Annotated in this window: 38 protein-coding genes; 20 read left to right on the forward strand and 18 right to left on the reverse strand. The window is 74.8% G+C overall.

The genetic code is table 11. The annotated features are described in order from the left end of the window. The first annotated feature begins 243 nt into the window (after window positions 1-243). Window positions 244-666: a DUF4259 domain-containing protein gene (locus AB0H83_RS09950; RefSeq protein WP_360089858.1), complete on the forward strand. Its 423-nt coding sequence runs from the start codon at window positions 244-246 to the stop codon at window positions 664-666. A gap of 38 nt (window positions 667-704) precedes the next feature. On the opposite strand, the gene AB0H83_RS09955 is transcribed toward AB0H83_RS09950, so the two are convergent. Next, on the reverse strand, window positions 705-1,007 hold the full coding sequence (locus AB0H83_RS09955) for a DUF1905 domain-containing protein (protein ID WP_360089862.1): 303 nt from the start codon (window positions 1,005-1,007) through the stop codon (window positions 705-707). A gap of 135 nt (window positions 1,008-1,142) precedes the next feature. Between AB0H83_RS09955 and AB0H83_RS09960 the strand changes: the two genes are divergently transcribed. The 6 genes from AB0H83_RS09960 (at window position 1,143) to AB0H83_RS09985 (ending at window position 8,843) form a co-directional block, all read left to right on the forward strand. Beyond that, entirely contained in the window at window positions 1,143-1,754 is a 612-nt protein-coding gene (locus AB0H83_RS09960) for a dihydrofolate reductase family protein (RefSeq protein ID WP_360089865.1), read from the forward strand. 54 nt (window positions 1,755-1,808) lie between these two features. Continuing rightward, window positions 1,809-3,944 (forward strand): Hsp70 family protein, encoded by a 2,136-nt coding sequence (locus tag AB0H83_RS09965; RefSeq protein ID WP_360089868.1) that lies wholly within the window; start codon window positions 1,809-1,811, stop codon window positions 3,942-3,944. Further along, entirely contained in the window at window positions 3,944-4,615 is a 672-nt protein-coding gene (locus AB0H83_RS09970; protein ID WP_360089871.1) for a hypothetical protein, read from the forward strand. Before AB0H83_RS09965 ends, AB0H83_RS09970 begins: the two co-directional genes overlap by 1 nt. 51 nt (window positions 4,616-4,666) lie before the next feature. Then, window positions 4,667-5,554 (forward strand): metalloregulator ArsR/SmtB family transcription factor, encoded by an 888-nt coding sequence (locus AB0H83_RS09975; RefSeq protein ID WP_360089874.1) that lies wholly within the window; start codon window positions 4,667-4,669, stop codon window positions 5,552-5,554. Then, window positions 5,551-6,153, forward strand: coding sequence for a dihydrofolate reductase family protein (locus tag AB0H83_RS09980; RefSeq protein ID WP_360089877.1), 603 nt, complete (start codon window positions 5,551-5,553; stop codon window positions 6,151-6,153). Before AB0H83_RS09975 ends, AB0H83_RS09980 begins: the two co-directional genes overlap by 4 nt. Before the next feature lie 428 nt (window positions 6,154-6,581). Further along, window positions 6,582-8,843 (forward strand): glycoside hydrolase family 3 N-terminal domain-containing protein, encoded by a 2,262-nt coding sequence (locus AB0H83_RS09985; protein ID WP_360089880.1) that lies wholly within the window; start codon window positions 6,582-6,584, stop codon window positions 8,841-8,843. A 54-nt stretch (window positions 8,844-8,897) separates the two neighbouring features. Here the strand turns inward: AB0H83_RS09985 and AB0H83_RS09990 are convergent, their stop codons facing one another. The 3 genes from AB0H83_RS09990 to AB0H83_RS10000 form a co-directional block, all read right to left on the reverse strand. Beyond that, complete coding sequence (locus tag AB0H83_RS09990; protein ID WP_360089883.1) at window positions 8,898-10,082, reverse strand: PP2C family protein-serine/threonine phosphatase; 1,185 nt, start codon at window positions 10,080-10,082, stop codon at window positions 8,898-8,900. An 83-nt stretch (window positions 10,083-10,165) separates the two neighbouring features. After that, complete coding sequence (locus AB0H83_RS09995; protein WP_360089886.1) at window positions 10,166-11,887, reverse strand: MOSC and FAD-binding oxidoreductase domain-containing protein; 1,722 nt, start codon at window positions 11,885-11,887, stop codon at window positions 10,166-10,168. Window positions 11,888-11,927: 40 nt separating this feature from the next. Continuing rightward, window positions 11,928-12,308 (reverse strand): hypothetical protein, encoded by a 381-nt coding sequence (locus AB0H83_RS10000; protein WP_360089889.1) that lies wholly within the window; start codon window positions 12,306-12,308, stop codon window positions 11,928-11,930. A gap of 360 nt (window positions 12,309-12,668) precedes the next feature. On the opposite strand from AB0H83_RS10000, the gene AB0H83_RS10005 reads away from it, so the two are divergent. From AB0H83_RS10005 to AB0H83_RS10025, 5 genes are all read left to right on the forward strand, one after another. Next, window positions 12,669-15,467, forward strand: a complete 2,799-nt coding sequence (locus AB0H83_RS10005) for a ricin-type beta-trefoil lectin domain protein (protein ID WP_360089891.1) — start codon at window positions 12,669-12,671, stop codon at window positions 15,465-15,467. A gap of 102 nt (window positions 15,468-15,569) precedes the next feature. Beyond that, on the forward strand, window positions 15,570-15,731 hold the full coding sequence (locus tag AB0H83_RS10010; protein WP_360089895.1) for a hypothetical protein: 162 nt from the start codon (window positions 15,570-15,572) through the stop codon (window positions 15,729-15,731). A 58-nt stretch (window positions 15,732-15,789) separates the two neighbouring features. Next, complete coding sequence (locus tag AB0H83_RS10015) at window positions 15,790-16,518, forward strand: SAM-dependent methyltransferase (RefSeq protein WP_360089897.1); 729 nt, start codon at window positions 15,790-15,792, stop codon at window positions 16,516-16,518. A 77-nt stretch (window positions 16,519-16,595) separates the two neighbouring features. Continuing rightward, window positions 16,596-17,015, forward strand: coding sequence for a hypothetical protein (locus AB0H83_RS10020; protein WP_360089900.1), 420 nt, complete (start codon window positions 16,596-16,598; stop codon window positions 17,013-17,015). A 162-nt stretch (window positions 17,016-17,177) separates the two neighbouring features. After that, a complete protein-coding gene (locus AB0H83_RS10025) occupies window positions 17,178-18,866 on the forward strand; it encodes a hypothetical protein (protein WP_360089903.1) in 1,689 nt (562 codons plus the stop codon). A 3-nt stretch (window positions 18,867-18,869) separates the two neighbouring features. Here the strand turns inward: AB0H83_RS10025 and AB0H83_RS10030 are convergent, their stop codons facing one another. The 4 genes from AB0H83_RS10030 to AB0H83_RS10045 all read right to left on the reverse strand — a co-directional run bounded on the left by AB0H83_RS10030 (window position 18,870) and on the right by AB0H83_RS10045 (window position 23,320). Next, window positions 18,870-20,099: a VWA-like domain-containing protein gene (locus AB0H83_RS10030; protein ID WP_360089906.1), complete on the reverse strand. Its 1,230-nt coding sequence runs from the start codon at window positions 20,097-20,099 to the stop codon at window positions 18,870-18,872. Next, window positions 20,099-21,334: a MoxR family ATPase gene (locus AB0H83_RS10035; protein WP_360089987.1), complete on the reverse strand. Its 1,236-nt coding sequence runs from the start codon at window positions 21,332-21,334 to the stop codon at window positions 20,099-20,101. The genes AB0H83_RS10030 and AB0H83_RS10035 overlap by 1 nt, the downstream gene beginning before the upstream one ends. Before the next feature lie 68 nt (window positions 21,335-21,402). Next, entirely contained in the window at window positions 21,403-22,749 is a 1,347-nt protein-coding gene (locus tag AB0H83_RS10040; RefSeq protein ID WP_360089909.1) for a hypothetical protein, read from the reverse strand. 154 nt (window positions 22,750-22,903) lie between these two features. Continuing rightward, the gene (locus tag AB0H83_RS10045; protein ID WP_360089912.1) at window positions 22,904-23,320 is read right to left on the reverse strand and encodes a tetratricopeptide repeat protein; all 417 of its coding nucleotides are present in this window, start codon (window positions 23,318-23,320) and stop codon (window positions 22,904-22,906) included. Window positions 23,321-23,452: 132 nt separating this feature from the next. On the opposite strand from AB0H83_RS10045, the gene AB0H83_RS10050 reads away from it, so the two are divergent. The 3 genes from AB0H83_RS10050 to AB0H83_RS10060 are packed head-to-tail and all read left to right on the forward strand — an operon-like array spanning window position 23,453 to window position 25,928. Continuing rightward, window positions 23,453-24,322, forward strand: coding sequence for a hypothetical protein (locus AB0H83_RS10050; protein ID WP_360089915.1), 870 nt, complete (start codon window positions 23,453-23,455; stop codon window positions 24,320-24,322). Between the two features lie 39 nt (window positions 24,323-24,361). After that, window positions 24,362-25,312 (forward strand): GNAT family N-acetyltransferase, encoded by a 951-nt coding sequence (locus AB0H83_RS10055; protein ID WP_360089918.1) that lies wholly within the window; start codon window positions 24,362-24,364, stop codon window positions 25,310-25,312. Between the two features lie 22 nt (window positions 25,313-25,334). Beyond that, window positions 25,335-25,928 (forward strand): hypothetical protein, encoded by a 594-nt coding sequence (locus AB0H83_RS10060; protein ID WP_360089921.1) that lies wholly within the window; start codon window positions 25,335-25,337, stop codon window positions 25,926-25,928. Here the strand turns inward: AB0H83_RS10060 and AB0H83_RS10065 are convergent. Then, complete coding sequence (locus AB0H83_RS10065; protein ID WP_360089924.1) at window positions 25,918-26,967, reverse strand: hypothetical protein; 1,050 nt, start codon at window positions 26,965-26,967, stop codon at window positions 25,918-25,920. The genes AB0H83_RS10060 and AB0H83_RS10065 overlap by 11 nt on opposite strands. A gap of 80 nt (window positions 26,968-27,047) precedes the next feature. On the opposite strand from AB0H83_RS10065, the gene AB0H83_RS10070 reads away from it, so the two are divergent. The 4 genes from AB0H83_RS10070 to AB0H83_RS10085 all read left to right on the forward strand — a co-directional run bounded on the left by AB0H83_RS10070 (window position 27,048) and on the right by AB0H83_RS10085 (window position 30,767). Continuing rightward, a complete protein-coding gene (locus AB0H83_RS10070) occupies window positions 27,048-27,677 on the forward strand; it encodes a TetR/AcrR family transcriptional regulator (protein WP_360089927.1) in 630 nt (209 codons plus the stop codon). A gap of 40 nt (window positions 27,678-27,717) precedes the next feature. Then, entirely contained in the window at window positions 27,718-28,668 is a 951-nt protein-coding gene (locus AB0H83_RS10075; protein WP_360089930.1) for a hypothetical protein, read from the forward strand. Further along, entirely contained in the window at window positions 28,665-30,353 is a 1,689-nt protein-coding gene (locus tag AB0H83_RS10080; RefSeq protein ID WP_360089933.1) for an insulinase family protein, read from the forward strand. The genes AB0H83_RS10075 and AB0H83_RS10080 overlap by 4 nt, the downstream gene beginning before the upstream one ends. 102 nt (window positions 30,354-30,455) lie before the next feature. After that, window positions 30,456-30,767, forward strand: coding sequence for a trypco2 family protein (locus tag AB0H83_RS10085; protein WP_360089936.1), 312 nt, complete (start codon window positions 30,456-30,458; stop codon window positions 30,765-30,767). A 54-nt stretch (window positions 30,768-30,821) separates the two neighbouring features. On the opposite strand, the gene AB0H83_RS10090 is transcribed toward AB0H83_RS10085, so the two are convergent. After that, the gene (locus AB0H83_RS10090; protein ID WP_360089939.1) at window positions 30,822-31,112 is read right to left on the reverse strand and encodes a hypothetical protein; all 291 of its coding nucleotides are present in this window, start codon (window positions 31,110-31,112) and stop codon (window positions 30,822-30,824) included. A gap of 30 nt (window positions 31,113-31,142) precedes the next feature. Here AB0H83_RS10090 and AB0H83_RS10095 point away from each other — a divergent pair, with 30 nt between their 5' ends. Continuing rightward, entirely contained in the window at window positions 31,143-31,697 is a 555-nt protein-coding gene (locus tag AB0H83_RS10095; protein ID WP_360089942.1) for a CYTH domain-containing protein, read from the forward strand. 39 nt (window positions 31,698-31,736) lie between these two features. Here AB0H83_RS10095 and AB0H83_RS10100 read toward each other — a convergent pair whose 3' ends face one another. The 8 genes from AB0H83_RS10100 to AB0H83_RS10135 form a co-directional block, all read right to left on the reverse strand. Beyond that, entirely contained in the window at window positions 31,737-32,759 is a 1,023-nt protein-coding gene (locus tag AB0H83_RS10100; protein ID WP_360089945.1) for a radical SAM protein, read from the reverse strand. A gap of 47 nt (window positions 32,760-32,806) precedes the next feature. Then, window positions 32,807-33,181, reverse strand: a complete 375-nt coding sequence (locus AB0H83_RS10105; protein WP_360089948.1) for a hypothetical protein — start codon at window positions 33,179-33,181, stop codon at window positions 32,807-32,809. Between the two features lie 84 nt (window positions 33,182-33,265). Next, on the reverse strand, window positions 33,266-35,293 hold the full coding sequence (locus AB0H83_RS10110) for a hypothetical protein (protein WP_360089951.1): 2,028 nt from the start codon (window positions 35,291-35,293) through the stop codon (window positions 33,266-33,268). A 4-nt stretch (window positions 35,294-35,297) separates the two neighbouring features. Then, the gene (locus AB0H83_RS10115) at window positions 35,298-36,575 is read right to left on the reverse strand and encodes a YqgE/AlgH family protein (RefSeq protein WP_360089954.1); all 1,278 of its coding nucleotides are present in this window, start codon (window positions 36,573-36,575) and stop codon (window positions 35,298-35,300) included. A gap of 130 nt (window positions 36,576-36,705) precedes the next feature. Beyond that, a complete protein-coding gene (locus tag AB0H83_RS10120; RefSeq protein WP_360089957.1) occupies window positions 36,706-37,662 on the reverse strand; it encodes an alpha/beta fold hydrolase in 957 nt (318 codons plus the stop codon). Between the two features lie 61 nt (window positions 37,663-37,723). After that, window positions 37,724-38,305: a TetR/AcrR family transcriptional regulator gene (locus AB0H83_RS10125; protein WP_360089960.1), complete on the reverse strand. Its 582-nt coding sequence runs from the start codon at window positions 38,303-38,305 to the stop codon at window positions 37,724-37,726. Between the two features lie 64 nt (window positions 38,306-38,369). Beyond that, window positions 38,370-40,559, reverse strand: coding sequence for an acyl-CoA dehydrogenase family protein (locus AB0H83_RS10130; protein WP_360089963.1), 2,190 nt, complete (start codon window positions 40,557-40,559; stop codon window positions 38,370-38,372). Window positions 40,560-40,632: 73 nt separating this feature from the next. Continuing rightward, window positions 40,633-41,394, reverse strand: a complete 762-nt coding sequence (locus AB0H83_RS10135) for an alpha/beta fold hydrolase (protein WP_360089966.1) — start codon at window positions 41,392-41,394, stop codon at window positions 40,633-40,635. Window positions 41,395-41,627: the final 233 nt, after the last annotated feature.

Below are 41,627 nucleotides of genomic sequence, written 5' to 3' on the forward strand. Positions count from 1 at the left end.
TCACGGGGGGTCCGGCCGGCTCGGCGGCGACCACCGGATGCCGCACGCGTGAGCCTGCCGAACACCGGCGCAGGCAGTACCAGCGGCAACGAGCATGGGGGCTCCGGGGCGGGAACCCCGGCCCGCGGCGCCAGCCGCGCCGAAGCGAGTCATAGACGAGTAGCGCACTGTTGATGCCTCACCGCCGCGAGCGGTCGAACGGCACATCGCATCGCGCGGCCTTGCCGTGCTGTACTGCGAGGCATGGCGACATGGGGACCGGCGCCGTTCGCGAGCGACGCCGGCCAGGACCTGCTCGACCAGCTGGCCGGGAGTACCGACGATGAGCGGTGGGCGGTGCTGCGGGAGATCCTCGCCGGCGTGCCCCGGATCGGGGAGCGCGGCTTCGACTGGTTCGAGCAGGACGTCGTGGACGCGGCGGCGCTTGTGGCGCTGAGCGTGCCGGGCGGCGCACAGCAGCTGGCCGGCATCGGGCACGGCGCCGAGGCTGCGGTCGTGGCCGGTGGCGTCGACGTCGAACTACGGGCTCAGGCGCTTGCCGGCCTGGAGCAGATGCTGCGGCCCGGCAACGACTGGCACGACACCTGGATCGACGGCGACGAGGACGGCGAGGGCGCCCGCACGGCCCACGCGATCGCCGCCGTTCTGCGCTCGTCGTTGGGCTGACGACGAGGCTTACCGCACGCTCGCCGAGAGAACAGCTGTCAGACGTCGAGCAGCTCGACGGTCACCGTCGCGGTGTCGCCGACGTCTAAAGCCTCCGCCTTGCGCACCGGCCGCTTGAGCGGCAGCACGAACCCGCCGCCACCGCTGCCCGGGAAGATGGACGTCTTCCAGCTCGTGGTGCCGACCGTCGCCCGCACGCGCAGCGAACCGAAGCCGCGCCGCACTCCCCCGGCCACCTCACGGATCTCCTCCGACTCGTCCTCGGGCAGCGTCACGAACACCCAGCTGTCGACCCGCCTCGCGTCCCACGACCACAGCTGCCCCTCAAACACGACCACCACCCGCACACCTTCGCACGTGGGTACGACAAAACCTCCGAGCACCGTGTGCTCCAGGTCACACCGACCGCGTGTCGAGGTGGGCCGGGCTACGGCGACCTCTGGGTGACCAGCCGGACGCAGGCGAAGGAGACCGCGATGCGGAAGATCATTTACTGGGTGCACACGTCGGTCGACGGGTTCATCGACGGGCCGAACGGCGAGTTCGACCGGCCGGTGATGGGGCCGGAGCTGTCGGCGTACTCCGAAGGGCTGGACCGGCGGGTCGACACGCTGCTGTTCGGCCGGGCGGTGTGGGAGATGATGGTCGGCTTCTGGCCCACCGCCGAGACGATGTCCGACGACCCGCACGTGGTCGCGTTCGCCCCGTTCTGGCGGGCCACTCCGAAGATCGTTTTTTCGCGGTCGTACGAGGGCGACGCCTGGACCAGCCGCGTCATCGGCGACCAAAAGCTCGGCGACCAAAAGCTCGGCGACCAGAAGCCCGGCGACCAGAAGCTCGGCGAGGAGGTCGCCGCGCTGAAGGCCGAGCCGGGTGCGGACCTGCTGCTGACCGGTGGCGCCTCCGTCGCGGCGGCCCTGACGGACCTGGGGCTCATCGACGAGTACCACGTGGCCGTGCACCCCGTCGTTCTCGGCGGCGGGCGCCGCCTGTTCGCCGAGCCGAAGCAGCGCCTCAACCTGCAGACGGTCGGCTCGCGGCTGCTGGACGGCAGGGTCGCCGTGACGCAGTACCGGCCGGCGCGGTAGACGCAGCCGGGGCAGGGGGTGGCCTTCGGTGACGGGTTCGGATATTGATAGACGGTGACCGCGTTGCGTCTGGGTGTCGACTTCGGCACCTCCAGCACCGTGGCCGTGCTCCAGCGTCCGGACGGCACGTCGGGTGCGCTGCTCTTCGACGGCTCGCCGCTGCTCGCCTCGGCCGTGTTCGCCGCGCCGGACGCGTTGCTCACCGGGCTCGACGCGGTGCGCGCCGCGAGCGGCGACCCGGCCGCGTTCGAGCCGCACCCGAAGCGGCACATCGACGACGGGACGCTGTGGCTCGGCGGGCGCGAAATCCCGGTGACCGACGTGGTCGCCGCCGTGTTCGCCCGGGTCGACGCCGAGGCCCGGCGGGTGGCCGGCGGGCCGGCGGAGCAGGTGGTGCTCACGCATCCGGCCGCGTGGGGGCGGGTCCGCCTCGCGGTGCTCGCCACGGCCGCTCGGCAGGCCGGGTGGGCGCGCGTGGCGTTCGTGCCTGAGCCGGTCGCGGCGGCCGCCTACTTCGCCGGTGTACTGGGCAGCGCCGTCTCCGGTCGCCGTTCGCTCGTCGTGTACGACCTCGGCGCGGGCACGTTCGATGTCAGCGTCGTCCGTGGCGGGCCGGTGGTGACGGCTACCGCCGGGCTGCCCGACGTCGGCGGCCTCGACCTCGACGCCGCGGTGATCGGGCACGCCCGCGCGCACAGCGGCGCGCCGGACGACGTGTGGGCGCGGCTCGCCTGGCCCACCACACCCGCGGAGCAGCGGGCCCGGCAGCAGCTGTGGCAGGAGGCGCGGGCGGCCAAGGAGCAGCTGTCCCGGCACGCGACCGCCGACCTGCACGTGCCCGTCGCCGACACCACCGCGCACCTGAGCCGCGACGAGCTGGAGGAGCTGGCCCGCCCGCTGCTCGAGCCGACCGTCGCGCTCACCGTCCAGACCCTGCGCGACGCCGGCGTGCAGCCCGAGTCGGTGGCGGGCGTCCTGCTGGTCGGCGGCGGCAGCCGCCTGCCGCTCGCCGCCACCCTGCTGCACCGCGCGCTGCGCATCCCGCCGACCGTCATCGACCAGCCGGAGCTGGTGGTCGCCACGGGCAGCCTGCACGCCGAGCCGACACCACCGACGCAGACACAGACGCCGACGCCCACGCCCACGCAGAAGCCGGACAGCGAACCGCAGTCTGCGCACGTCCCGGAGCACACCCCCGAGCCCGCACGCGAACCGGAGCGGCCGCCGGAGCCGGCGCGCAGACCCGGCCGGGTCCTCGCGGTGCTCGTGCCCGCCGCCTGGCTGATCCTGTTGTGGATCATGTCGGGCACGGTCCACGCCGATGAGTTCCTCACGTACGGCGTCAAGGCCGCGGTCGCACCGATCGCCCTCGCCACCGCGCTGCCCCTGGTCGTGCTGCTCGTCGCCACCGGCCTGCCCGACCGCAGCCGGATCCCGGCGGCGACGCTGGCCGGCCTGGGCCTGCCGGTGCTGTTCGCGGTGGGTACCAGCCTCATCCTGACCTCCCACCGCTACCTGTCGATGCTGTTCGGCGCCGACGAGGACGCCTGGGCGGCCGTCGCCCACCTGCTCGCCGGGTCGGGGCTGGCGGCGTTCGGCGGCTGGCTGCTGCTGCGCGGCCGGGCCGGCCCGCGGGGTGGCCGCGGCCGGGCGCTGCGTGCCGGTGCCGCGCTGCTGGTGCTCGTGGCGTTCGCCGGCGGCACCATGTCCAAGCTCTGGTACACGGACGCCGCCCCGGCCGACCCGATGCTGGACCGCGACGGGTACGGCGTGGCGCTCTACCTGATCTCGATGAGCGACGGCGTCCTGCACGGCATCGCCGTCAACGCGTGCTTCGCCGTCGGGCTGGCCACGACCCTCGCCCTGGTCTGCGTGCCGGCCACGGCCGGGCGCATCGCCGTACAGGCGCGATATCCGCAGGCAGGCCCGGCATTGCGCGCCGTCGCCGGTGGCGGCCTCGCGGTGGCGGGCGTGCTCGGTGTCCTGCTCTGGGCCCGGCTGCTCACCGCCCCTACGGACGAGCTGTCGCCACCGACCGGTCCGCTCGGGTGGGGCGTGGACGTCTTCGGCGGGTTCGGCCGCGTCCTGGAGGCGGTGTCCGTCGGGGAGGCGAGCGCGCTGACCGTCCTGTTCGCCGGCATCAGCCTGGCCGTGGAACGCTGGCACGCCCCGCGCCGGCGCGGCGGCTGATGCGCCGGCGGCGGGAGGCGGACTTCCAGCGGGTCCGGGCGCTGGTGCGCGGCAACGACTTCCGGGGGCTGCGGGCGCTGATCCGCAACGGCTGGGACGTCAACCAGCAGGAGTACGGCACCCACACGACGGCGCTGCTGGCCGCGTGCGAGCTCGGCCGGGTCAAGCTGGTCACGCTGCTGCTGCGCCACGGCGCCGACCCCGACCTGTGCCACGCCGACGGGTGGAACTGCTACGACTCGACCCGCAGCCGGACGATCCGGCGGCTGCTCGTCGCGCACGGCTTCAGCTGGACCCCGGCGGAGTGGTCGGAGGGCGCCGGCCGGGCGATGCTGCGGTGGATGTCGGCCCGCGTGCCGGTGGATGTCGTCCGGGTACTGACGTTCACCGGCACCGACATCCACGTCGAGCACCAGGTGCGGCCGTTCCCGCCGGTGCACGGCGCCGTCGAGCTGGACGTCGCCGTCGGCGGGGTCGTGCGGTACCGGCGGACCCTCTCGGAACCCGGGCACGAGCGGCTGCCCGTGCACCGCGCGGAGCCGGCCGGGACGACGACGCTGACCTGCACGCTGCGCGGGTTCCGGGGTGACGTGCGGGTCCGCGCGTACTGCCCGGAGACGGTCGCCGCGCAACCCGCGCCGCACCTGCTGCTCCTCGGCTGGGGGCGGTGACGCCGAGTTATTCCTTGACAGGAATATTCTCTGAGGGGAATACTTCCTGGCATGGACGTACTTCTTGCCGCCCTGGCGGACCCGGTGCGCTGGCGGCTCGTGTGCCTGCTGGCCGAGCGCCCGCGCCCGGTCGGGGTCCTCGCCCAGCTCATCGGGGCCCGGCAGCCGCAGACGACCAAGCACCTGCAGACCCTCGAACGGGCCGAGGTCGTCACCGTCGAGCGGGTCGGGCAGCGGCGCATCTACGCGCTGCGGCCGGGGCCGCTACGGGACCTGGCCGAGGCCCTCGGCCGGCTCGCCGAGCAGGCCGAGAGCGGGCCGGGCGCGGCCTTCGAGCGGCACGGCCTCACCCTGCACGCCGAGCGGCTCGCCGCGGGCGGGGACGGGTGGGCCGACGGGCGGCTGTTCACGTTCCACCGGACGCTGGCCGCCGGCGGCGACCTGGTCTGGCGGCACCTCACCGAGCCCGGCCTGCTCGCCCGCTGGTGGGCCCCCGACGACCTGCGCGTGTCCGGGCTGGTCTTCGAGGCGCGCCCGGGTGGGCGGGTGGTGCTGGAGTACCGCGACGCCGAGGACGCCGACGGCACCGACGCCGTCGCGGGCCGGGCGGAGGGCGTCGTGCAGGACGTCGTGCCCGGAGAACGCCTCGCCTACCGCAACTCGCCGCTGCTGGCCGACGGCTCGCCGGCCTTCACCGCCCACGTCGAGCTGCACCTGCGGCCCGGCGGCGACGGCACCGACCTCGACGTCCGGTACCGGATCACCGGCAGCACCGTCGACTCCGCGGACTTCGTCGCGGGCATCGAACTGGGCTTCGGCCAGAGCCTCGACAAGCTCGTCGCGGCCGTCACCACGGACACCACGAACATCGGCACGAACATCGGCACGAACATCGGCACGAACACCGGCACGAACACCGGCACAAGGAGCGCGCGATGACCGAGCAGACCGGCGGCCGCAGGGTCGTCACCAACATGTCGCTGTCCCTCGACGGTCGCTACGCCGCGCCGGAGAACCCCGTCGACATGCGCTGGGTGATGCCGTACGCGGTCACCGACGTCGCCCGCGACCACCTGACGAGCCTGTGGCGGCCGGCCACGACGGCGCTGCTCGGGCGGGTCAACGCCGAGGGGTTCCTCGGCTTCTGGCCGACCGTCATCGGCATGGCCGGCGCCGACCCCCGCGACGAGGCGTTCGCCAGGTGGCTCGTCGACACCGAGAAGGTCGTGCTGTCCTCCACCCTCGGCGCGGCACCGTGGGAGCGCACGACGGTCGTGGACAAGCCGGCCACCGAAGTCGTCGCGGACCTCAGGGCGGCCGAGGGCGGCGACATCCTCGTGCTGTCCAGCGCCAGCGTCATCAAGGCCCTCCTCGCCGCCGACCAGGTCGACCGGCTCGCCCTCACCGTCTTCCCGGTGTTCCTCGGCGGTGGTCCGCGCCTCTTCGACGACGGCCTGCCCGCAGGCCGGTGGACCTTGACCAGCCAGACGGCCGGCGAGCACGGCACCCTCGCCCTCGTGTACGACCGGGCCCGCTGAGCGCCGGTCCGCCCGCCGTCAGGCTGCCGTCAAAGCGGGGGTTGAGTGGTTCGACACAGTTTGCCGTTAATTCGAGGTGGGTAGGGTGGTCACGCAACGAAGGAGAGGTTTGCACGATGTCGCACGACGAACGCGAGTACGACGACGAACTGCTGACCATCGAGGAGGAGCCCGTCCGCGGCCCCTACCGCGACGGACGCCCGATCCTCTAGAGGCAAGCAGCCGCCCGGTCCTGCTCCAGGACCGTGGGACTGGTGGCCCGGCCGAGTCCGCTGGGCCACCACATGCGTTCACCGGCATCGATCAGACATGCAGGCACATCACGCGCTGTGACCCAGAACACGCTGCATCAACGGCCGTGTCAGGGGGTTCTCCAGAGAGCGCTCTCCCGCGTATCGTTCTGGGTTGACCAGTGCGAAAGGAACTCCGTGCCAGCCCCTCTGCCCTACCTCGACCCAACGCTGACCGTCGCCGAGCGCGTCGCCGACCTGCTCGCCCGCATGACGCTGCCCGAGAAGGTCGGGCAGATGCTGCAGCTCAACGCGCGCGACGGCGTCCGTCACCTCGTCGAGGACATGCACGCCGGCTCGATCCTGCACGCCTCGCCGGAGCGGGTCGTGGAGGCCACCGCGCTCGTGGAGCAGACCCGGCTGCGGATCCCGCTGCTGGTCGCCGAGGACTGCATCCACGGCCACTCGTTCTGGAGCGGCGCGACGATCTTCCCGACCCAGCTCGGCATGGCCGCCTCCTGGGACCCGGCGCTCGTGGAGCGGGTCGCCCGCGTCACCGCCGTCGAGGTCGCCGCCACCGGCATCCACTGGACCTTCTCCCCCGTCCTGTGCATCGCCCGCGACCTGCGGTGGGGCCGGGTCAGCGAGACATTCGGCGAGGACCCGTTCCTCATCGGCGAACTCGCCTCCGCGATGGTGCGCGGCTACCAGGGCGACGGCCTGGCCGACCCCATCGCGATCCTCGCCACCGCCAAGCACTTCGCCGGCTACTCCGAGACGCAGGGCGGCCGCGACGCCAGCGAGGCCGACATCTCCCGGCGCAAGCTGCGCTCGTGGTTCCTGCCGCCGTTCGAGCGGGTCGCCCGGGAGGGCTGCCGCACGTTCATGCTCGGGTACCAGTCGATGGACGGCGTGCCGATCACCGTCAACAGCTGGCTGCTCGACGAGGTGCTGCGCGGCGAGTGGGGCTACACCGGCACCCTCGTCACCGACTGGGACAACGTCGGGCGGATGGTCTGGGAGCAGCGGGTCCACGTCGACTACGCCTCCGCGTCCGCCGCCGCCGTCAAGGCCGGCAACGACATGGTGATGACCACCCCGGGCTTCTTCGAGGGCGCCCAGGACGCGGTCGCCAAGGGCATGCTCGACGAGTCCGACATCGACCAGGCCGTCCGCCGGATCCTGACGCTGAAGTTCGAGCTCGGCCTGTTCGAGCAGCCCCGCCACCCCGACCCGGCCCGCCAGGCGGTGGTCATCGGCGCCCCCGCGCACGCCGAGGTCAACCTCGAGATCGCCCGCCGCAGCCTGGTGCTGCTGCGCAACGACGGCACCCTGCCGATGACCGGCGAGGGCAGGACGGTCGCCGTGGTCGGGCCCAACGCCGACGACCAGCACGCCCAGCTCGGCGACTGGGCCGGCGCGTCCGGCCAGACCGAGTGGCTGCCCGACGGCCACCCCCGCGAGCTGACCGAGACGGTCCTGGACGGGCTGCGCGCCGCCGTCCCCGCCGGCTGGACGGTCACCACCGCCCGCGGCGCCGACATCCTGACCGTCGGCCCCGACCCGGAGGGCGAGTTCTTCCCCGACGGCCAGCCCCGCCCGCACATCGTGCACCCCAGCCCGGCGGACCCGGCGATGATCGCCGAGGCGGTCGCCGCCGCCGAGGCCGCGGACTACGTCGTCGCCGTCGTCGGCGACCACATCGAGCTCGTCGGCGAGGGCAAGTCGACCGCGACCCTGGAGCTCGTCGGCGGCCAGGTCGCGCTGCTCGACGCGCTCGCCGCCACCGGCACGCCGCTCGTGGTGGTCCTGATCAGCTCCAAGCCGCTCGTGCTGCCGCCGTCGGCGCTCAACGCCGCCGCGATCATCTTCGCGGCCAACCCCGGCATGCGCGGCGGGCGCGCGATCGCGGAGCTGCTGGTCGGCGCCATCGAGCCCAGCGGCCGGCTGCCGATCTCCTTCGCGCACCACTCCGGCCAGCAGCCGACGTACTACAACCAGGTCCGCGGCCAGCACGGCAGCCGCTACGCCGACCTGACGCAGCGCCCGGCGTTCGCGTTCGGGCAGGGCCTGAGCTACACCACCGTCGAGTACGACGACCTGCGCATCGAGCAGACCGAGGTGACCGCGGCCGACACGCTGCGGGCCACCGTCACCCTGCACAACAGCGGCGCCCGGCCGGCCCTGGAGACCGTGCAGGTCTACGTCAGCGACACCGTCACCTCGGCGACCTGGGCCGACAAGGAGCTCAAGGCCTACACGCAGGTGTCACTGGCCCCCGGCGAGCGGCGCACCGTGGCCCTGGAGCTGCCCGTCGCGGCGTGCACGTTCGTCGACGCGGCAGGGGAACGGGTGGTCGAGCCGGGCGCCTTCGAGCTGCTCGTCGGGGCGTCCTCTCGCGACGAGGACCTGCTGCGGGCCGGGTTCAACGTCAGCCGGCCGGTGCACGAGCCGATCTGACCGGCGCACCCGCGCCGCGCCCGGGAGCGTCCGACCGGCGCACCCGCGCCGCGCTCAGGGGTGCGGGTCCCAGGCCAGCAGCAGGGCGGTCGCGTCGTCCTGCAGCTGGTCGCGCTGATACGCCAGCAGCGTGCGCACGAGCCGGCGCATCGTCTCGGCCGGGGGCAGCTGGTCCGCCAGGGCCTTCGTGACGCACTCGACGAGCCGCCCGACGCCGAACTGCTCACCCTCCTCGGTGCGCGCCTCGATCATGCCGTCGGTGTAAAGAAGCAGGGCGTCGCCGGGCTCGAGGCGCTCCTCGGTGACGACCGGCCTGGTGCCGCCGAGGTAGCCGAGGCCGAGCGGCAGCGCGGTCGGCCCGCTCAGGGTCCGCACCAGCCTCCCGCCGCGCAGCAGCAGCTCCTCCGGGTGCCCGGCGCTGATCCTGCGGTAGGTGCCGGAGGCGATGTCGAGCTCGCCGAGGACCGCGGTGACATAACCGTCCGGGTACTGCGCGTGCACCCACTTGTCCACCGACCGGCACGAGTCGACGAGGTCCAACCCGCAACGGCGGGCGTTGCGGTACGCGCTGATCGCCAGCGACGTCAGCGCGCTCGCCGCGATCCCGTGCCCGACCGCGTCGAAGACCGCCACGTGCAGCGTCGAGCCGTTGATGGCGTAGTCGAAGGCGTCGCCGCCGACGTCGTAGCAGGGCTCCAGGATCGCCGCGACCGCCGCGTCGGTCGTCGCGAACGTCAGCGGGGGCAGCTGGTTCCAGATGATCTCGGCGGCGAGCTGCATCGGCAGCCGCCGCCGGGTCCGCTCCAGGGCGTCGCCGTAGGTGCGGCGCGACGCCACGATCCCGGCGAACGCCGCCGCCAGGACCCGCAGGTCGCGCACGAACGCCGCGTCGTCGCCGGGCGGGGCGCCCAGGTGGGCGGCCAGCACCCCGAGCCGGTCGGCGCCGCTGATCACGGGCACCCAGATCCGCTCGTCGTCGGGGGCACCGGCGCGCACCACCTCGCCGCTGGTGTAGGCCCGCCCGGCGAGGGTGCCGTCGATGTGCACCGGCTCGCCCGGCACGCCGTGCCCGCCCGCCAGCGGCAGCAGGTCCACCTGCCCGTAGTCGACCAGGAACAGCTCGATGTCCAGCGCGCCGAGCCCCGCCGCGACCCGGGTCGCCATCGCCGGCAGGTCCTCCGGGCGGGCGTGGTGCAGCGCGTCCACCAGGTCGTGGACCGCTTCCATCGCACTTGTCACACTGCCACTCCGTCACATGTCGCCGGCCCGCTCACGCCTCCCCGATCGTGCGGCAGCATTCCCGAAACGCCAAACCGTCCGGCTCACAGGTCCAGCACGAGGTCGGTACGGGGGCGGGCGCAGCAGATGAGGACCGTGCCGGCGGCGGGCGGGTCCAGGGGCTCTGGGACCGAGTCGACGTCGCCGGACAGCAGGCCCGTCTCGCAGGTGTGGCAGACGCCGGTGCGGCAGGACCAGCGGACCGGGACCCGGCAGTCCTCGGCGAGCGCGAGGACGCTGCCGTCGCCGTCCGACCAGCCGGCGGTGACGCCGCTGCGCGCGAACGTCACGGTCGGGCCCGGGCCGGGACGGGAGCGGGGCGGGCCGGCGGCTGCCGGGCGTACCCCCGGCGTCTGCGCGGCAAGGGCGGAGAACTGCTCGCGGTGGACCTCGGCGACGCCGGCCGCGGTCAGGGCGGCGGTGACGTCGTCCATGAACCCCGGCGGCCCGCAGACGTAGGCGACCGCCGCGGGCGGCAGGTCCAGGCCGCCCAGGACGCCGGCGTCGAGGTGGCCGGCGCGGGTGTAGTCGACGCCGGGGCGGTCCTGCGGGCGGGGGCGGCTGTAGCAGACCACTTCGCGGCCGGACGGCAGCGCGGCGAGCAGTGCCCGGACCTCCGCGGCGAACACGTGGCCGGCACCGTCGCGGGCGCCGTGCAGCCACCAGACCGCCCGGCCGGACCGGTGCCCGGCGAGGTCGTGCAGCATCGCCAGCAGCGGGGTGGCGCCGATCCCGGCCGAGACGAGCAGCACCGGCCGGTCGGACCGGTCGAGGGTGAAGGCGCCGCGCGGCGCGGCGGTGTCCAGGGTCATGCCGGCCCGGACGTGGTCGCGCAGGAACCGGCCGCCGGCGCCGCCCGGCTCGAGTTTGACGCTGATACGGTACGACGCCCCGGCGGGCGGCCCCGACAGCGAGTAGCTGCGCACCAGCCCCGCGGCGAGCTGGACGGTGAGGAACTGGCCCGCGACCGGCGGCGGCAGGGGCGTCCCGTCGGGCGCGGCGAGCCGCAGCGACGTCACGTCGGCGGTCTCCGGGTGTACGCCGGTGACCACGAGCGGCCGGAACCCGGCCCACGCCGGCGGCGGCGCCACCGCACCGAGCCCCGGGTTGCCCGGCCGGTCCGCAGGCTCGTCGAGCAGCGCCCGCAGCGACGCCTTCCACCCTGGGCTGAGCGCGCCGACTCGCAGCGCCCGCACGACGGCGGCGCGGTCGTGCCCCGGCAGGTACAGCAGCGCGTCGATCTCGGCGACGGTCACGCGCTCCGGCCCGTCGGCGACCTTGACCAGCTCGTCGCCGGCCCGGACCTCGCCGTCGGCGAGGACCCGCAGGTAGAAGCCGGGGCGGTGGTGCGCGACCAGCAGCGCCGGCAGGCGCGGCTCGCCGAGGCGGAGCCCGACCCGGTAGCAGGTGACCCGCGGCTGGGTCACCTCGACCAGCGCGTCCCCGACGCGGAACCGGTCGCCGATGCACACCTCGTCGTCGGGCAGGCCGTCGACGGTGAAGTTCTCGCCGAACGCGCCGGGGGTCAGGTCGTCGCGGCCCAGGACGTCGCGCCAGTGCCGGTACGAGTCCAGCTGGTACACCAGCACCGCCCGCTGCTCGCCGCCGTGGCCGGCGAGGTCGCCCTGCCCGTCGCCGTCGAGGTTGAGCCGGCGCAGCATGACCGGCCCGTCGACCGGCGCCTTCCACACGCCGGTGTGCACGGTGCGGCCCTGCCACGCGACGTCCTTGGGCAGGCCCACGTTCACCGACACCAGCGCCGCCACCGCACCGACAATAGCCCCGGCGCCGCCCGGCGCCTCCCCCTCAGCGGATGACGTGCACGATGTCGCCGGCGGCGGCGTACACCGCACCGGCATGGACGGCGAGCGCGGTCACCGGCCCGGGCAGGCCGGTGACCGTGGCCTGCGTGCCGGTCCACCTGCGCACGGTCCCGTCGGCGCAGCCGGCGACCAGGGCGTCCGCGTCGATCGCCAGGCAGGTGACGGCGCCGGGCAACGGGCCGAGCGGGGCCCCGTCGGGCCGGCCGGTGCGCGGGTCGTGCAGCCACACGGTGCCGCCGATGGTGGCGTCCCAGATGTACTGCGTGCTGCCGTCACTGGTGACGAGGACCGGCTCGCCGCCGACCTCGCCGTGCACCAGCCGCACCACGGTGCTCTCGTGGCCGGGCCAGTCGTCGGCGTACACGCTGCCGGAGTTGTCCGAGCGCGACGTCCCGGACCGGTCCCGGCACCTCGTCGACGGACTCGAGGTCCTCGAGGGGCTCGCCGGTGCGGGCGTCCCAGCGCCGCACGCTCGCGCCGCCGGTGATCACCAGGTCGCGCCCGCCGGCGGCGACGCAGCCTTCAGGTGCAAAACGGGCGCATCCCGACCGCTTCTGCTTAGGTTTTGCAAACTTTTGCTGAGGACTTCGAAAGGTATAGACATGTCGATCAAAACTGCCTTAACCTTCCGGCGGACGGTCCAGTCGTCGGCGTCGATAGGCCTGTCTGCTCGGCGTCCCCCGACCGCCATCCGGGGACGTTACCCATCCCCTCAGGAGGAAGCATGGGCATCAGGCCTCTGCGCTGGTTCTCCCTCGCCGCCGCCACCGCGACCGTTGCCGCCATCGGGTTGTGGGCCGTGCCCGCGAGCGCCATCCCCGCCCAGGAGCCGGGCGTGACCCTGCGCGTCTACGACGTGCAGACCCCGCTCAGCACGATCTGCACCCTCAAGGCCGGCCAGACCCCGAACGTCGACAAGCTGATGCCGACGATCAACTGGACCGCACCGGCCGACTTCGGCTTCGACAACCTCTTCGTCTCGCAGGTCACCGGCAACGTCAACATCAGCACCGCCGGCAGCTACACGTTCCGGCTGACCAGCGACGACGGGTCGCGGCTGGCGATCGACGGCACGACCGTCATCAACCACGACGGGCTGCACGGCGCGACGCCGCCGAAGGAGGGCACCGTCACCCTCACCACCGGCTACCACGCGCTGCGCATCGACCACTTCGAACGCGACGGCGGGCAGCAGATCACCCTGGAGTGGAGGACGCCCGGCTCGTCGGCGTTCGTGGTCGTGCCCAACTCGGTGCTCAGCACCGACGCCGGCGTCGTGCGGGTCACCGCCCCCGGCCGCAAGGAGTGCGAGGGCGCCGCCGACTCCCCCGGCGACGGCCTGCCGCTGACCTCGGTGCATCCCGGGTTCACGCTGACCGACCTGCGGCCCAACGCGTCGTTCCAGCCGAAGGTCACCGGCATGGATTGGCTGCCCGACGGGCGCCTGGTCATCTGCACCTGGGGCGGCAACGACCAGTCCGGCACGTCGCAGGCCGGCGAGGTCTGGATCCTCGGCAACACCGGCGGGTCGACCAGCCCCGGCAACGTCACGACCAAGCGGATCGGCAGCAACCTCAAGGAGCCGATGGGTCTCAAGGTCGTCAACGGCGTCGTCTACGTGAGCGAGAAGGCGCGCCTGACCCGGCTCGTCGACACCACCGGCGACGAGGTGGCCGACCAGTACCAGACCGTCGCCACCTGGCCGTGGGGCGGCAACTTCCACGAGTTCGCGTTCGGCCTGCTGTACCGCGACGGCTTCTTCTACCTGAACCTGTCGGTCGCCATCGACTACGGCGGCGCGACGACGGTCCCGCAGCCGGGGACCAACCGCGGCACCTCGATCAAGGTGAACGCGACGACCGGCGCCGTGGAGTACGTCGCCGGTGGGCTGCGCACCCCGCACGGCATCGGCTGGGGCCCGGAGAACGGCCTGTTCGTCACCGACAACCAGGGCGGCTGGCTGCCCGCGTCGAAGCTGCTGCAGATCAAGCCGGGCCGCTTCTACAACCACTACACGACCCCGGCCGGGCCGTTCGACTACAACGCCGTCACACCGCCGGTGCTGTACATGCCGCAGAACGAGATCGCGAACTCCCCGAGCACCCCGATCGTCATGCCGACCGGTGTCTACGCGGGTCAGCTGCTCATCGGTGACGTCACGTACGGCGGGCTGCAGCGGGCCTTCCTGGAGAAGGTCAACGGCGAGTACCAGGGCGCGCTCTTCCGGCTCACCCAGGGCCTGGAGGCCGGCATCTCCGAGGTGAACATCGGCCCGGACGGCGCGGTCTACGTCGGCGGGCTCGGCGCCGGCGGCAACTGGGGCCAGACCGGCAAGCTCAGCTACGGGCTGCAGAAGCTGACCCCGAACGGCACCACCACGTTCGACATCCTCGCCATGCGCGCCACCGCCGCCGGCTTCGAGCTGGAGTACACGCAGCCGCTGTCCGCGGCGACCGCGACGGACCTGGTGTCCAAGTACAAATTCAAGCAGTGGCGGTACGAGCCGACGTCCGCCTACGGCGGGCCGAAGATCGACGAGGAGAACCTGACCGTCACCGCCGCCACGCTGTCCACCGACGGCAGGAAGGTCTCGCTGAGCGTCTCCGGGCGCAAGCCGGGCCGGGTCGTGCACGTTCGCTCGCCGCGGCCGTTCAGCTCGGCCAGCGGGCAGACGCTGTGGAGCACCGAGGCCTGGTACACCCTCAACGCCATCCCGGGCGGGGCCACCGTGGCCAACCTGGCGCTGAACGCACCGGCCACCGCCGACAGCTCCTGCATCGCCGCGGAGAGCCCGGCGAAGGCCGTCAACGGCACCGTCTCCGGCGGCAGCACCGACAAGTGGTGCTCCAACAGCGCGAACAAGTGGCTGCAGGTGGACCTCGGCGCGGCCCGCTCCGTGGGCCAGATCGTGGTCCGCCACGCCGGCGCCGGCCGGGAGAACGTGGCGAACACGCTCAACTTCACGCTGCAGACCAGCACCGACGGCACCACGTGGACGACCCGCGCGAACGTCACCGGCAACACGGCGAACATCACCACGCACAACTTCGCCGCGGTGAGCGCCAGGTACGTGCGGTTCACCACCACCGACGCCTACGCCCGCGTCTACGAGCTGGAGGTGTACTCGCAGACCGGCGCGACGTCCGGCCCGATCACCGGCATCGGCGGCAAGTGCCTCGACGTCGACAACGCCGGCACCGCCGACGGCACGAAGATCCAGCTGTGGACGTGCAACGGCACCGGCGCCCAGCGCTGGACCAGGACCGGCAACACGTACCAGGCGCTCGGCAAGTGCCTCGACGTGGACAACGCCGGCACCGCCAACGGCACCAAGGTGCAGCTGTGGACCTGCAACGGCACCGGCTCGCAGGTATGGCTGCCGCAGACCAACGGCACGGTCCTGAACCCGCAGTCCGGCAAGGTCCTCGACGCCCTCGGCGGCTCGTCCGCCGACGGCACCCAGATCCACATCTGGGAGGCGGCCGGCGTCGCCAGCCAGCAGTGGGTGGTCCCGGCCGGCTGACGCCGGCCACGACGACGGGCCCGGCGCAGGTGCGCCGGGCCCACGCACACCCGCAGGTGTCGGCTACCCGCATGTCACGAGCGGCGGGCGCCCACCGTCCGGGTGTACCTGACCGGGCACGGCATCGCCGCCACGGCCGTGACCGCGGTCGGGCTCGGCAGCAGCCAGCCGCTGGTCGAGGAGAGGAACACCGACGGCTCGGTCAGCGTCGCCGGGCGGGCCTTCAACCGCCGGGTCGAGCTCGTCATCCGCCTGCCGAAGTGAGCCGCGGGACCGTCGCGTCATGTCGTGTGGGCGGGCCGGCACAGGGCATGCTGGACGCATGACGGAGCCGGAGGCACCCAGTACCGCACGCATGATCGACTACTGGCTCGGCGGCAGCGACCACTTCCCGGTCGACGTCGCCGCGGCGCGGGCGTTCGAGTCCGCATACGGGCCGTGCGCCGACATCTTCCGCTCGCTGCGGGCGTTCTCCGGGCGGGCCGTGCGGCACCTCGCCGCCGGCGGCATCGACCGCTTCCTGGTGTTCGGCGCGGGCATCCCGACCCGGGGCAACGTGCACGAGCAGGCGCCCGGCGCGCGGGTGCTGTACACCGACATCGACCCGCAGATCGTCGCGGCCGGCGCCGGCATCGTCGCCGGGACCGCCGGCGTCGGCTACGTGCTCGGCGACGCGACCGACCTGGCCGCCATCGACGCCGGCGCCCGCGCGCAGGTGCTCGACGGCGCCCCGGCCGGCCTGGTGTTCCTGGGCCTGGCCGCGTTCCTCGACGACGCCACGCTGGCCCGCGCCCTGGACGCCATGTACGACGCCGTCCCGCCCGGCAGCCGGCTCGCGTTCGACTTCGACGCCACCGAACTGGAGGCGTACCCGGAGGCGCTGGCGATGATGGGGCCCGGCTTCCACATGCGCACGCCCGAGCGCTTCGCGCAGCTGCTGGGCCGCTGGACCCCCACCGCGGACGGGATCGTGCCGGTCGCGCGGTGGCGCCCGGACGGCGAGCCGGAGCGGGTGCCCGACGCCTTCTGGGGCGGCCTCGCCGTCAAGTAGGACCCTCCCGCAGACTGCACACAACCTGCAACTGCCGGCGGGCTTCGCGGCGCCCGGATTCCCTTAGAGTGACGGCCATGGATGAGGTGGTGGTCCGCCGCACCGTGTCGTTCGCCGGCGAGGGCGCCGGGTCCGGCGAGCTGTCGTGGGGGCAGCTCGACGTGTGGCTCAAGATGCGCCGGCTCGGCCGGACGTTCGCGATGGGCGGCGCGCGGGCGATGCCGGCGGGCGCCACCGTCGAGGACGTCGCCGGCCCGGGCAGCGAGTTCACGTGGGTCAGCGCGCACGACGACCCGCAGTCGGGGTTCTTCCTCAGCGTCGACGGCACCGACGAGGCGCTGGAGATGACGCTGTACGCCGACAGCCACTTCCTCGCCCCCGGCGACGCCGCCGCGGTCCTCTGGGCGATGGACGAGACCGCCGCCCGGCACAGCGCGGCTTCTTCAAGCGGGTGCCGAACGAGACCCCCGAGCAGAGCCGCGAGCGCACCCGGCTGACCAACACCCAGCTGCTCCGCGTCGGCCCGCGCGAGTTCGGCGTGGGCGGCGCCTGACCCGCACCGTGACGGCCCGGTCCGCGTCCTGCGGGCCGGGCCTTCGCCGCGACCTGGGGCTCGGTCCGATCGTTGAGACCGCGGACCCAGGCGAAGGAGGCGGTCGATGGAGCGCATCGAACGGCAGCACGTCCAGGTGTACCGCTACTGCGTCACCCTCGCGTGCGGCGACGAGTCCGTGGCACGGGCCGCCACCCTCGAGGCGGTGTCCGCCGCGCCCGACGGCCCGCCGGCGATGTTCGCGCTCGCCCGAGCCGCCGTGAAGGCCTCATTGCGGCAGCATCCGGCGGCGGTACCGGTGGATCCGGCCGATCCCGCGGCGGTGCTGTACGCGGCGCGACCCGCCCTGGAGGAGCCGCATTGGAGCCTGCTGGCGCTGGTGCTGCCCGAGTACGCGGACCGGCCGCGGCACCGGCAGGTCGACCTCACCGCGGTCGCCGCGGCCCTGGGCCGCAAGGCCGACGTCACCCGGAAGGCGGTCGACCGGTTGGTGGAACCTGGCGGCCTGCTGGACCTCGCCATGTTCACCACCGACGCCTTCACCGGCGACCCCTTCACCGGCGGTCCCGGCTGCCCGCAGCTGGCGGCCGTCGTCAGGGACGCCAAGCGGCTGCGGCCCGCGCTGCGCAAGGCCGTGGCGGCGCACCTGCCGGGCTGCGCGGCGTGCGCGGCCGCCCGGGACGGCCGGCCGGCGGTCCTCGCGGTGCTGGGCGCGGTCCCGCTGCCCGCTGTGCCGGCCGACATCGCGGCGCTCGACACCGCGCAGCCTGCCGAGCCGGCCGACATTGCGGCGCTCGACACCGCGCGGCCCGCCGAGCCGCGCGAGGACACCGCCGCCGCACCGCACGCCGCCGGGCCTGGCGAGGACGCCGCCACAGGAGACATCGCCGCGGCCGCCCTGGGACCCGCCGCGCCGCACGACACCGGCGCGACCGACGACGACGCCGTGCTGGACGACCTCGCCGCGGCGGGCGCCGCTGCCGGGTCCGTGGTGCCACAGCCGGACGGCGGTGCCGACGTCACCGTCGAGCTGCCGCCCGTCGTCGTGGTGGAGCCGGACCGTCCACTTGCGACGGTGCACCACCCGCTGCCGGCCGTGCCGAGCGCGCGGCTGCCGTTGCTGCGGCGCCCGCCGGTGCTGCTGGGCATCCTCGTGGTGCTGCTCGTCGCCGCCGCCGGGGCCGGGTTCCTCGGGGTGCGCGGCGCGCCACCGAAGGGGGTCGCGGGCGCCGCGGCGGTGCCGTCCGCGACCGTCGTGCCGCGGGCCGCGCCGCCGGCCGTGGTGTCCGCGCCGGCCGTTCCTGTGTCGGGGCCGGTGCCGGGGTCGGCGGGCGGTGGGCGTACCGCTGCCGCATCGGCGACCGCGAAAGCCTCGGGAAATCCGTCGGGGCCGGCGGCATCGGGGTCGGCACGGGTGCTCGCGCCGCTCGGGCCGGCCGGTGACCGGCTCCGGGAAGTGCTGCCGCTGCTGGTGCGGGCGCCGGGGTGCCCGGGGCAGACGTTCGGCGGCGCATGCTACTCGCTGCAGCCGTTCACGCTGCCGCTGTCGGTGGCGGTCCCGGCGGGCTTCGACGAGGCGCGGCTCGCCGACGCGCTGCAGTGGACGGTGCGGGCGCAGACGCTGCTCGGCCCGGTCGAGTTCCGCGGGCGCGGCAACCACGCGCGGGTCACCGTCACCGACGGCGGGCAGGCGACCCCGCCGACCGTCTGGACCATGCAGGCGGCCCTGACCGTCGGCGGGGAGACCCATCTGAGCAACGAGGTGACGCTGCGGGTGTACGCGACCACCGGCTGACCGTCAGCCGATCCGCACGACCCGCGCCCAGGCCGGCGGCTCGTCCGGGACCGTCTCCTTCCACGTGCGGTGGCGGGGGAAGAGGCCGACGACCGTCCGGCACGGCGGCCGCGAGGAGGGCCACGGCGTCTGCCCGTCGGTGAGGACCACCACCACGTCGGGGCGGGGCGTCACCCGCAGCGCCGCGGCGAACCCGGTGCGCAGGTCCGTCCCGCCGCCGCCGATCAGCTCGACGCCCTCGGCCCGGCACAGCGGGTACGCCACCCCGGCCGCCGCGTCGCACGACAGCACCCGGACCAGGTCGCGGCGGCCGCCGACGGCCCGGCCGATCGCGGTGACCTCCAGCAGCGCGCTGCCCAGTTCGGCGTCGCTCACCGACCCCGACGTGTCGATGACGACGGTGACCCGCGGCGGGTTGCGACGCAGGCTCGGCAGCACCACGCCGGGCAGGCCCGCGGAGCGCCGCGACGGCCGGCCGTACGTGTAGTCGTCGCCCCCGGCGGCGCCGGCCGCCGCGGCGCGGACCGCGGCGCCGAGCAGCTCCCGCCACGGCTGCGGCGGGTGGAACGCCTCGTCCGCCCAGCGCCGCCACCCCTGCGGGACGTCGCCCGGGGCGGCGTTGATGCCCTGCGCGACCCGGAACCGCACCGCGTCCAGCTCCTCGCGGCTGAGCCCGTGCGCGCCGTCCGGCCCGAGGTCCCACTCCCGTTCGTGGCCGTCGGCGCCGCTGCCGCAGTCCAGCCAGACCATGCCGGAGGTGTACGGCCCGAGCCGGAACTGCCGCAGGTAGTCCTCCATCAGCTGCCCTTCCTCGAGCCCGAGGTCGGTGGCCGAGACGGCACCCTGGGGGCGGGCGAGACCGTCGCCGTAGATGTCGTCGTTGATCTCGAAGTCGGCGGCGATGTTCATCCGCAGCCGCTCCCCGGGACCGGTCAGGTCACGGGCGAGGGCCACCCGGTCGCCGCGGCCGTGGTGGTCGCGCAGCAGGTGCGACACCTCGTGGACCCACACCCCGGCGAGCTCCTCGACCGGGGTCCGGGCCACGAACGCGGGCGAGGCGTAGCAGCGCCACTGCCGGTCCACGGCCATCGTCGGTACCCGCCGCGACTCGACGACGTGCAGGGCGAACAGCGCCGTCGCCAGGTACGGCCGGGCCCGGGCCGCGTGCAGGCGCGCCGTGTACAGCTTGTCGAGGTCGAGCCCCGGCGCGGGCTGCGTGGTCGCCGCCGGCATCAGCCGGTCACCGCCGCGGCGACCCGCGCGCCGGCCTGCGTGGCGGCCCTGTCGGCGCGCTGCGACAGGGCCACCGCGCCGGCGAGCCGTTCGATGAGGTCCGGCACGTCCCAGTCGACCTGGCGCAGCGCGGCGAGCGTGGTGGCCGGCACGACCACGAGGTCGGGGGCGCCGGTGTCCAGCGCGCGGGCGAGGACCGCCCACGCGGCGTCCCAGCGGGCCTTCTCCGGCCGCTTCCGGACCGCCTCGACGACGCCGTCGAGGACCGCCTGGCGCAGGTCGCCGCGCTCGGGCAGGGTGGCCGCCACCGGGTCGGCCAGGAGCGTCTCGGGGTCCGGCAGGTCCAGCCGGTCCAGGCTCGCCAGCAGCTCCAGGCCGGGGCCGTCGCCGACGGTGCCGCGCACCAGCATGGAGAGCACGTCGCGGGACGTGCCGGCGGCGGTGGCGAACGCGAGGAGCCGCAGCGTCATGTCCCAGCTGCGCGGTGACGGCCACGGCCCGCCGCGGCGGGCGTCGCTGGACGGCAGCTGGTGCACCAGGCGGGGCCGGGCGGTGAGCAGCCCGCACACGGCCCGCCGGGCGTACGCGACCGCCGGGGCCAGCGCGGCCGGGTCCAGCCGGGGCAGTGTCGCGCGGGGCCACGTGCCGCCGAGCCCCCGCACGACGACGTCGTAGTCGTGCGCCCACTGCAGGTGCACGAACCGGTTGGCCAGCGGCGCGCTGAGCTCCCAGCCGTCCGCAGCGGAGGATCGGGGATTCGCGGCCGCCACGATCCGTACGCCGGGCGGCAGCCGCAGCGCGCCGACGCGGCGCTCCAGCACCAGCCGCAGCAGCGCCGCCTGGACCGCAGGCGGCGCGGTGGACAGCTCGTCGAGGAACAGCAGGCCGCGGCCGGCGCGCACGAGACGCACGGCCCAGTCCGGCGGGGCCATCGGCACGCCCTGCCCGGCCGGGTCGTCACCGACGACGGGCAGGCCGGAGAAGTCCGACGGCTCGTGAACGCTGGCGATGACGGTGGTCAGCGGCAGGTCGAGCGCCTCGGCGAGCTGGGTCATGGCGGCGGTCTTGCCGATGCCGGGCTCGCCCCACAGCAGGACGGGCAGGTCGGCGGCGACGGCGAGGGTCAACGCCTCCAGCTGCGGGTCGGGGCGGGGTTCGGTGCCGGTGTCGTGCAGCAGGGCGAGGAGCTCGGCCGCGACGGCGAGCTGGTCGGCGGGCGCGAACGGGTCAGCCATGGGCATGATGCATCACCTTTTGGGGTCGGTGGAGCGTTTCGCGAGGTCGGTGTTGGTGGGCGCCGGGATCAGCGCAGCGACGCGTGCCGCGGGCGCGACCTTGCGCCGCGGCGGCTGTCGCGCTGCGCCGGGCCGGGACCGTTGCCGGCCAGCCCGGCGCGGAAGAGGCCGTGCTCGACCCGGCGCAGCGCCGCGGTCTCCAGCTCGTCGCGCAGCGCACCGTGCCGCAGCAGCGCGTCGGGCCCGAGCAGTCCTTCGACGACAGCGAGCGCGCCTGCGGCGTCGCCGTGGTCGAGCCGGGCCCGCACGTCGGTGAGGCACTCCGGCCGGCGGTGCGCCTCGTCGATCGCCTGCAGGCACGGCAGCGGGGTGCCGCCGAGCGCGGCGAGGAGCTCCTCGCGGCGGATCTCGGCCGGGTCGTGGTCGAACGCGACGAGCACGCCGCCGGCGAGCCCGATGCGGTGCCGCTGCCCGCGGCATTCGACAGTCCGCGGCGCGCCGGGGTCGTCCTGCGGCACCGTCGGCGGTGGCCGGTCCGGCACGAGCGCGGCGGCGACGAGCGGGTGCAGCCGGCCGGCGTCGAGCAGCCCGGCGTGCAGCAGCTCCACATCCGGCGGCACCCAGGTCGCCGCGTCCGGCAGGACCGGGCCGTGGCCACGCCCGCGGGCCGCGGTGACGCTGCCGTCGGCGGTGTCCACGACCAGCCGGCGCCTGGCGCCGACCCGCACGGTCACGGCGGTGCCGGGGTGCCCGTCGGCGCGCAGCAGGATCGTGGCCTCCGCGGCCCACCGGTCCACCGCACACCCGAGCCCCGGCAACGCGACCGCGCCGCCGGCATGGCCCCGGCTCAGCGGCGGCGTTCCGTCGCGGGGGCGGGCGATTCCCGGTGGTGCGCCGGCCCGTGCCCGCAGCTCGCCCGTCCTGCGCGCGTCCCAGAGGTGCCGGTGCAGGTCGAGGCGGAACCGCTGGTCCGGATGTGGATGCGGATGCGGATGCGGTGCGCCACGCCGCGAGCCGTCCCACACCGCCAGGCTGATCCGCTGGCCCGCGTCCGCCCACGCCGGAGGGGTGCGGGCGACGAGGTGCACGGGGCCGGCGTACCGGGCGAGGGAAACGGTCAGGCCGGGGCGCAGCAACCCGTCCGGAGCGATCCGCGGCATGTGCCACCGCAGCAGGTCCGGCGCCAGGTGCCGCAGGTCGGCCCGGATGCGTGCGGCGAGCTCGGTGCCGCCGGCGCGGGCCACGGCCCGCAGGTCGAGATCGACATCGACGCGCGCGGCCGCGCAGGCACCGGCCCAGTCACCGGCATGCCGGCGGGCGGTCGCTGACTCGATCATGGAGGGCGGCACGGCGAACTCGCGCACGCGCAGCCAGAAGCAACGGCGGGTGTCCCCATTCGCGTCGGGTGTGTGCATCAGCACTCACCTTGCGCGGATGGGACCCCCAACCTGTGCCAGGAGGTAATCATCGCCGGTGAGCATACCGCGTCGCGTCCACCCTCGCGGCGATCGGCGCCGGCGTGTGGCTCAGCCTCGGCGAGGAAGGGGTCAGACCTCGGCGAGGAAGGGTTCAGGCCTCGGCGAGGAAGGCGGTCACGGAGGCCAGGGCAGGATGGTCGGCGGCGACCCGCGGTGCCAGGATGCGCTGCGCCTCGGCGGCGAGGGCCACGGCCACCGGGCGGTCGCCGCGGGCGACGGCCAGCGCCGCCAGGTTGTTGAGCGTCAGCGCCACCTCGGGGTGTTCGGGGCCGAACGTGCGGCGTTTGCCGTCCAGCGCCCGCCGGTACAGCCGCTGCGCGCCGGCCGGGTCTCCGGAGCCGGCCAGGACCGCGGCCCGCGGGCGTGGCCACGGCCCGGTCCTGCCCTCGTGCATGAGCGACAGGGCCAGCGGCAGCCCGGCGTAGACGTCGAACCCGCCGCCCGCGCCGGCGATGAGCACCCGCTGCGCGTCGCCGAGTGCCTCGAAGAACGGCAGCCGCCACGTCATGCCGCGCCGCCGGCGGCCAGGCTCGTCCCCATCGACCGGTGAGATTACCGGCCAGAGGCCCGGCGGCCAGCGCTTTTTCCCGGGACCCTGGCGGGGTATCTTCGTGCGCACCGCCGGACCAGGGGGTGCAGGATGGGCAAGGTGACCCGACGACTGGCGCTGCGGCAGGCCGACCTCGACGACGCCACCTGCCCGGTGCCGGAGGAGGTCGTGGCCGCGCTGCGGCACCGCGACACCGTCCAGGTCGCGCTCGACCACCGGGCCCGCGGCGTCACCGCCGAGCGGCACGTGTTCGAGGCGTCGCTGGGCCAGGACGTCGAGTGGCAGTTCGGCGGCGTCGAGTGGCCCGCGGATCTGCACCCGGGGGCGCTGGTCACGGTCGCGTGGCGGGCCGCCCGGGACGAGGTCGTGGTGCGCACCGCCCCGCTCGTGGAGCCGGTGCGGGTCGACGGCGCCGTCTACTTCCACGAGTACGATCCGAAGGTCGTCACCCGCGAGTACACGCCGGGCCCGGCGAACTGGGCGAAGGTCCTGCACACCGTGCGCCGGCTCGGCCGGGTCTTCGACGACGGCAGCGCGGTGTTCCCCGAGGTGGACCTCGCCCGGCGCAGCGGCCTCGGTCGCGGCTCCCGCGGCGCGTTCCTGCTGCGCAACGCCGTCGACCAGCTCCTCCGCGAGGGGTACGTGACCCGGGTCGACGGCAGCGTCGACGGCACCGGCCACCCCTCGTACCCGGGGGTCGACGGCGAGGAGCCGGCGCAGATGCTCCTGTACGCCCCGCTGGTCGAACCGGCCCCGCACCCCGACGACGCCGCCCACGGCGACGGCGGCGACCGCCGCGAGCACTGGGTCAACGGCTTCCTGCGCAAGCTGCCCCCGGGCGCGCAGGCCTCGCCGCGGCAGCTGTCCCTGCTGCAGCAGACCGTGGAGCAGCAGGAGCTCGACGCGGCCGAGCTGCCGCCCGGCTACACGTTCGTGAAGAAGCACCACCGCAACGGCTGAGGTCCGCAAACCGGTTGTGGTGGCGCATACGGTGGATCGATGACCGACTTGCAGGTACGCGCCTACCGGGACGGCGACGCTGCGGCGGTCGCCGCGCTGATCAACCTGCTGTCCGAGGCGGGGGGCGGGCATTCCGGGCACGTCGCGGCCGAGATCGAGGACTTCATCGCCGGCGAGGTCCGGGACGCGGCGACGGACACCCGGCTGGTCACCGACGCCGGGGGGCGCCTGGTGGCCTTCGCGGCGGTGCCGGTGCCGCCCGGCGGCGGGGACCGGCTGGAGCTGATCGGCGGGGTGCTGCCCGACCGGCGCGGCGAAGGGCTCGGCCGGCAGCTGCTGGCGTGGCAGCTGGAGCGGGCTGCGGCGCTGCACGCCGAGGTCGCGCCGGACGCCGGGTGGCAGGGGCAGGTCGTCGCGGGTGACGCCGACGCGTCCGCGGCCCGGCTGTACGAGCGGTTCGGGTTCACGCCCGCCCGCTACTTCCTGGAGATGTCGGCGCCGACCACGCCCCCGCCGGTCGCGGTGCCTTCCAGGGTCCGGATCGCGGCGTACGACCCGGTGCGGGAGCACGACCTGCACGCCGTGCACACCGCGGCGTTCCGGGAGCTGTGGGGGTACCAGGAGCGCGCCTTCGACTCGTGGGCCACGCTGACCGCGCACTCGGCGTCGTTCCTGCCCGGACTGTCCCGCCTGGCGCTGGCCGGGGACGGGGACGGGGACGGGGCCACGATCGCCGGCTACGTGCTGACCTACGCCAGCGACGTGCCCGGCCGGGTCTACGTCGGGCACGTCGGCACCGCCCCGGACCGCCGCCGGCAGGGCATCGCCGGCGCGCTGCTCGCCGAGGTGCTGCGCGCGGCCGGCCGCGAGGGGTACGCCAGCGCCGGGCTCGACACCGACGCCGACAACCCGACCGGTGCCGCCGGCGTCTACGCCCGGGTCGGGTTCGCCGTCGACCAGCGCGTCGTCGCGTACCGCAGGACGGTGTGACGCCGGGGCGTAGCATCGGGCGATGGTCGCCGGTCGATGGGTGCTGCTGATCCTGATGGTGCTCGCCGGGCCGCTGCTGTGGCTGGCGGGCGTCGCCGGCACCGCGGACGCCGCCCGGGCCCTGGCGGGGACGGACGCCGACACCGCCTACTTCATCGGCAACTACGACGGTCCCGGCCGGGTGATGGCGGGTTGCTTCGCGCTGCTGAACCTGGCGCTGCTGGCGGCGCTCATGCCGCCCGCCCGGCGGCTGGCGGCCGGGCGGGCCGGCACGGCCGTCCGGGCCGCCGTCGCGGCGGCCGTGGCGGTGGGCCTGGCCTGGGCCGAGCACCGCCTGAGCCCGGTGACGGCGAACTGGGGCGGCGACCCCGACGCGTGGTCGCTGGTGAAGGCGCACGTCGTGCCCTGGTACCAGGCGGCCGGCACCGTCTGGGCCGGACTGGTCGCCGGGGCGGCCGCGACGGTCACCGGGCTCGCCGTCGCGGGCGCCGTCTCGGCCGCCCGTCAGCGGGCCGGCAGCGCGGCGGCGTCGTCGGGCAGGTCGAAGGCGCCGGCCTTGGCGAACTGGGGGGCGAGCAGCTGCCGCATCGGCGCGACTCGAACGTCTACGGGCTGACCGGCGCCGACCAGCTGCCGTAGCGCCCGGCGACGGCGGTGAAGGCGGCCTTCGGCTCCCACGGCAGGTCCGGGTACGTGGTGCCGTGCCGGTCCTCGAACACCTTGACGATGCCGTAGCTGGCCAGGTCGAGGTCGTCGCGGGCGGGGGCGTCGGGCCGGTGCGGGTGGTCGTAGAGGGCGAAGAGAAACACGAACGCGGTGTCCACGCCGGCGGTGTCGAAGGCGTCCAGCAGCTCGTCGAGGTAGGCGGCCTGGCCGGCCTCGTCGCGGACGTAGTCGCCGTCGAGGCGGACGGGGCCGTGCTCGCCGTACTCGACGACGTCCAGGCCCTGCGCGCCGCGGTCGCCGGCGCCCTCGTACGTGGCGGCACCGAACTCGGTGACGGCGACCGGCTTGCCCTGCAGGGCGGGGTCGCGCAGACCCTCGGCGAGCATGCCGGCGAACTGCCCCGCGATCGAGGCGGAGCGGTACACGTCCATGGACACGATGTCGAACGGCGTCCAGTCGACGCGGTCGATGGGCACGGAGGCGTATGTGACCGGGCCGCCGAACCTGTCCCGGACCACGGCGACCGCCTCGGCGAGGAAGGCGTTGACGCGGGCGCCCACGCCGGCGACGACCTCGCGCAGGCGCTCGGGCCGGCGCAGCAGCTCCAGACGCTGTTCGAGCGTGTCGCCCGGGAGGAAGCCCGGATGCATGACGCTGAGCTCGGCGCCGGTGACGAACACGATGTCGCCGCCGCGCCGGCGCAGCCGCTCCGCCCGGTCGGCGCAGTCGGCGAACAGCGCCAGCAGCTCCTGCCGGCCCAGCTCCAGAGGGTACGGCGAGAACCACACCTCCAGGCCCAGCGCGGCGGCGGACGCGGCGGCGACCTCGATGCGCTCCGGGTCGCCGCCGATCACGCGGACCGCGGTGCAGTGCAGGTCGTCGCGGATGATGCGCAGCTCCCGGCCGACCAGGTCGGGATCGAACCGGCGGCGCGAGTTCACGCCGTGCCGCACGAACCCGGTGTCGTAGGTGATGCCCCTGCCTCGCACGTGCAGCTCCTTCGAACGCCCACATTAGGTACTCGCCGTACCGTATTTTGACGAGCGGCGGCGGTCAAGTCGATGCTGGGGTGGATTGGCGCACCGAGCATGAGGACGGCATGGCCGAGGACAGCACGACGCGGACCCGGCGGCGGGGCGCGACCCTGGAGGCCGCGATCCTGCACGCCGCCGCCGCCGAGCTCACCGAGCACGGCTACGCGGGGCTGACCATGGACCGCGTCGCGAAGCGGGCCGGCACCAACAAGAACGCCATCTACCGGCGCTGGCCCGACCGGCTCGCGCTGGGCGTCGCCGCGTACCGGCAGCTCGCCACGACCATCGAGCCGCCCGACACCGGCACGCTGCGCGGGGACGCGCTGGAGCTGCTGCGCCGGGCCAACCGGCACTGGAGCTCCCCGCTCGGCGCCGTGCTGCGGGAGCTGCTCGCCGCCGCCGGCGGTGCGCAGCACCTCCTGGCGCAGCTGCCGGGCCAGTCGGCCGACGCCATGACCGCGATGTGGCTGACCGTCCTGGGCCGCGCCGTCGCCCGGGGCGAGGCGGCCCCGTCGGCGCTGCACCCGAGGGTCGCCACCGTCGCGATCGTCCTGCTGCGCAACGAGTTCGTCACCCGCGGCGCGCCGACCGCCCCGGACGAGGTGCTCGTCGACATCGTCGACCAGGTGTTCCTGCCGCTCGTGCGCCACCGCAGCCCGGATTAAGGGACGGACAGCACCATGATCAGTCCGTATGATCGCCGCCGTGCCGATGCTCGATCTGCTGCAACCGTTGCGTACCAGCGACACCGACCACGCGCCCGAGCTCGCTGACCTGCGCCGGGCGGCGAAGGCGGGCGACTGGACGGCGGTGGTCGCCGGCTTCGACCGGCTGCCACCCCGCCGCGACCACACCGTCGCCGTGCGGGTCGTCGCCGGCGTCAAGGGCAGCGAGCGGTTCCTGCAGCGGGCCGTCGACACCGAGCGGGACTCGTCCCTGGCCAGGACGCTGCTGGGGGCCCGGTGCGTCACCCTCGGCTGGCAGGCGCGCACGGCCGCGTACGCGGCGGACGTCAGCCAGGCGCAGTGGCAGGTCTTCCACCACCACCTCGCCCGGGCCGAACGGCTCCTCGCCGACGCCGTGGCCATCGACCCCGGCAACGCCGCCGCCTGGACGCAGCGGGTCATCACCGCCCGGGCGCTGCGGTTCGACCCTGCCGAGGCGCGCCGCCGGTACGACAGGGCGGCCGAGCACTGCGACGTGCCGTACCACGCGCAGGCCCAGATGATCCAGAACCTGAGCCCGAAGTGGGGCGGCTCCACCCAGGCCGCGCACGACTTCGCGCAGGAGTGCCTGAAGGCGGCGGCACCCGGCACCCTCGGCGGCGCGGTGGTGGCCGACGCGCACATCGAACACGCGTTCACCAGCGACCAGCTCGACCGCATCCGCGACTACCTGTACCAGCGCAAGGTCCGCGAGGAGCTCGGCGCCGCCGCGGCCCGCACGGTGCTGCACCCCGACTTCGAGCCCACCCACGGCTGGGTCGGCGCCCACAGCGCGTTCGCCTTCGCCCTGTACGAGGGCGGCGACCTGCCCCGCGCCGCCCGGCACTTCGCGGCACTGGGCAACCAGGCCAAACCGTACGGCTGGGAGATGATGAGCCGGGACTGGAAGGCGCTGTTCCGAATGGCGCGCGGCGTTGCGGGTGCCCGGTGACGGCCGCACAGATCGACGCAGAGGTCGACGGGGTGCCGGTGCTGCTCGCCCCGGCACCGGGTCCGCTGCGCGCCGGGCTGATGTTCCGCGTCGGCGTCGCCGACGAGACCGCGGCCACGGTGGGCGTCACGCACCTGGTCGAGCACCTCGCGCTGCACCGGCTCGGCGTCGCCGACTACCACTACAACGGCCTGACCACCGCGACCACCACCCAGTTCGTCACCCAGGGCAGCCCCGAGGCGGTGGTCAGCTTCCTGCACGGGGTCTGCGCCGGCCTGCGCGCCCTGCCGGTCGACCGGCTGCCGGTGGAGCGCAAGCTGATCGGCAGCGAGGAGGCCGGCCGCGGCGGCGCGGCCAACCTGTCCATGCCGTTCTGGCGGCACGGCGCCCGCGACTACGGCCTGATCAGCCTCCCCCCGTACGGCATCCACACGCTCGGCGCCGAGCAGGTCGCCGAGTGGGCCGCCACCCGCTTCACCCGGGGCAACGCCGTGCTGTGGCTCACCGGCACCGACGTGCCGGCGGGGCTGCGCCTGGAGCTGCCCGACGGCCCGCGCCACCCGCTGCCGGCCGCGTCGTCGGCGCTGCCGTTGCAGCCGGCCGCGTTTCCCGGCGGCGCGTCCGTCCTGGTCCTGGATGCGCTGGTACCGCGCACCGCCGCGGCCACCGTCTACACCCGCGCGCTGGAGCGGGCGCTGTTCCGCGAGCTGCGCCAGGAGCGGGGCCTGTCCTACACGACGGCGACGGACTACAGCACCGACGGCCGCCCCACGGCCGTGGTCACCGCTGTGGCCGACACCCGCGACGGCGACGAGGCGGCGGTCGTGGAGCACTTCGCCGCGCAGCTGCGCCGGCTGCGGGACACCGACCTCGACCCCGGCGAGCTCGACGCGGTCCGCGCCCTGGCGCTGGAGGCCGTCCGCGACCCGGAGGCCGACGCCAGGACCCTGCCCCGTCGTGCCACCGACCTGCTGTGCGGGTTCGCCGGCCGTACCGCTGCCGAAACCACCGACGAGCTGGAGCGGGTCACCACGGCCGACGTGCGTGACGTCGGCCGCGCCGTGCACGGCTCGGCGCTGCTCATGCTGCCGCGCGGGGTCGACATGCCGCCGGCCGGGTTCGAGGCGGCGCCGCAGCTGTCGCGGTTCAGCGTCACCGGCCGCCGGTTCCGGTCCAGGGTGGACCCCGACGTGGCGCTCGTGCACGCCGCGGACGGGGTCAGCCTCAGCGCGCCGCCCGGCCCGCTCACGGTCCTGTACGCCGACTGCGTGGCGCTGCTGCGCTGGCCCGACGGCGCCCGCCGGCTGCTCGGCGCCGACGGCGTCGCCGTCCACATCGAGCCCTCGTTCTTCCCGCTGCCCGCACAGGTCACCGCCGCGATCGAGGCGGCGGTCCCGCCGGGGCTCGTCGTCGACATGCCGGCCCGCGACCCCGACGGGATCCCCCGCCTGTCGCGCATCACCAGCCTGCGCTCCAGGGTGCGCCGCGCCCGCGTGCGGCTGCGCGCCCGGGTGGACCGCTCGAAGCTGCTCGGCCGCGGTACCGGCGGCGTGGTGACGACGATGCTGCTGGGGCTCGCGGGCGCGGTCGCGGTCGCCCTCGCCGTCGACCTGCGGTCCTGGCCGGCGCTGGTCGCCGTGGCGGTCCTCGGCGTGCGCTTCTGGCCGCGCCGCAGATCCAGGTGACCGCCCGGCCGGGACTTTCAAGGGGCGCGCCGGGTCGCGCGCGGCGGTCCGTCAGGGCATGCTGGTCCAGCCGGGCCGGTCGATGTGTCAGGGGGTTGTGCCGTGGACGACGCCATCCAGTTGGCGGATGTGATCTGGCAGTTGCGGCACGAGCTGAGCCGGGCGATGTGGGCCGGTGAGCACGCCGATCTGAGGTTCGAGGCCGAGTCGGTCGACCTGGAGCTGACCGTGGCCATGGAACGCGTCCGTGAGGACGGGGTGAAGGTCCGGTTCTGGGTGCTCGACGGCAACGCCGGCAGCAAGCGCACCTCGGTCGTCACGCAGAAGCTCGCGTTGAAGCTGCGCCCGATCCGGGCCGACGAGCCGGGCAGGCCGGCGACGATCTCCGGTGCGGCCCTGCCCGACGAGGAGTAGCCCGCCTGGACGGCCGCCGCATCGTGCAGGTGCGGCGGTTCGGCAACGCGTCGCTCAGCCGGCGGCGGCCGTCTCGAGGGCGGCGACCAGGGCCTCGAGGGCGGGGCGCTTGGCCTCCTCGGTGACGAACCCGACGAAGCCGCTGCCCTCGAAGGTCAGGGTGACCTGGGCGAGCCGCTCCTTCTCGCGGCCGAACAGGCTGACGCGGCGTTCGATGGCGTTCCACTGGGCGCCACGGAACGTCGCGGCCGGGGTGCGGGTGACGGACTGGGCGCCGCGCTGCTTCTCGAACCAGGCACCGTCCAGCACGAGGCGCTCGTTGGACTGCCCATCGACAATGATCATGCGCGCAGGATAGGGCCGTAGCATGGTGGGGTGACCGGCGGGGTGGATGAGGTCGAGAGCAAGCATCCCGTGCCGGATCCCGGCGAGCTCGCCGACCGGCTCGGGGCGCTGGGGTTCCGGGCGGCACCGGAGCAGGAGCAGCTCGACGAGTACTACGACACCCCCGACGGGCAGCTGCGACGGCAGGACCTGGTGGCCCGGCTGCGGGTGGTCGCCGGGGTCGTCACCGCCGGGTTCAAGGGTCCGCGCTCGTACGCGGACGACGGCACCTACCGGCGGGTCGAGGTGGAGTTCCCGGCCGGCGGCGACGCCCGCGACGCCTTCGCCCGGCAGGGGCTCGTGGTGGTGTGGCGGCTGGCGAAGCGGCGGCGCGAGTTCCGCCGCGACGGGCTGGTCGTCGCCGTCGACGAGTTGCCGCGGGTGGGCACGTACGTCGAGTTCGAGGGCGACCCGGCGCTGATCACCCTCGCCCGGCGGCAGGTCACGGGGCTGATCGGGCCGCCCGAGCCGCGCAACTACGCGGAGCTGGCCGCCGCCTGGCTGCGCGCGCACGGCCGCCCCGACGCGCGCGAGCTGACGTTCTGACCTCCCGCGAGCGCCCGACCGTCCGGTTCCCACGAAGGGTCAGACCACCGCCAGCCGGTTGTAGATGCAGATCGGGCCGTGGCCGCCGTCCGCCGATCGCAGCGGGCAGCCCGCGCACGGCGGCGCGGTGCGGGCCAGCTCGGTGTCGCCGTCGCGGCGGACCAGGGCGCCGTCCTGCCACTGGTACGCCGCGAGCGCCTCGTCCTCCAGGAGCATGCCGCACGCGAAGACCGCCCCGCTGGGCAGGAACTGCAGGTTGGTGCGGTCGCGCACGGCGCAGGTGCCGCGGTCGGCGCCGGGCACCGGGAAGTCGAACGCGACCTGGCAGTCGACGGTGAACGACTGGCGCTCCGGGCGGTACGCGGCGACGACGTCCAGCACCCGGCGGCGCCACTCGGCGGCCGGCACCGACTGGCCGGCGGCGTGCAGGGCGCCCCGGCCGACGGGTGAGAACCAGTGCATGTTGAGCCGGCCGGCGCCGCTGGCCTCGGCGTAGGCGAGCATGTCCTGCACCGAGTCGAGCGTGTCGGCCAGCACCGTGCAGTTCAGGTCGAACGGCATGCCGGCGGCGCGCAGCTCCTCGACGGTCGCCACCGCGTCGGCGAAGGCTCCCCGGCCGCGCAGGCGGTCGACCACCGTGGCCGACGGCGCGTCGAGGCTGACCGCGACCCGGCTCAGCGCCGCGTGCACGTCGGGCAGGACGGCCCGGAAGTGCCGGCTGCCGTTGGTGACGGTACGGACCCGGATCGCGGCCGCCGTGTCCCGCACGATGGACGCGAACCCGGGGTGCAGGGCCGGCTCGCCGCCCAGGACGGTGATCTCGCTGGCCGCCCCGGCGGCCCAGGCGACGATCGCGGCGACCGTCGCCGGCGTCATGTGCTGGGTGCGGTCGAAGTAGGTGTCGGGCAGGAAGCAGTACGAGCAGCGGCGGTTGCACCGCGACGTGATGTACAGGTCGATGCTGTCGAGCTTGAAGTCCGAGGCGGAGAGCCTGAGCTCCGAGGCGGAGGGCCTGAGCCGCACGGCGGATGGCCTGAGCGGCGAGGCGGCAAGCCGGGTCACGCGGCGAATCATGCCATCGCCCGGGGCCGGTCCGTGGCAGAACCGGGTCAGCGCGGCTTGAGCGAGTCGCGCTCGGCGAGCTCCAGCACCGTGCGGCGCTCGTGCTCGTCGCCGGTGCGGATCACGCTCGCCGGGCTGCGGAAGCCCAGCGCCGGGTGCAGGTCGCGGGCCCAGGCGCGGGCGACGCTGCCCAGGTCGAACAGCCGCTGCACCTCCAGCGCGCAGTGCAGCCGGGCGCGGGCGGCGGGGTCCTGCAGTGCGGTCTCGGCGGACCAGCCGGCCAGCGGCGCGTCGAGCCCCGCGCCGAGCAGATATGCCAGCAGGTCGGGGCCCCAGACCTGCTCCGCGGTGTCGAGCAGGACCAGGTCGTCCTGAGCTGCGTCGTCGGCGACCGGGTCGGCCACGGCGGGGGAAGCGCCCATGTCCTCGACGGTACCCGCGGGTGCGGCGGCGCGCATGGGCCGATCAGCCCGACCCGCCCGGGACCACCGGGGCCGGCGCGCCGGTCACACCGACTCGTGCATCAGCAGCGCCGCGACCTCGCGGGCGATCACCCGCAGCGTGCCGGGGCGCAGCCGGGCGTCGAGCAGCGCCGCGCGGATCGTCTCCCACGAGTCGAGCAGGCGGCCGTCGTACGACAGCGGCGGCCGGTTGCGCAGGTACCGGTGCAGCACGACCGCGTGCTGGACGATCCAGTGCAGGTAGTGGTCCTCCCGGTCCCAGCTCGCCAGCCGCATCGCCTTGCGCAGGTGGTCCTCGACTTCGCGGAAGCTGCGGGCGCCGAGCATCCGCGCGTCCTGCCGGACGTTGGCCATCACCGGGTGGAAGAGGTGGCCGACCGCGTCGGGGAACGTGTCGTGCCACTGGTCCCACATGACGGCCTCGTCCTCGCCGCCGAGGGTCATGACCGCCTCGGGCCGGGTGTCGCGCAGCAGGTACTGCAGGTACGCCCAGATCGCCGGGGTGCTCATCAGCCGCTCGGCGCGGGTGGTGCGGATCTGCGCGCCGACCATGGCGTCGTCGATGTCCAGGTCGACGACGCCCGGGAACGCCTTGGCCGCGCGGGCGACGTCGAGGATCATCCGGTCGCCGCGGTAGTACTCCAGCTGCACCGCCCACGGGTGTGTCGGGCGGCGCAGCAGCTCCGGGTCCTGCAGCCGCTCGGCGACGCGGCCGGGCGAGCAGAACGACATCAGTGAGTCGACCTCCGGCGGCCGGGCGCCCTCGACCAGGGCGAACCAGCGCTCGACCTCGTCGGTGAAGCGAACCCGCCAGCTGCGGGTGTGCTGGTCGCCGGCCAGGTCGTCGAAGCACAGCACGACCCGGACGCCCCGCGCCGACAGCGCCGCGGCGACGGTCGCCTGCACCGCGTAGATGAGGGTGGGCTGGCGCAGCCGTACCGGCCAGAAGACCAGGTCCAGCTGCGTGTCCGGGGTGTCGTCGACGCGCCGCCAGCGAAACTCGTAGTCCAGCTGCCGCAGCAGCTCCACCGCCGACGGCCGGGTGCCGAGGACCGCTTCGAGGGTCGGCAGGTGTACCCGGTGCAGCGCGGTCCCGGCGGGCGCTGCCGGCTGCCCGGCCGGCTCCGGCGGGGGCGGCGGCTGCTCCGCGCGGCCCGGCGGGGCGGGCAGGGTGGCCAGGCCGCGGCGGACCGCCGGGAACAGCCGGTCGACGTCGACGCCGGTGTAGATCAGCGCCGCGCCGACCGGCGACGCGTTCTCGTCGTGCCGGGCCCACAGCACGTCGGACTGCTCCTGGACCGCACGGGTCAGCGCGTCGTTGCGGCCCGGCGGGTACCCGGCCACGCAGAGCGTGTCGCCGCGCAGCGCCTCGGCGAGCGCGCCGACGAGCGCGGTGTCGTCGGCCCGCAGCGGCTCCGGGTCGTGCAGCAGCGACCGCTCGTCGGACTCCGACGTGGGCCGCCAGTACCCGTGCAGGTGCAGCACGTCGATGCCGTCGGCCGGGCCGAGCGGCCCGGTGAACGTGCCGTCACGCCGCAGGGTGAGGCTGCGCGCGGTCCCGCCGGCCCGGCGCACCGCGATCTCGATGAGCGGGTCGAAGTTCGTGGTGACGACCCGGCGCTGGAACCGGTCCGGCAGGCCGGCGAGGAGCTCGCCGAGGGCCAGTACCCCCGGCGGCAACGACCACGCGTCGCGGTCCTCCTCCAGCTGCACCCCGCGGTGGTAGCCGACGCGCTCCCAGCCGGCGGCGGTGCGGGCCGGGCGGTACGCCTCGAGGGTGGCCCGCTGCACGACGATGTCGAACTCGACCGGGGACAGCCACTCGGTGAACGCGCGCCGGTAGGCGGTGTAGAGGGCCGCGTCGCGGCGGGTGGCGCGCAGCTCGGCGAGCGCCGCCTGCAGGTCGGTGTTCTGCAGCGCCTGCCCGACGAACTCGTCGGCCAGCTCGACCATCCGCGCCACGCCGGGCACGACCCGGGCGGTCAGGCCGGAGCCCAGCACGAGGGTGACGTCACGCCCCTGCCGGATGGTGGTGACCAGCCGGTTCACCAGGCTCTGTTCGGTACCGGTCACGCGCTCACCAGCCCTGCGAAGGGTTGTCGAGCCAGGTGGCGAGGTCGGTGCCGGTGTCGACGAGGTCGCCGGTGGCCAGCTCACCTTCCAGCTGCTGGGGGCGCCAGCCGAGGTAGCCGACGAACAGGTACGCCGCGGCGACCGCCGACTCCGCCTGCGCGGGATCCGCGTCGAGGGGCATGACGACGAGCTCCCGCCCGAGGACCCGCCAGCCGGCCGGCGGGGTGGCGCCGGGACGCAGCACGGCCAGCAGCAGCACCACGTCGCGGACCGGCCCGCCGTCCAGGACCGCCGGCACGTGCAGCGACGCGGCCAGCTCGTCGCCGAGCACGTGCGCGGGCGAGCGGCTGGCGGGGCGGTCGAGCCGCACGCCGATGGCGCCCTCGATCGGCGAGTGGGCGAGGATCGCGACGGCCCCGTCGAGCTCCGGGTCGGTGGTGGTGGCGCCGCCGCGCAGGACCCGCCCGACGAGGGAGCTGTCGGCGCGCGGCGACTCGGGGTGCGGCGGCCGGGCCGGCGCGTCGGCGGGGCGGGCCGCCCGGCGGGCGTTGACCACGAGCGGGATGCGGTCGCCGCCGTTGCGAGCGCGCAGCTCCGGGATCGGCCGGCCGCGGGCGCGCTGGACCCGCCGGATCTCGTCGTGCAGGGTGCCGAGGTCCAGCAGTTGCGGCCCGCCGTCGACGCCGTCGCGCAGCAGCTCGACGAGCACGCCGGTGAACGCGGTGAGCGGCTCGTCGGGCGGCGCGAGGGCCACCCGGTTGCCGGACGCGGCCACCAGCACGCAGCTGCGGTCGATCTCGACCTGCGTGGCGAGCGCGGCGTCGTCGGCGGCGCCGAGTCCCGGGATGGCCCGCCCGGCGTAGCAGCAGTCGAGGACGACGACACGGTGCGCGCTGCGGCTGCCCTGCACCAGGCGGCGCACCCAGTCGAACGGCACGGCGCTGGAGTACGCCGAGTCCGGCATCGTCTGGCCGACCGCGAGGTGCAGCACGCCGGTGTCGGGGTCGATGACGCCGTGGCCGGCGAAGTACAGCAGCAGCAGCCCTGACACGTCGACCTCGGCGGCGGCGCGGCGCATCACGGCGTGGACGTCGCGCGGGGTCTCCGGGTTGTGCACGACCCGGCACGCGTCGGGGTCCAGCCCCCACCGCTGCGGGTCGATGAGGACGTCCCGCAGTGCGGTGAGGTTGTTGGTGACCGCCGGGATGGCCGGGAAGTTGTCGTAGGTGCTGGACCCGACCAGCACCACGCGCGACCGCCGCGGGTCGGACAGGTGCGTCAAGACGCGGGCTCGCCGAGCCGCCGGCCGCCGTCCCCGGAAACGTCCCGCACCCGCACCACGCCACCTTCCATCGACCCACGTCGTCGGCACCGAGGGTATACGGTCCATGCCCCTCGGTGCATCCGCGGGGCTACCGGTCGGCGGTCTTCCCCCTGCTCCCGGGCTCCGCGCCCCCGTCGGGCTCCTTGCCGTCGATGAAGTCGACGACGGCGCCGACGACCTCCGGCTCCCGCAGCAGCCGCCGGTGCCCGAGCCCCTCGGTGATCCGCAGCGTCGCGGTCGGCCACGCCTCGGCGATCGCGATGCCGTCGGCGACGGGGATGGACCGGTCGGCGCGGTCGTGCAGGATCAGCGTCGGCGGCATCCGTACGGCCCGCCCCAGCTCCGGCACGTCGAAGTGGTGCACCGGTGCCCCGACCCGCCGCTCGACCAGCCGGATGAGCCGGGACAGGATGCGCGGACCGAACCCGAGCGCCTGGGCGAAGTAGCCGGCGTACGAGGCGGGGCTGGCCATCGGGGCGAGCATCACGACCCGGCCGGCCCGCAGCCCGTCGCACATCGCGACGGTTGCCGCGACCGAGCCGAGCGAGTGCGCGACGATGCCCGCCGCGGGCCCGTGCGCGGCCACGACGGCCTCCAGCGCCGCGGCGAACTCCGGGATCGACGACGACCTGGGTCCGTACGCGCCGGGCCCGGACCGCCCGTGGCTCGGCGCGTCGAACGCGACGGCCGTGAAGCCCCGGTCGACCAGGCCCGGCACGAGCGCCTCCAGCTGGCCGCGGTGCCCGGCCCAGCCGTGCAGCAGGTACACCGCCGGCCCCTCGCCCCAGGCGACACCGGCGACGTCCGTGGTGCCGGCCTTGACGGTGAACGGCCGCCCCGGCAGCGCCGGGGCCGCCGGGGAGTCGGCCAGCGCCGCCCGGGTGGCCCGCTTCGGCAGCTGGAACCAGAGCCGCTCGGCCCACCGCGCGCCGAGCGCTGGCGCGGCGCGTTCGAGGACGCCGAAGGCTACCCGTATCGGGCGCGGCGCCTGAAAAAACCGATCGTTCGTGCTTTTTTGCGGTGCTGCGACGGCCTCGACAGCCATGGGACTCCTCCGTGAGCGTGGTGGTGGCGACGCCGGCCGGCGGACCACCGGCGGACGCGGATCAGGTGCGGACGCGGGCGAGCAGGTCGTCCAGCGCGCGCCGGGCACGCGACTCGGCCCGCTCGTCCTCGAGCAGGTGGAAGGCCTGATGGAAGGCGAGCAGGACGCCGTTGAACTCGCAGGCGGCCTGGTCGGGGTCGGTGTCCTGGCGGAACGCGCCGTCGGCGACGCCGGCCCGGAACATCGTGGTGACCATGTCGAGCATGTCCCGCTCGCCGCGCACGACCTCGTCGCGCACGGCTCCGGACTGGTGGTGGAACTCGGCCGCGGCGGTGACGAACAGGCACCCGCCGGGCGCCGACTGCCACCGCAGCCAGCCGTCGAAGAGCACCCGCAGCCGGGGCTCCCCGCGCGGCGCCGCGAGCGCCGGCCGGACCACCAGGTCCACGAACCGTGCCCTGGCGTGCTCGAGGACCTGCAGCTGCAGCGACTCCTTGGACTTGAAGTGCCCGAAGAGCCCGCTCTTGGACAGCGCCGTGCGCTCGGCGAGCGTGCCGATGGTCAGCCCGCCGAGCCCGACGACACGGGCGACCCGCGCGGCCTCGTCCAGCACCGCGAGGCGGGTCTCCTCACCCTTCCCCATGCACCTAGAAAAGCACGACCGTTCGCTTCTAGCAACCCCGCAGCGGCCCGCGGCAAGCCGCCGGCTACCGCGCGGTCGCGGCGGCGGCCTGCCACAGGGCGGCCGGGCTGCCCAGGCGCAGCGACTCGACGGACACCTGGCGGTACGCGGTCACCGTGGTCGAGTGGGCGAGCATGCCGCGCACCCCGTGCAGCTGCAGGGCGGTGCGGCTGGCGACCTGGGCGTGTTCGGCGACGGCGGCGAGCACCGCGGCCGCGGCCGTGGGCTCGCCCCGGTCGTGGTCCCAGGCGGCCTTGTGCAACACCAGCCGCCAGCCGTCCGCCTCGCCCATGAGCAGGGCCAGGCGGTGCGCGACCGTCTGGCGCTCCACCAGCGGCCGGCCGGATTGGATGCGGGTGTTGACGTGGGCCCTGGCCACCTCGAGGATGCGGTCGGCGATCCCCAGCAGCAGCGCGGCCTGGCGGATCCGGGCGGCGGCGAGCGCGCGGTCCCAGTGCGCCGTGCTCACCGGCAGCGGCGCGGCGGTGGCGCCGTCGAAGCGGATCCGCGTGGCGGGCGTGCCGAAGTGCTCGAACTGCTCGACCAGCGTCGTGCCGGGGTCGGGGACCACCAGGTGCCAGGCGCTGCGGCCGTCGTCGGCGGCGGCGTGCACCAGGCACAGGCCGGGGTTGCTGCGCGGCAGCGGCTCCGACTCGCCCCACACGGTGCCACCCTCGCCCCACACCGTGCCGTCCGCTTTCACCCGTACGCCGCCACCCGTGACGGCACCCGCGGCGCCGCCCGCGACACCGGCGGCGGCCCGCACGCCGACGAGGACGGCGTGGTGCGTGCCCTCGTACAGCGCCGCGACGGCCTCCGCGGGCACGTCGGCGTCGGCGAGCAGGTCCAGCGCGAACGCGGTCTCGCGGTAGCCGCCGAGCGGCTGCAGGGCGTACCCGAGCCGCTCGTTGACGACGATGTCGGCGCTGAGGCCCAGGGCCAGCCCCCCGAGCCGCTCCGGTGCGTTGAGCGCCGGCACCCCGATCGTCGCCAGCTGCGCGGACAGGTCGCCCGTGTGGGTGAGCACGGCGTCCACCGCGTCGTGCAGGCGCCGCTGCAACGGATCCAGGCGCGGCCCGGGCGCGCTGCCGGCGGCGCTCACCCGTGCGCTGCTGAGGATGTCCAGCATCACCTCGGAGGCCCCGCCGGAGATGGTGACCCCGGGCGCCTCGCGCAGCGCCGCCTCCAGGATGCGGTCGCCGGTGTCGGGCCCGGGCACCAGCGCGTCGGGGCCGAGCGCGTCCAGGGACCACCAGGCGATGCGCTGCGCGGTCTCGCTGCAGTGCCACTTGGCGAAGGACGACTCGGCGATGTCGGCGTTGCCCTCCTGCAGGTTCTGCATGACCTGGCAGCTGAGCAGCTTGCTGGCGGCCAGCCGGGTACGGTGGCGGGCCAGGCCGACCCGGTCGCCGTGCGGGTCGAGGCGTTCGGCGATCATGTTCAGCCAGTGCCGGCCGCGGGCGTAGTAGTCCAGGCCGGTGCGTTCCGCGGCGAACATCTGGGTGATCAGCGACCAGCCGGCGCCGGCCCTGCCGAACACCGCGGAGTCCTCGACCCGCACGTCGGTGAACCAGATGTCGTGGAACTGCTCGTTGGCCATGCTCGGGATCGGGCGGATGACCACGCCGGGCGCGTCCAGCGGCACGAGGAAGAGGGTGATGCCCTCGTACTGGCTGGCCTGCGGGTCGGTGCGCACCGCGATGAGCGCGAAGTCGGCGTAGGCGCTCTTGAGGTTGTAGGTCTTGCGCCCGTTGATGACCCAGCCGTCGCCGTCGCGGACCGCGGTGGTGGTCAGCGCGGCGAGGTCGGAGCCGTTCGTCGGCTCGGTGAACAGGATGCACGCGGTGGTCTGCGCGCTCGCCATCGCCGGCAGCAGCGTGCGGCGCTGCTGCTCGTTGCCGGAAGCCAGGATCAGCGAGCCGACGTTCTGCACCGAGATGCAGTACAGGTTCTGCGGGATCCCGCGGGCGACGAGCTGCTCCAGCAGCGTCACGGTCGCGGTGTAGTCCAGGCCGCGGCCGCCGTACTCGACGGGCCACGAGGGCGCGAGGATGCCGGCGCTGCCGAGGTGCCGGTACAGCGGGCGCACGTCGCCGTCCATGCCGTCGCGCCGGGCCCGCACGTCCTGCAGCAGCCGTGCCGTCTCCGGCGAGCGCAGGACCGCGTCCACCTCCGCGGCGAAGTCGGCGGTCTCCTGTGGCACATCGAAATCCATGCTCTGCCTCCTTACGACAGCGGCTTGCGACAGCGGCTTGCGACAGCGGTTCGAGAAGCGCCACCGGCGGCGCTCAAAGACCCCGGATCGCGGTGTTGACGCACCGCGCGACCGCGGCGTGGTGCTCGGTGAGGAAGAAGTGCCCGCCCGGCAGCACCGTCAGCGTGAACGGCCCGGACGTCTCGTCGCCCCACGGCACCATCGCCGACGGCGGCACCCCGGGGTCGTCGTCGCCGCACCACGCGGTGACCGGGCAGGTCAGTCGCGGTCCCGGCCGGCGCCGGTAGTTCTCGATCATCGCGAAGTCCGCCCGGATCATCGGGATGAGCAGGTCCAGCAGGTCGTCGTGGGCGAACACCGCCTCGTCGGCGGCGCCGTAGTCGCGCAGCATCCGCAGGAACTCGGCGCGGGGCAGGCCGCTGACCGGCTCGCGGGGGCGCACGATCGGCGGCGCGGGCCGGCCGGTGACGAACAGGTGCCGGGCGGGGCGTCCCATGGCGGTGAGCCGCCGGCCGACCTCGAACGCCAGGATGGCGCCCATGCTGTGGCCGAACAGCATCGCCTCGGTCGGCTCGCCGGCGATGACCTCGGCGAGCTCGTCGGCGAGGGCGCACAGGTCGGTGGCCGGTGGCTCGGTCATCCTCGCGCCGCGCCCCGGCAGCTGCACCGGCACCAGCTCCACCCGGCCGGTGAAGTACCGGTCCCAGGCGGCGTAGTAGGTGGCGGAGCCGCCGGCGAACGGGAAGCAGTACAGGCTGTGGGTCGCGGTGGCGGACTGGAAGCGGCGGTCGAACCACAGCCGTGCGTCGCTCCGGAAAGTCTGCTGCCCGCTCACGCCGTCACCTCCGCTGCGCTCCGGCGCCGCCGCGAGCCAAGACTGAGCCCATGGTTCGCGGCTCCTCCGCTACGCTCCGGACCGCTCACGCCGTCACCTCCGCTGCGCTCCGGCGCCGCCGCGAGCCGAAACTGCACCCATGGTTCGCGGCTCCTCCGCTACGCTCCGGACCGCTCACGCCGTCACCTCCGCTACGCTCCGGCGCCGGCCTGAGCCAAAACTGCACCCATGGT

Origin of the sequence: Dactylosporangium sp. NPDC050688 (genome assembly GCF_040654515.1) — a bacterium.
GTDB lineage: Bacteria > Actinomycetota > Actinomycetes > Mycobacteriales > Micromonosporaceae > Dactylosporangium.

Bases quoted from the DNA above. Each gene is read 5' to 3' on its own strand.
- AB0H83_RS10090 (WP_360089939.1), bottom strand. From the start codon at position 31,112: ATGATCATTGTCGATGGGCAGTCCAACGAGCGCCTCGTGCTGGACGGT.
- AB0H83_RS10130 (WP_360089963.1), bottom strand. From the start codon at position 40,559: ATGGATTTCGATGTGCCACAGGAGACCGCCGACTTCGCCGCGGAGGTG.
- AB0H83_RS09950 (WP_360089858.1), top strand. From the start codon at position 244: ATGGCGACATGGGGACCGGCGCCGTTCGCGAGCGACGCCGGCCAGGAC.
- AB0H83_RS09975 (WP_360089874.1), top strand. From the start codon at position 4,667: ATGGACGTACTTCTTGCCGCCCTGGCGGACCCGGTGCGCTGGCGGCTC.
- AB0H83_RS10045 (WP_360089912.1), bottom strand. From the start codon at position 23,320: ATGACGTGGCGGCTGCCGTTCTTCGAGGCACTCGGCGACGCGCAGCGG.
- AB0H83_RS10040 (WP_360089909.1), bottom strand. From the start codon at position 22,749: ATGCACACACCCGACGCGAATGGGGACACCCGCCGTTGCTTCTGGCTG.
- AB0H83_RS10035 (WP_360089987.1), bottom strand. From the start codon at position 21,334: ATGGCTGACCCGTTCGCGCCCGCCGACCAGCTCGCCGTCGCGGCCGAG.
- AB0H83_RS10125 (WP_360089960.1), bottom strand. From the start codon at position 38,305: ATGGGGAAGGGTGAGGAGACCCGCCTCGCGGTGCTGGACGAGGCCGCG.
- AB0H83_RS10050 (WP_360089915.1), top strand. From the start codon at position 23,453: ATGGGCAAGGTGACCCGACGACTGGCGCTGCGGCAGGCCGACCTCGAC.
- AB0H83_RS10060 (WP_360089921.1), top strand. From the start codon at position 25,335: ATGGTCGCCGGTCGATGGGTGCTGCTGATCCTGATGGTGCTCGCCGGG.
- AB0H83_RS09970 (WP_360089871.1), top strand. From the start codon at position 3,944: ATGCGCCGGCGGCGGGAGGCGGACTTCCAGCGGGTCCGGGCGCTGGTG.
- AB0H83_RS10120 (WP_360089957.1), bottom strand. From the start codon at position 37,662: ATGGCTGTCGAGGCCGTCGCAGCACCGCAAAAAAGCACGAACGATCGG.
- AB0H83_RS10015 (WP_360089897.1), top strand. From the start codon at position 15,790: ATGACGGAGCCGGAGGCACCCAGTACCGCACGCATGATCGACTACTGG.
- AB0H83_RS10005 (WP_360089891.1), top strand. From the start codon at position 12,669: ATGGGCATCAGGCCTCTGCGCTGGTTCTCCCTCGCCGCCGCCACCGCG.
- AB0H83_RS09960 (WP_360089865.1), top strand. From the start codon at position 1,143: ATGCGGAAGATCATTTACTGGGTGCACACGTCGGTCGACGGGTTCATC.
- AB0H83_RS10025 (WP_360089903.1), top strand. From the start codon at position 17,178: ATGGAGCGCATCGAACGGCAGCACGTCCAGGTGTACCGCTACTGCGTC.
- AB0H83_RS09980 (WP_360089877.1), top strand. From the start codon at position 5,551: ATGACCGAGCAGACCGGCGGCCGCAGGGTCGTCACCAACATGTCGCTG.
- AB0H83_RS10055 (WP_360089918.1), top strand. From the start codon at position 24,362: ATGACCGACTTGCAGGTACGCGCCTACCGGGACGGCGACGCTGCGGCG.
- AB0H83_RS10105 (WP_360089948.1), bottom strand. From the start codon at position 33,181: ATGGGCGCTTCCCCCGCCGTGGCCGACCCGGTCGCCGACGACGCAGCT.
- AB0H83_RS10030 (WP_360089906.1), bottom strand. From the start codon at position 20,099: ATGCCGGCGGCGACCACGCAGCCCGCGCCGGGGCTCGACCTCGACAAG.
- AB0H83_RS10020 (WP_360089900.1), top strand. From the start codon at position 16,596: ATGGATGAGGTGGTGGTCCGCCGCACCGTGTCGTTCGCCGGCGAGGGC.